This window comes from Olavius algarvensis spirochete endosymbiont (genome assembly GCA_900608495.1).
In the GTDB taxonomy this organism is placed as follows: domain Bacteria; phylum Spirochaetota; class Spirochaetia; order DSM-2461; family DSM-2461; genus UBA2779.
On sequence record UWYT01000246.1, the window covers coordinates 1 to 57,671 of the forward strand.

The window sequence follows — 57,671 nt, forward strand, 5'->3', positions numbered from 1 at the left end:
AAAACCCCTATGCCACAGCAACTGAAGGAATCTCCGTTAACCGCTACAAGTACATTGGGCTCGTATTATGTGGATTGCTCGCAGGAATCGCCGGCGCATTTCTTTCGACAGATCACCTCAATTTGTTTGTTAGAGAAATGACAGCGGGAAGAGGATACATCGCTGTAGTTATCAATATCCTCGGGAACTACAACCCCATCGGAATCCTTATGGGCAGCTTAATCTTCGGGTTCGCGGAGGCGTTACAGATTAACCTTCAGGGTTACGGAGTGCCGTCTCAGATTATTCAAATGATCCCTTATCTGATCACGATCGCAGTGTTGGTGATTGCAGTTCGCAATATCAGAGCCCCGAAGTCGATTGGACAACACTTTACAGAATCTAGATAGGAAATTAGGAAATGGAAACTCGTATACTAACTGATCGCCAAAAAGTTCATACGTCTTACCCCGATATTGCGGAACTCAACGGTACGCTTTTTGCCGTATGGCAGGAAAGTGATGGCTTGAAGGAAAGCGCCAAATTGTATCGTATCCCGGACGGCAGGAGTCCGGAATGCGTCGCGACACTCAATAATGAATCCAATCTGGCGTTCACACCAAGGATTGAATGCATCGGTGACAGCTTGCTCACTGTCTGGTCGGAAAAGGATGGCCAGGAGTGGACCGTGTATGCTCAGTCCTTCGACGGTTCCGTTCTCGGGAATAAGAAAACACTCGACAAAGCCGAAGGAGCATTCTTTCCGAGCATACTCAAAGGATCCACAAAACAAGAAACCTGGTGTTTCTGGACCGTCCTCGATAACCATCGCGGATCAATTCGGGCAATGAACCTCGATGGTAAAACGTCCGGAACCATTCGGATGTCAACGGGTATATCACAGGCGTGGCGACCCGAGGCCGTCGTTGGAAATGACAACGCTATTTGGGTAGTCTACGACGGAGAGAACGGGGGAGGGTACGATATTTACCTGCAGCGGATTGTTCAAAACTCCGATGGAAAACTCGAGGTGAGCGAACCATTCATCGTAAGCTATTCCCAGTACTGGGCGACATGTCCTGCCATTGTACCCCTGAATGATTCAGTTCTCATCTCTTGGTACGAGTCCGCTCCATCTAATGAAAACCTGTACTGCAGCGCAGAAGTGCTTCATGTGGGAGGATCCTTTGTCAGACGAAGCGCCCAGAAGATTGACATGACCAATAACTGGTATTGCTGGGATGAACTCGTCCGCAACGAGGTGTCTGACAGCACGTACCTGCTTTTTTCGCGCGGGTGGAAAAAAACTGGGGTCCGAGAGTATCAAAACGGAGCATGGTCGGCTGAATGGCTAATTCCGTCTGACGGTGATTTTGCCATTAGAAGAGTTCGTGCAACGGTGCATAATGGATGCTTAGCTGTTGCTTGGCAGCGGTCGGAAGGCAACGGGCAGCGTCATCGGTGGAGCGATGTCGGGATTTCCATCTTCTCGAAACTGAACGAACTGGAACCGGTGGAAGAACTGGATACGGGCAACGCTTTCGTGCAGGCTGTGCCGATTGTGAAGCAAATATCCCGGCCAGATGCGGAAGCGAAGAATCGCTGGGACAGAACTACCCTTTTATCCTACGACGGCCTTATGCCTCTATGGGGTGATATCCACGGACAGAGCGCTGTCTCGGACGGGCAGGGAGAAGTGGACGAATACTTCGCATATGCAAGAGACATCGCCCGGCTCGACTTTACGGCTCTTACCGACCACGACTGCTTTCCGAACATTCAGTCTCCTTCGGAATTCGCGTACTCGTGCACAGTGAGTAACGCATTCGAAGAAGGCGGTGGTATCTCCACGATTCTGGCATATGAGTGGACGTCAAATGAATTTGAGGTTAACTACGGCCATAAAAACGTCTATTTCCCGGGGAAAAGTGCAGCCTTGTACCGTTGCACCGATCTCACTGCGAAAGACCCGCCCGCCTTATTCAACAGTATTCGCAAGGACGGAGCCATCTGCGTTCCTCACCATCCTTCGGCAGTCTGGACTCTCGCCAGTGCGGCGACAGACTGGAAATACCATGATGACGAGGTGCAGCGCCTGGTTGAAATTTGCTCCCGTCATGCGCCTTTCGAGGAGTACGGTAAGAGTTCCGAATTCACCAAGAACGTGAAACAGAAGCCGGGACATTCCGTCGTTGATGCTCTGAGGAAAGGATTCAAGTTGGGAAGCATCGGCGGCAGTGACTCACACCAGCTGGAGCATGGAATCGAGGGAGGGATTCTTGCTGCGTACAGCAAGTCCCGAACCCGCGGCGATATCTTTCATGCACTCTACAACCGCATTGTGTATGCCACTACCGGGGCAAGAATCTACGTACAAACGGAACTGAATGGCGCACCAATGGGGAGCGTGATACCGCAGACTGCCGGCGGCTCTCTTGTCCTGGACATCCGATGTCTCGGTACGAGCATCATCAGACAAATTGACATTGTAACCAATGTGGGGATTGAACACACCTACTACGTAGATTCATGTATTCACGAATCACAGTATCGACTTCCAGAAGGTAACAAAATCAACTGGTGCTATATCAGAGTTTCGCAATACGACAATCATATGGCATGGACGAGTCCTACATGGATTGAATAGAGATACTATAGCAGTCCTTATGAGAATCCACTCACGCCGAGAAGGCAGTGGCTATGCATTTCTGAAACGTATACTTCCGACTACCGAGAACTTGAACAGGCACGGAATGGCAGGGATTTCGTACTCGATGCCGGCTTACAGTCAGACATATTCGAAAACTCGAGGCACCTCTGCCAATTGATGGTAAACGTCGTCGACTCAACTTACACTCTCGTGTCTCTGCGCACGGCTTCTTATTTGGTTATACCGAATCAACTAGGGTAAGCTGACAAACAGCGGAGTAGAATGTGTTGAATAAATCCGTAGTTACGATCAAAGACGTCGCCAGACACGCCGGCGTTGCCATTAGCACAGTCTCCCGAGTAGCGAACAACCTCAACCGAGTCTCAGAGGACACCCGCAAACGGGTACTCAATTCACTACGCGAGCTCAACTACACTCCAAACCTAAACGCAAAAACACTGAAAGCGAGAAAGAGTCTTGCCATTGGTTTCATTTGTGAAGATATCGCAAGCCCCTTCATACCGGAAGTTATCAGGGGAGTGGAAGAACGCGCGCGTGAGTCTCGATACAGTACGATCATCTGCAACGGAAACTGGAACCACAAGACAACTCTCTATCAACTCGACATGCTGATGCATCGCAACGTGGAAGGTATCATCTACTCGACGCCTTTGAGAATCGAGACGCCTTTGATTGATCGTCTTAAAGAGCTTCGCGAAAAGATACCGTTGGTTCTGCTTTCGGAGGACAATCTGGAAGACGGATTTCACCGAGTCAACATTGACGTTGAACAAGGTATGGCGGCTATCATGGATCATCTGTTCTCCCTCGGACACGAGCGAATCTCGATGATAGCGGGTCCCGAAGATTCCGGTCTCAATGCCATGAAGATCGACAACTATAAACGATTCATGGAAAACCGCGGACATTCGAGACACATTTGCTACATCCATACCGGCTACTCAATCAAGCAGTCGATTCCAGTAGTCCAGCGGCTACTGGAAACTCCGAAAAGACCAACTGCCATTATTGGAGCAGCCGATTTGGCGGTGGTTGGAGGAATCAAAGCAGCTCACGAGATAGGCCTGCATGTGCCTAAGGATGTGTCATTCGTTGGCTGGGGCGGAATCGACATCGGACTCTACACGGAGCCGGCAATCACAACAGTTCTGATTCCCCGCTATCAAATGGGTCGCAATTCGATGACCATTCTCCTTGAATGCATTGAGAACGCCTCTGTTTGTGTGGATTTGAACTCAAAGGACATGGACGTGGTTCTTGAAGTGCGGGGATCAAGCGGCCCTGCCAGATAGGAGTTCGGAATCACCCATTTGCTATAGACAACCACCGTTTCCAAAGCGTCCCTCCCAGGGGCAGGACTCGAAATGGAGTTGCGTTCACTACCGATGGAGATGCAGGGCCGAATAGTTCACGTACCACGGGATTACAATCAGGAAGTCGAACAGCCAATATTTCGTATGAGCTTTGCTGAAAGTGGCCGTCTATGGGAATACATCGTATGTAAGACTTGATGCATATGATTTAATTGTTAAACTGTTTAAATCTCAAACAAAAGAAAAGGCGTTCTCCATGCTCAATCCCCGACATTTCCTCTTCAATCTCCATGCCCTGGTTCTTCGGTTGGATCGAATCGCCAATACTTATCTCTTGAAGCCTTTCGGTATCAGCTACGCCGAATTTCTGGCGCTTGTCACGATTCGTGATCGACCCGGGATTGGCCCGTTGACCTTGGCAAGCCAGCTCGGGTTGGGCAAGTCCTCGGTAAGCCTGAGAATTGGGAAACTGGAGGACAAGGGACTGGCCATTCGAACCATGAGTAAGAAAAACCGTGTCTAGGTATCAATCTCCCTCGGCGATAGGGGCGCGAGCGTGTCTCCGCGGCCTTGCGATGCTGGAAAACAGTCTGCTGGCAACCCTGTCGGACCTCGGCCGACGAGCGGCTCCGCTTGAGGGAATCCTGCAGGAATTTAGTGCGGATCTGGACGTTTATGAACGCCGTTTGAAGGAGAAAGATATATGACTGTAGGCGATGTTGTTGAAGAATACCTATATGTGGATGTAAATGGCCAAGAACGGCGTATTTCCGAAGCCTGGCGGAACAAACCGGCGCTGGTGCTTTGGCTGCGGCATTTCGGTTGCCGCTTCTTCCAGGAGTCGGCCCTGGATATTTCGACTTTGGCGGTATCATGTGTGGATCGAGGCCTGCGTCTGGTTGTCGTAGTGCAGGGAACGGCCGAGGAAGCGGCACTTTTGGCATCGTTCGAAAACGTTCTTACGGTACCGGATCCTACTCGACGCAGTTACGTTTCGGCCGGTCTTGGAAAAACCACATGGCGGGCCATCTTCTTTCCGAACCGTTCTCTCCGGTCTAGACGGAAATCGGCGAACGCCCGTGGCTGCGCCATCGACATGAAACGTACAAAGATGAAGTCAAGTGATCCCCTGCAGCTTCCCGGGGCGGCCTTAGTGGATCAAACCGGGACGGTACGCTGGTTCCATAACGGTCGACATACTGGAGACTTGGATACCACCGTAGCCCTGCTGGACCTGTTGCCCCCAATCCACTGAACCCCCAAAGGCGGTGTATCCTGGAATGGATGCCGCCCGGGAGACATGCATCTAAGCCCCGACGATTCAAGAAAGTGAGCCGTGCTTCGATGAAGATTCGAATGGCGACTAATAGTCGATTCAGATACGGGATTCGTGACAGCAACCTCTCCGTGAAGAAGAACTGTGGAAATACTGTGGATTATCCTGCTTAGGGCAAATCATCAGAAATCAATTCCTATTGGATATTTGTCAGACAATGTGCTTCTCATAGATAGATAAAGAAAGTCCTCAGCGAATAGAATTGCGTCTCTATGAGGGGGTTATGAGTTTTCGGCAGACGATGGCGAGTTTGGTTCGACATCCATCGGGGGGTACTTAAACTGAATACTCCGATAATAGATAGGATTGCTGGAAATTATCATTGCCTCATTATAAGCAGTATGCTCTACTTTTAATCCAAAATGTGTTTCAATGTCTCCCTAGTCTCAAAAGCCGTTGTTATCGAAGAAATCTACGGAAATGATTTCCCCCAGGAGCACTTCAATATACCAACTTTCTTCCGCTCGGCCTTCGAACACCCCTCATGGCCGGTATTCAAACAAGGCAAACCCGCCCACTTCGATTTCCCCACCTGGGGGCTCATCCCTTTTTGGACACAAACCGCGGTTGCAGCCGCAGATATTCGCAACAAAACTATCAACGCTCGCTACGAAACTATCGACACCAAGCCCTCATTTCGAACTCTTGTAAATCGAAAACGGTGCGGAGTGCTTGTGGACGGATTTGTAGAATGGCGTTCATACAGAAACAAGAGGTATCCTTACCGCATCTCACTTCAAGACGGCAGACCCTTTCTTCTTGCCGGCCTCTGGGATGGCTGGAAAGATTCTAAAAGCAATACATCCATTGAAACCTTTACCGTTGTTACAACCGAGGCTCAGGGAATTCCTGCCCTGGTACACAACACGAAGCTGAGAATGCCATTGATTCTAAATAGAGCTTCAGGACAGGCATGGCTTGATAAAGATTTGGAATTCCGAGCAATAGCTCCGGAGATATCACCCCTGTTCAAATCCCTGATCGCCTGGCCGGTATCTCCATTGGCTTCCCGAATGCAGGAAGAACAAAATCTCCCGGAAGTTCTTGAGTTCTACGACTATTCCGAACTTCCTCCGCTGGAATCCTAACTCGTCAAAACTACAGGAGCATCAAACCAGCAGGTTTTTAGCAGAGGAAATCCGTTCGTTATCTGACAATCAAGTTGCTAATCGGGTTGCCTGGAGGCGTCTCTGCCGTACTTCTTTGTCTTCAAGTCCCAACCGCAATCATGTGCCAGATAGGAATAAGCACCACCCCCGAAAGCTGGAAAGTTGATTGCGTTCGAGTTCTTCCCTGGCTCGTGGTTCAGGCATCGTCGAAATATGCATCATACCCTGCCCAACCATCTTAAATAAAAGAACCAAGCCTGAATTGTTATCGCGCTGTCGAAAGGCGCCAAACCAATAAATTTCGCAAGTTCGGTCTCATACAACATCTGCATATCGAGAATTTCATGCTCATCCAAATTCTGCTCATCTTTTTTTGTAAGTCCCCTGGCGAGATAGGTATAAGTTTTATTTGCCATAAAGGCGGGATTCGGACTCACCGAGCCAAGTTCAATCAACTCTGCCGCCTCATAACCAGTTTCCTCTAACAGTTCCCTAGTCGCTGCATTCCGCTCGTCCTCACCAAAATCAACGGCTCCAGCCGGAAATTCCAATCCAACCCTCTGTGTCCCGTGCCGAAACTGCCTTACCAGTAAGAATCGCCGTTCTCCCGTCTCATCGATAAGTTCCGGAATAATTGTAACCCAATTTGGTGAATCCACCGAAATAAAAGACGCCTCTTTCCCCTCTGACGACCGACGCCTCGAAGTCACTAAACGAAAAAGCTTGGCATCATAACTAAGCCGACTGTCCAAATTAGTCCACATAAGATGTGAAATGTCATCGCTCATACATTCTCAACCCAAGTTCAAGCAATTAATCTACATTGGATACAAGTTCCACTTTTCTGCTAATCTAATACCAATCATGACTAACAGGCAAGTTCGTCGTATCGCACAGATAAACAAAGACATAGTCGACTCATTCAGCAGCGTTAACCAAATCAATCGTTTTGCCGGCCCAAATCTACCGTCAATCACGATAATCAGCAACATATTCGAAACCTTCCGACATCTTATCTTCCCAGGTTTCCAATACGACGGTGGAGTGGAAAATGAGTTTCAGATAAGGCAGAGCGTCCAAACACTCACCCAGTCCCTTTTCTTGAAACTGACAGCGCAAATAACTACCTGTCTCGATAATAAATCTGGGGCAACAGCTCAGGAACTTGCTCTAAATATCTTGCAGAAAATACCAATTCTAAGAGAAAAGGCCGCGGGTGACGTCGAAGCCGCCTTCCGGGGAGATCCAGCGGCCAAGAGTCGTGACGAAGTGATGCTTTCCTACCCCGGCCTACAAGCGATAACCTGTCATCGATTTGCTCATGAAATACAACTCGCCGATATACCTATCATCCCCCGCATGCTAAACGAATTGCTACACCAAAACACCGGTATCGACATACATCCAGGCGCCTCTATCGGTGATAACTTTTTTATCGATCATGGCACAGGTGTAGTAATCGGCGAAACCGCCCGCATAGGCGAGAATGTAAAAATCTACCAGGGCGTCACTATTGGCGCACTGAGCATACGCAAGGAACTAGCCGATAAAAAACGCCATCCCACAATTGAAGACGATGTAACCATTTACGCCGGCGCCACAATACTCGGCGGGAAAACTCACATCGGCAAGGGCTCCGTTATAGGCGGGAATGTGTGGATAATCAACTCTCTCCCTCCCTACTCCGTAGTGTACAACCGCAAGGCCGACTATCACATACACAGCAAATATTTCGATGGCTCCGGTCCGGATTTCTTCTCAATCTAATCAATTTCAACCGCTCTGGAGTCGGAACTCGTAGCTTCCATCTTAAGCGAATGCTCATCGTTTACCAATCCCCACAACGCGGCCTTCAGCAGGATTTCTGTCCATGAAATTCCGCCCATCAGAGACCCGCCCATATCCTTCCGGCTTGCGAAATCGATTTATACTCTAAAATTAGGATCTCATAAATCCGAAAAAGATATCTGATACTCGTAAAATCCGAGCGGTGCCAAAAACCGGTTCAAGAGTCCCGCTTCATCGCGTATCAATACAATAATTCGCTGCAATCGGTTGGATTTCAGTTCTCTATGTATCGGGTTACTGGTGCAATCGTGACATAACTATCGGCAAAACCATCAATCCCATGTATGACACTCACGCTGTTTTCCGCCTCAGTCTTATGAGTGAAAGGGCCCAATCTCACCCGGTATATCAAATTGCCACTCTCATCCTTGGTGAAAACCCGTACAGGAAGACCCATTTCGGCTAAGTCATCACGAACTCTCTCCGCGTGCGCTATCGTCTTAGTTGCCACCACCTGAACCCAGTACATATCCTCACGCACTTCTCTGGATGCGCTCCGCACAACTTCTTCGTGATACGCAGGTTTTTCCGATTCGGTGGGTGCCAGTTCCTCTTCCCGCGTTTTCAGTACCACTGAGGACTCCGAAGCCTCATCGCCATTCTCAATACCGGCATAATCGGCGACAAAATCGCCATCCTCAATCAATGGAGGATACTCGGCGTCTTCCCTGGCCCAAGTAATCGGATCAAATTCATCCGAAGGATTCTTCTCAGCGTTCGAGGAGATAGTTTTGCCAATTTCGGATTTGCTGTCCTCTCCTTTCTGCATCAGAAGCAAACCAGCAACCAGCGAAATGGCCAATATCGCCAAGATGCTTAACACAGCCACTAAACTTGAATTCCCGGTTTGTTCAGAGCTCATCAACTCGCTCCCCTTTTATTGCAGGAAGAATACTGCCCAGCAAGAAGCGCAAATATGCGTCTCCTCGGGCATTTCTCACTTTATAGATTTCGGCGCGCTTGGGAAAAAACTTAGAATTCAATTCCTTTTGGCTTCGGAATCTTAACCAAGTATCTCGCAACGATCTTCCATCTCTCTTCAAAACCCGTAAAAAGCGTCGTATCCAACCTGCCTCAATCCAGATAAACGCGCTACACTCCTCTGCAAGTGAGGTTTTGTGAAGATTTACGCCATGAATCGCAAGAAGAGAATCTGAATATGCTGCAAGCCACTTCCGAACCTCCAATTCTATGCAAGGATAGGTTAACTCTTCCAAACGCCTCAGGGCAAGTGAATCAGAGAACACAAGCCGTCCAAGTTTAACACGATCCACCACCCCATTGACAAGCAGCCCAGGCCCAAGAGTATCTTCAATTTGTTTGCTTAAGGTTATGAGACATTGATGGCCCACAATATCCAAATCCAAGCTTCGAAAACCCAGCTCCTCCAGAATACCGGCTACATAGTTCTTCCCGGAACCACACCTCCCCACAATGCCAATCAGTATCAATGAATGTCGCCCCAGGAATCCCCCGTTTCCACGCTGACACGAAGCGGAACAGTCAGCTTCACCACATTCTCCATAGTATCCTTCAACGCAACCTTAAGCTCCGAAACAATTGCAATTGGAGACTCAATCAATAGTTCATCATGAACCTGGAGTAGCATCTTGGCCCTTGAGAAGCGATTCATAAGCACCTCATTGACTTCTATCATCGCCTTCTTCATGATGTCCGCCGCAGTACCTTGAATGCGGGTATTCACAGCCGCTCGTTCCGAAGCCGCCTTCTCAACCTTATTTCTGCTATTTATACCAGGCAGAGGCCGAAAACGCCCGTAAAGCGTTCTAGTTCCCCCATCGGCCTCCGCATCTGACACCGCTTGGTTAATAAAATTCCCGATCCCCTCATAAGTGGCAAAATAGGTTTCGATAAATTGGTTAGCTTCCTTTCGACTGATATTCAATTCGTTCGAAAGACGAAAGGCACTCATCCCATACATAACGCCAAAATTAACCGCCTTTGCCATCCTTCTCTGCCCGTCCATCACATCTGAAGCATCAACGCCGAATAATTGAGCTGCTGTTTGCACATGCACATCAACGCCATCGTTAAATGCCTTGGCAAGTCCCCAATCCCCCGACATATGTGCAAGCACAACTAATTCAATCTGGGAATAATCCACGGAAATAAAGGTATATCCATCCCTGCTTCTGAAAGCCCTTCTAATCCGTCTACCATTTTCATCCCTTACGGGAATATTTTGCAAATTGGGATTATTGCTCGAGAGACGTCCAGTGGCCGCTCCTACCTGCGAATAACTCGTATGAATCCGCCCGTCCCCTGGATACACCAAACGCGGCAGCACATCAACGTAGGTGGATTTCAACTTACTCAGCGAACGATAAAACAGAATCTTCTCCGGCATCGGATCTTCTCGCGCCAGGTTCATAAGCACAGTGTTATCCGTTGAATACCCCATTTTCGTTTTCTTCCCTGGCTTCAAACCTCGTTCCTGAAAAAGCACTTCTTGCAGTTGCTTCGGCGAAGCGACATTGAATTCTCGCCCACACAAGTTGTGAATCTCCGACACCACAGAGTCGATTTCCCTTCCCAACTCCTCCCCATAACTTTCCAAGGCAGAAAATTCCAAACCGATGCCTTCAATTTCCATAGCAGTCAGAATTGGAAGCAGCGGCATCTCGATTTCCCAAAAAATCGATGCCCTTTTCGGATCGGACTTCAAAATCTTTTCAAACACTCTGTAGAGACGGAGTGTTACATCTGCGTCCTCCGCCGCATACGCAACTGCCTCTTTCAAGCCAACGGAATCAAAAGTGGACCCCTTAGGTACTACGTCATCAAATTTTATCGTGCTGAAGCCCAGGTAACGATCGCATAGAGCGTCCATGCCAACCGGCGAGGAGGCATCTATCACCCAGGCAGCAATCATAGTATCAAACCATGCATTTTCAAGCCGAACACCAACTCTGCGCAAAACCTTCAAATCGTACTTGAAATTCTGCCCGACAACGCGAATTCTTCCATTAACAAGAATCCCATTCAACCAATCAACCACCTCTCCAAGAGCCATACAGCTGCAATCAGCACATTTAATTGGCAGATATCCCGCCTTACCCTCACTAACCGAAACCGAAATGCCAATCAGATTAGCCAGCATCGGATCCAAATTGTCCGTCTCGGTATCGAGTGCCACTAATCCACTTTCCAAAATTCTTTCACCCCATTTGTCCATTTGCTCACGGTTCAGTATAGGAGAGTAATTAACCTCTGGTGCACCAGACTTCCCAACTTCAAGTCGCGTCTTTATCTCCGTCGCATTATAACCAGCCAATTCGGCCGCCTCCCGGGCAAAAGTTATCATATTCCTCTTCCGAAATTCCCTGGCTGCCGCCGCAAAATCAACAATCCCATTGTCAACAGAAGCAATTTCGTCTTCCAATGCCAAATTGCGCACAATCCTAACTAGTTTCCGACTGAAATACGCGCTCTCCTTCCCCTCCTTCAATTTTAACAAGCGCACACCCTTGGCCGCTTCATCTATATTCTTGTAAAGAGAATCAAGATTATCCCATTTGGCAAGGAGGGCCGCTGCCGTCTTTTCACCAATGCCCTCAACCCCCCTTATGTTATCCGAGCTATCGCCAATAAGAGCCAGGTAGTCAACCATTTGGTCCGGTCTAACTCCCTTTTCTTCGAGCACTTGTTCAGGCCCAATCTCCTGAAATCCGCCCCCCTGTTTTGGTTTTAACATTCGAACATTTTCATCAACCAGCTGCATAAGATCTTTATCCGCGCTAACCAGAGAACAACTTCGCGCTTCTCTGCGGCAAATTTCTGCCATTGATCCTATTACATCATCAGCCTCATAGCCCTCCACCGAAATAGCCGGAATGCCCAGACATTCAAGAATATCTCTTATTATTGGAATCTGAGCATGCAAGTCTTCAGGAGCGGCATCCCGAGTTGCTTTATAATCCGGATAAAGCTTATGCCTATGTGTCGGTTCAACCGTATCCATCGCAACTGCAATGCGCCGTGCCCCATAGTTCTTCTCAAGAAAAAAAATTGTCCGGAAGAATCCGTATACAGCAGAGACATTGTTTCCATTACTATCGGTGAGGTGTCTGCTCGCTAAGGCGAAAAATGCTCTGTAAATTAACCCGTAACCATCCAGAATAAATAATTTGTCTTTCATCCCGCTAATTATATGTGTACATCGATTTGTGAAGGAAAAACTTTCATGCTCGGTCGATTCCTTGGCCTGCCAAGCTGCCTAAGTTCACTCCGTATACGAGCCATCCGTTTCTGTGCCAATTCGCCCAGTAAATGAAATTTCGCCGAAACAACTCGCGCCCTGGCTGCCAACTCCTGATTATCAGGCGGAATAAGCCCGATAGCGCTCGCATCCCGCCGTCTTGTAGCCGCCAAGGCAAGACTTCGCTCAACTTGTTCCTTCGCAAGTTTGGCTTCCTCCAGTAGATTCTTCCACCTGCGTGAATTCAAACTGGAAAACCTTGAAAACTTATCCGAAGTTCCTGCAAGCAACATTTCCAACCGAGCTATAATGAACTCATAGTCTGTTATGCTTAAACGAATGGAACGATCAATATCCCGCCACCAAGATGGCAATTCCTGTCTCATCATTGTCCAACCAGATTGACATCACCTTGTTGGAGAGTCTTCACAAGGGTCTGCGCGTCATTCAACATCGATTATCCAGCTAAATTGATGCCACCTTTCTCCCGAGTTTCCCGAGCGCCGGCAGTAATTTCAACAGAATCCCAAGCCTCTCTGAGGGTAGTCATATGGCTGCAAACTTCCTTCAGATTAGAACTCTTCTTGGAGAGATTGGCATCAACCAATTTCTGATTGAAGTACATGTAAAGACGAAAAAGATTTTGCGCAATATCCCCTCCCCTTTCAAAATCAAGAGAAATCATAAGCTCCGCCAGAATATCCTGGGCCTTTACAATTGCATTATGTGCCAAGTCCAGCTTCGGATGCTGTGCATCAAGCTCCCTACACGCGCTTCTGAGCTGCTTGATACACTCATCATAGAGCATAACTATCAGTCTTCCGCCTGAAGCAGTTTTTACACCCGTTTGCTTATATACTCGAAGTGGATTCATGGCCTCCAAAGTACTCCTCGCTTTTCGATCATAAAAACAGTCTGTTCAGACTTTATCGGTCCTTTATCAAAACGGTATTAGCAAAACATGACTTCACGCAGAGCAAACTCCAGATTTTGTTTCTCAGAATAGAAGATACGCCATAAAAGCTTCACGTTTCCTCATAATCGCGGCATGAGGATTCATTCTCAAAAAGGTTCACCAACTCATAAGAACTCACATTCTTCACTCATTATAGGATGTTCATGCCAGCAAGATAAGGAGGGAAATCAAATTCCCGCCAAAGTGACAAGAGCTTCTATCATCTTCCAGGTGCTATCCGATATATCCTCCCTTTGCAAGTAACCCGCGACAAGCGCATGAGCAATAGGAATTCCAGGATCCACTCCGGAAGTCCATGTGTCGTGGGTGGATGCTGATAAGCTATGAATTTCATCGAGCACTCGCCTGGCTGAACTCTTATTTCTCTTCCAACGGCGTATCACCGTGGAAATTTTGTTAAGACGTTTCTCTGCTTCACGGTTGGTTGCAAGCTTCATCAAACTACTCAACTCATTTCTCATTGCCTGTGAATAAACTCGTTCTCTCATAACAATTCCATTGCTGGTCTAGACCAGCAGGCTGCGTTCAGTGTGACTAGCCACCTCACAAAAGTCTGTCCATCCGCGCCACATCTTGAGATATGAGGCTGCTCACCGTCCCCGCCTTTTCAAAAAAGTGTTGGGAATTGAATCCTCCAAATTGAATTCATTCAGCTTATCCCAAACGATGAGAAGGGGCCTCCTCGTAAAGGCACTTCAATCTTCGGCATCGATATCCTCAAAAAGATACAAGTAAAACGCTCTTCATTAAGCCAAGGAACAATTTTTTCAGTCTCATCGATAAGACGAATCCGCGAGTCATCGTGAGGCAATTCTCCTTGTTTCGATGAGTTCATCGACGGATGTGTACTACACTCTTCCCCTTTCCTGGGCCCGGACCCTCGAGAAATCAAGGGAATTCATGGTCAGTGAATCCAGGGCGTCGAGGTGACAAACGTTTGGAATATCTTTCTCTTTCACCTACCCATACTCTTCCTATGATTCAAGCAATTTCTTTAGCAAAGACGGCCGGTTTGTTATTATACCATCAATTCCCCATTTTATGAACCTGCACATATCCTCTTCATTGTCAACCGTCCAAACATGTACTTCCCAACCTCGTTTTTGCAGTTTCCTCATGCGCTTCTCTGTCAATACTCGAATCGGACCGATCTGTTCCGGCACCTGCAAGTATTTTTCGTTCCTCTTAGGACAGCGTATAATTCCAAAAAACGAAAGCAAAACAATGGCCGCCGCGCCAAGGCAAGCCATGGATATGGGTGCGTGTTTACACATCCTGGAAAAGAGATTAACCGTTCTATCTCGAAACGAGGCGGTTACGCATCGAATACCAGCATTACTCTTCATAAGTAAACTCACCCAGGCACGAACTATATCCTTGCCCGAATCCTTCAAATCCACATTGAAACGGGCATTCGGAAACATATTGAGAGCGTCCTCCATAAACAGAGGTTTTGCGGTTCTATCCGCGCCATCCCGAAGGAGTATCTTTGTTAATTCAGCCTTTTTGCACTGCGCAATCGGCTTTGGGGGACCGCCCAGCCTGGATAAATCAGCATCATGGGCAACTAACAAGTAACCATCGGCACTTAGACGAAGATCGGTTTCAATTACATCAACCCCGGCGGCCAGGGCAGCCTTAAACGAGGATTCTGTATTCTCAATGGCAAATTCCGGAGCTCCTCGATGTCCGATGATTAGCGGTCTTTTCATTTTCGATCGCACAATCCTTATTCCAAATCGAGTGGGAATCTTTAACTCTCGCCTGGAAATTTGACAATTCCATCTTTGCACCACTCATTGCTGCATGAGTCTCTAATCCGATGCGATACCTACTTAAATTCAGTAAACAGGGCATTGATAGCTCTAGGAGAGATGATACACTGTTCTTTCTGAATGGGCAGTGGATTAATGCACAATTTCCTTTCGCTTAAAACCTAAAGAGTTATGCCCAGGCGAAAAATGCCAATTGAGAGCCAATTGACAGATTATTGAGGAGACCGGCATTTTCGATTCCCTACTTACTTGTACCAATTGATATAAGCTTCCTATTCTTTAGGAACAGCTTTGCAGTCCGAAGCTGCCGTTGCTTGTAGTTGCGGTACTTTCGTGGCTTACTTGATGTCGTTTTCGATTTTTAAGAGACAGCCCATCATGAGGGGTATTATCCGGGCCTCAACCATAGAAATCAGCGTTGGAAGTGAAAATTACACTGGGGAAGGGGGAACAATTCCTGTGAATAGTTGGAACTGGAGCCGGGCCTGAGCTTTGAACATGGCAAGACCGCTGATGGTTTGGCAGCCGGCAACCTGGGCCCTTCTAAGAAAAGGAGTTTCACTGGATCCATAAATCACATCGTATACAAATGAGCAGCCGACCGGATTCCACCAGGGGATGGGATCGATTCTCTCGTTTGGCGGCATACCCAGGCTTGTGGTTTGAACTGCAAGAAAGATTCCTGATGCCAATTTGGGCAATGCTTTCTTATCCAAAGGGCCCCATTCAGCCTTACACTCCTCGGCCAGTGTTCGGGCCTTGTCGATGCTCCGATTCAATATTGTCAGTTTCATCCCGACATTGCAGAGAACATGGGCTACGGCTCGGGCAGCACCTCCGGCGCCTATTATTAACGCCTTTCTGCCAAATAACGTCTCTTCTGAACTGGTGCCCATACCCTCCTTTAGAGATTGAAGAAATCCTTCTGCATCTGTATTTTCCGCTCGCCAACCACCGGAGGTTTTTATCAGCGTATTAGCGGAGCCTGTTTTTTGAGCCAAGTTGCTAGCGGAATCGGCGAGGGTCAATGCCACTTCCTTATGCGGTATGGTTACTGATAATCCACTGATATCCCAGATATCGCATGTTTCCAGAGTGCCAGCGAGGTTGTCTGTGCGAATAGGAATATAGGTTCCCTCCACATCCAAATCCTGAAGCCACCGATTGTGAATTACAGGAGATTTACTGTGAGCGATGGGGTTTCCTACCACTGCAAACAGAGGGGTGGATTTGTCTATCTTGCGAAATCGATAGAGCTTTTCGAGAGTTTTGGGCTGTAATTGACCTGGTTGTGACTTCATTTCTCTAAGTGAGGTTGCATAGGTCCAGAGGGAACCATGCCGCTGCGATAGAATCCGGGAAGGACTTCCATATTCGCCCATGGCTATAAGTATTTTCTTATCCAGAAATTTTGTGGCTGCAGCGGCGCGAGCAAGGTTAAGCAGTGCCGCACTATCGGCGCAATTTGCGGCTATTTTAAGGATGTTGCCTTCCGCTCCCAGTCTAGAGATTAAATCTGTCAAGACAGGCACTGGACCGGATAGCAGATTATCGCTGAAATCATGTACAGATCGAATTATTTTGGCTCCGACTGCCTCGGCAGCCCTGCGCACTTCCGTTAGCGGATGATTCCCTTCGATATCTACAAAACTCCAGGGCGCGGAATTCAACAAGGCTAAAAACAAATTTATCCGCTCGGCTTCGCTCTCACCATTGATTCCCCATCGCCCCCCGTCTTCTGCGAGACGAATTGTCAGAATCAAGGGTATCTGGACCTTCTCCGGCAGTTCGGCTGCCCTGGTGCGCTCAGATGGTTTGAGCAAATCCACCCGCAGTTCGGCAAGATTGATATACTGGCGATTCTCTTCCACTTGTAGAATCGCGCCTTCTATGTCAGGGGAATTCAAGATTAGACAGATTGCACTCACCAATAACTCAATATTATACGGGGATAGTATTCAATAAGCACTCAATTCTAGCATCCAAATGCAAAACGCGATACCACTATCACGCTTGAACGATTATCCGATTTATTTCAGTGACAACCCTTGGAGCCACAATTCTCGTCCCTCCCCGCGCTTTTCCCACCCGATACTATGGATCGCCCTTGAATTCCGCACCCGCCGCAGATATGATGAATGTTGGCAAGAAAACTTGAAAACTAGGAAAATACATGTCAGACATAAAGAAGAAGATGATTACTATCGACGGCAATGGCGCCGCGGCGCATATAGCCTACGCCTTCAGTGAGGTGGCAGCTATTTTTCCGATAACACCATCGTCTCCGATGGGAGAATATGCGGACGCTTGGGCGAGTATTGGCTTGAAGAACTTGTTTGGAAAAAGCGTGGATGTCATTGAAATGCAAAGCGAAGCCGGAGCCGCCGGCGCCGTCCACGGGGCGCTTTCGGGAGGCGCAATGACCACCACCTTTACAGCCAGTCAGGGGCTTCTGCTGATGATTCCCAATATGCACAAGATTGCCGGTGAGATGTTACCAACTGTATTCCACGTATCCGCAAGATCACTCGCTGCCCAGTCCCTTTCGATTTTTGGCGATCATTCAGATGTGATGGGAACTCGAAATACGGGCTACGCTCTAATGGCTGTGAACAATGTCCAGGAGACTATGGATCTCGCGCTGGTAAGCCATCTTTCTACGCTTAAAGGCCAGATTCCCTTCTTAAATTTCTTTGACGGATTCAGAACAAGCCACGAGATTCAAAAAATTGAGGAAATCACCTGCGATACTATCAAGCGTTTAATTGAACCCGAATACATCGCGCGTTTCCGCAACAGAGCAATGCGCCCGGAAAAACCGGTGGCCAGGGTGGCTGCTCAGAACCCGGATGTTTATTTCCAAGGCAGAGAGACAGTCAACAAGTACTATGATGCACTGCCGGGGATAGTACAGGAGTATATGGACAAGGTTGGCGCCATTACTAAGCGTACATACCAACTATTTGATTATGTTGGCGATCCGGTAGCAGAGAAAGTGATAATTGCAATGGGCTCTGGATGCGATACCATCGATCATGCCGTCAGGGTTCTCAATCTAAGGGGGGAAAAGGTGGGTGGTATCAAGGTTAGACTCTATCGCCCCTTTAGCGTAAAACACCTGACTGCGGTTCTGCCGGATAGTTGCAAAAAAATCGCGGTGCTTGATCGCACCAAGGAACCCGGTTCCATTGGCGAGCCTTTGTACATGGATGTCGCCACCTCCCTGGCACAAAAAGATATCAAAATAATCGGAGGACGCTATGGCCTGTCGTCTAAAGAATTCACCCCGAGCCACGTCAAGGCAATTTTTGACCATCTCGATGCGAAATGCACTCATGATTTCACGGTTGGAATCAACGACGATGTCACCAACCTTTCACTGGAAATAACAGACGAACTGCGCGTTGTCCCAGATGATGTTGTAAGCTGTATGTTTTGGGGGTTGGGTTCTGACGGTACGGTTGGGGCAAATAAGAACTCAATCAAGATAATAGGCGACAATACCGACATGAATGCTCAGGCCTACTTCGTATACGATTCAAAAAAGTCGGGTGGGATTACCACCAGCCATCTCAGATTCGGCAAGAGTGCTGTCAATATGCCCTGGCTGATAGAAAGAGCCGATTTTGTCGCCTGTCACAACCCAGCTTATATCGGTCGCTACGATATGCTCGGCCCGCTGAAGGAAGGGGGAACTTTTCTGCTCAATTCAAAAGTACCCGTTGATAAGGTATTCGCCAGTCTGACAGTGAAAGAACAGAAGATTATTATTGAAAGAAAAATCAGATTGTTTGTCATCGACGCCCTGAAAATTGCCAGGGAGGTTGGGCTTGGTAAAAGGATCAACACGGTAATGCAGGTCTGCTTCTTCAAAATCGCTGGAATTCTTCCGGAACAGGAAGCCATTGGGCTGATGAAGAACGCCATAAAAAAATCGTTCTCCAACAAGGGTGAAGATATTGTAAGAATGAATTGGAACGCGGTTGATAAAAGCAGTGAAAAACTGATTGAGGTGGATGTTCCTGAGACGACCGTAGCGAATTCCTATGTAGCCCCCGTGCTGATTCGAGAAGACGCTGGTGCCTTTGCGAGGGACGTTATACTTCCAACCATGACATTGAAAGGAGACAACATTCCGGTTAGCAAAATGTCCTTCGATGGCACTCTGCCAATAGGCACCACCCAGCTTGAAAAAAGGGGAGTGGCTCCCCGAGTACCCAAATGGATAGAGGTGAATTGTATCCAATGTAACCAGTGCGTTCAATCTTGTCCTCATGCTGCAATTCGCGCGAAGCAAATAGCCCCTGGAAATCTCGATGGAGCTCCGGAAACCTTTACAACTCTGAAATCCAAGACAAAAAACGAGAGGGAACTTCGTTACAGGCTTCAAGTATATATCGAGGACTGCCAGGCCTGCGGCGTTTGCCTGGCAATCTGCCCCGCCAAGAACAAGGCACTCGAATGGAGTCCCATAGAGGCGGAAAGGGAAGCTGGTGAGAATATGAATGAAAAATTCTTTTCTTCCCTTCCCGAAGATGTTTTGGACGGCAGTCCTGACACCTCGGTAAAAGGACTCCAATTCAAGCAGCCGCTCTTCGAATTCTCCGGCGCTTGCGCGGGCTGCGGCGAAACCCCATATGTAAAAATGATGAGCCAAATTGCGGGAGACAGAATGATAGCCGCAAATGCAACAGGTTGTTCCTCAATTTATGGCGGCACTTTTCCAACCATACCCTACTGTAAGAATAGCGAGGGCCTGGGGCCAGCTTGGGGGAACAGCTTGTTTGAAGACAATGCTGAATATGGTTTTGGCATTCGCCTGGCAGTGGATAACAACCGTGCTCTTCTCAAAGTGAAGGTGGAAGAGATACTCAGAATAGGCACTACTCCTGAACTCAGCGCCGCACTGAAAAAGGCTCTGGAAATTTTCAACAAAACTGATCAGGAGGCCAAAAACCACCAGCGAGTAGTTCAAAATCTTTTGCCTACCGCGAAATCATCGGCAAAGGGCGCGGCTTCTGAAACCATAACGACGATTATCGAACTCCAGGATTATTTCGTTGACAAATCGATTTGGATAATAGGTGGCGATGGTTGGGCATATGATATCGGATACAGTGGGCTGGACCATGTGATAGCACTCGGAAAGAACGTCAATATACTGGTAATTGACACCGAGGTTTATTCCAACACCGGAGGTCAGGCATCAAAATCTACTCCCATCGGCGCCGTGGCAAAATTTGCCAGCAGCGGCAAAAAATTGCCCAAGAAAAATATGCCCTTTATGTGCATGAACTACGGCCACGTCTATGTTGCATCCATATCTCTTGGAGCAAACCGCGCCCAAGCACAGAAAGCGATGATGGAGGCAGAGTCCTATCCTGGTTCCTCAGTAATCTTTGCCTATGCCACCTGCATCACCCATGGCATTGACATGTCAATGAGCCAGGTGGAAATGAAACGAGCCGTGGAATCCGGATATTGGCCTCTGTTTCGCTTTGACCCCCGATTGGAAGAAGGCAGCAGGTTCCAGTGGGAATCTAAGGAACCGTCACTGGGATTTCAGGAATTCATCCGCGGCGAGCGACGCTATACCGCTCTTCGAAAAACGAATCCCAGCGAAGCTGAAACTCTTTTCGAGCAAGCAGAAGCAGACTCGCGCCATCGGATGAATCTCTTAAAAAAGATAGGAGACATGATGTAACTCATTTCGCGAGCCACTCCTCTTTGTCACAGTTCAATACTCATAGCAAACCCTTCCAAATATAACGATGAGTTTTCCGACACAATAGTTCTAAGGAGCTTTGAAAAACCGTCACGGCCCTTGAGGGCCCATCATCACTTCACGTGTTTACGAGAACTCAAATTGCTCAAGGACAAAATGAATTCACTCAGAGCGTATACTTGCCCAGAAGCATCTATGTTCCTTATTCTCACATCATTCATTTATAACTGGGCTGCATATGCGAAAATAATAGCGGTCAACGTTAATTGTATGCGGAAGAAGATGAACCTTATCCAGGCCGAATTTGCCAAGCGTACTGAATTTAGCCCTGGTTATATGTGCGGTATTGACGCGCACGGCGCTAGAAAGAGCCAGGTGCCAGCAAATTAACTGAAGTTGCGGAAGTGTTGGAAATAGAACAACTCCCGCTCTTTATGTGAAGATTCCCCGATAGCCACAAAAATTTAACCAGATTTGCAGACAAGCCAGAGGCCTTTGACAAAGATATATCCGAAGTTCATGATGATGTGGGATTGGACAATCACCTACCAGAATAAGAAGAGAACTGAATAGATTCAAAATTCGCGGAATTGATTCTCAGATCGCCCTTGATACATATCGAGAATTAATCCATTATTGGCAGGAATATATTCCTAGCGAGTCTTAGAATGACTACAGGGCAATTACAGGTGGGGAGTAGGAAGTACAGATACTGTGATATCCAGGAATATTCGAAATCCGAAGGTATCAATATCAGCAAACTTCCCGTTTCACTCAAAATTCTTCTGGAAAACCTTATTCGACATCAAGCCAAGGGCGTAGTGAGTGCTGAAGATGTTCGAGCCCTGGCAGCGTGGGAATCCGATAAAATTCCTAATCGGGAAATTGCCTACCATCCTACACGGATAGTGATGCAAGATTTTACAGGTGTGCCGGCCCTGGTAGATCTTGCCGCTATGCGAGATGCACTCGCTGACTTTGGCGGAGATGTACTGAAAATCAATCCCCAAATTCCTGTTGATCTTGTCATCGATCATTCTATAACGGCCGACTATTACGCAAATGACGAAGCTTTCAATCTCAATATAAATCTGGAATTTGAGCGCAATCTGGAGCGTTACAGATTTTTGAAATGGGGGCAAATCGCTTTTAAGAACTTTCGCGTTGTTCCCCCAAGTACGGGGATAATTCACCAGGTTAATCTTGAGTACCTCGCAAAAGTAGTTTGGTCGCGAACTGAAGAGAGTGAAGTTCTTGTCTATCCTGATACAGTGGTAGGTACGGACAGCCATACAACTATGGTGAACGCTATGGGGATTTTGGGTTGGGGTGTCGGCGGAATTGAGGCGGAGGCCGCAATGCTAGGGCAACCGGTAACAATGTTGATACCGGAGGTACTTGGCATCCGCCTGGATGGCGAATTGCCGCCTGGTTGCACCGCAACCGACCTTGTTCTACGTGTAGTCAAGATACTTCGAACCGAGGGTGTGGTAGGCAAATTTGTTGAGTTCTTTGGGAAGGGTCTTGATTCGTTATCGCTAGCCGACAGGGCCACAATCAGCAATATGGCACCTGAATACGGCGCCACTTGTGGCTTTTTCCCCATCGACGACGAACTAATCTCCTATCTGAAGCTCACTGGGCGTGAACCCGATCAGGTGGCCTTGGTGGAGGCCTATGCCAAGACTCAAGGGCTTTGGCGCAATGATGCTGCTCCAGCGGATTATAGCAAAGTGCTCAGTCTCGATATGGGCAAAGTATTCCCGGCGATGGCTGGTCCTAGTCGTCCCCACGATCTTAGCCCCCTAAACGAAGTGTCAGGAAATTTTCGCCAGGCCTTAGGCAGTTTATATGGAATAGCAAAGCTTACAGCATCGTCCCCCATTGAGAGCATGGATCACGAACTCAAGCATGGAGATGTGGTAATTGCGGCCATAACCAGCTGCACCAACACCTCAAATCCTTCAGTTCTCATTGCGGCCGGACTATTAGCGAAGAAGGCCTTTGAAAGAGGTATCAAATCGAAACCCTGGGTAAAAACCTCGTTTGCCCCGGGCAGCCAGGTGGTTACCTCATACCTGGAAAAATCAGGTCTCACCACCTATCTCAATGCTCAAGGCTTTCAGCTTATTGGCTATGGGTGTACTACGTGCATCGGAAATTCAGGCCCGATTCCATCGGCAATAAGGGAAGCAATAAATTCCGCAGAACTTGTTACCGTTAACGTCCTCTCAGGGAACAGAAATTTTGAAGGCCGCGTGCATCCAGATTCAAAAGCAAGTTATTTGGCCTCACCACCCTTGGTGGTTGCCTATGCGCTTGCCGGCACCATATTCATAGATTTTGAGAAGGAGCCAATCGCTCAGGATAAGAACGGGGAACCGGTCTACCTAAGGGATATCTGGCCGTCACCCGAAGAAATAAAGATAGCCCTCGGCACATATCTCACACCAAAACTGTTTAGGGAAGCTTACTCTGATGTATTCGTTGGACCCAGGCAATGGCAGACTCTCGAGGCTCCATCAGGCATATGCTATGAATGGGAGCCAGATAGCACCTATATACGGAGGGTTCCATTTTTCGACGATTTAACTAAGACTGAAAAGAACGATATCATAGGCGCCCGCTGCCTGGCCATTCTTCCCGATTCAACTACCACCGATCATATATCGCCCGCCGGAAGCATTCCTCGCGATGGACCAGCAGGAAGCTACCTCGCGGGAAAAAGCGTCATGCCCAAAGATTTCAATTCGTTTGGTAGTCGCCGCGGCAACCACGAAGTTATGATGAGAGGTACTTTCGCGAATATCCGAATAAAAAACGCCATGGCAGATCAGAAAGAAGGCGGATATACCAGGGATTCCAACGGCCAAATTGCCACTATCTTCGATGTCGCGGAGAATTGGCGGGAAAAGGGTGTACCTCTCATTGTGCTAAGCGGGAAAGAGTATGGTGCCGGTTCGAGCAGAGACTGGGCAGCCAAGGGACCCATGCTTTTGGGCGTAAGAGTCGTTATCGCACAGAGTTACGAAAGAATTCATCGCTCGAACCTAATTGGCATGGGCATTTTGCCCCTCGAATTTCAAGGCGGAACTTCGGCCAGTTCCCTGAGCCTTGATGGCACAGAAGAATACTCAATTACTGGTTTAAAAAATCTCAACCCCGGCTGCAAGTTGACAGTAGTGGCTAAAACAGCCGCCAGGAAAGAAATCAAGATACTAGTGCGCTGTCGAATTGATACAGAGACGGAAATGGATTACTGGGAAAACGGCGGCATTCTCACATATGTACTAAGAGATTTACAGAAAAGAAATCAGGGAGATGGTCCATGCTCATTGAATACGATGTAGTGATTGTCGGGTCTGGAGGAGCTGGACTATATGCAGCACTTGAGGCTTCCGGCGCTGGAAAAACCGCGGTTATCACCAAGTTATATCCCCAACGAAGTCATACTGGCGCGGCGCAGGGAGGTATTGGAGCGGCGTTGTGCAATGTAGAAAAAGACAGACCCGAATGGCATGCCTTCGATACCGTTAAAGGCGGCGACTATCTGGTTGATCAGAATGCGGCGTTCATTTTAGCCGATGATGCGCCTCGCGCCGTATACGATTTGGAGAATCGCGGACTCCCATTCAACCGCACTCCGGAAGGCAAAATCGATCAAAGACGTTTCGGAGGCCATACCCGTGAATTTGGCGCCGCTGCGGTTCGAAGATCCTGCTATGCGGCTGATCGCACCGGCCACATGATACTCCAAACTCTGTACCAACAGTGCATAAAAAACAATGTTGTATTCCACTACGAATGGCAGGTAATCGACGTACTCCTGGAGGGAACTAGATTAACCGGCCTTATCGTACTCGAATTGAGCACAGGCGAATTGCATCATGTGCGTGCGAAGTCCGCACTTTTCGCAACTGGCGGCTTCGGCAGAATGTTCAAGGTAACCTCGAACGCCATTGCGAATACCGGTGACGGACCCGCTCTGCTATCACGAGCCGGAGTGCCGCTTATGGACATGGAATTCTTTCAATTCCACCCAACTGGTATCAGGAATATGGGAATACTTATCACCGAGGGCGTTCGCGGAGAGGGCGGTATACTGCTGAATCGAAACGGTGAACGCTTCATGCAAAGGTATGCGCCCACCCTGATGGATCTCGCTCCGCGAGATATGGTGAGCCGAGCCATTATGACTGAAATAAACGCGGGAAATGGGATTAGGGGAGACAAAAAAATGGACGACTGGGTAAATCTCGATGCGAGTCACCTGGGCAGGGAAACCGTTGAAACAAAAATTCCCGATATTGCCGATTTCTGTCGAACCTACCTCGGAGTGGATCCCGCCGTTGAAGCGATGCCAGTTCAACCAACCGCTCATTACGCGATGGGAGGAATACCCACCGATATCGACGGCAGAGTTACGGATGGAAAAAGAATTTGGGAGGGATTATACTCCGCCGGCGAATGTGCATGCGTGTCGGTTCACGGAGCAAACAGACTGGGGACAAACAGCCTGGTTGAACTGTTGGTGTTTGGAAGAAGAGCAGGACAGAGCATGGCAAATTTTGCTTGCGGATCGGAAGCGGCTAAGCCCAGTTCGGATGCAGAATACAAAATCAAGCATTGGAGAAAACGAATCGCCAAGTTGAAAGAAGGCGGAAGGCACTCCGGCAGCATATATGAATCCATGAAAAAAACTATGACGGCGAACGTTGGTGTTTACAGAAATGGTAAATCCATGGAAAAGGCGATAGAAGATATAACGAAACTTAGAAATACCTACTCTGAAATTGGCGGTCAAGATAGAGACGTCAATTTCAACAGTGAAATTTCATCCATACTTGAACTTGAAAACTTATTGGATCTTGCCCTTCATACCACGTCTGCGGCGCTGGTTCGAACCGAAAGTCGGGGGGCCCATTCAAGGGAAGACTACCCGGATAGGGATGATGATAAGTGGCTAAAACATACTTTGAGTTACCTGGATGGAGACAGTATCAGATTGGATTCAAAACAGGTGGACGTGAGTAAATGGGAACCAAAACCCAGGCTGTATTAGAAGCCAATCTCCACTTCCCCCTCTTTGCCGAGCGGAAATCCTTGAAACCCATGAAGGAGGAAACCAGATGAATGTAAGGCTGGATATATACCGTCACAATCCTGAGTATTCAAATGATAGTCGACGCCAAACCTACAGCGTGGAAGTTCAGCCCACCGATCGGATTCTAGATGCGCTCATGTACATATCCAGAAATGTTGATGGCACCTTGGCATTTCGAAAGTCCTGCGCACATGGTGTCTGCGGTTCTGATGCGATGCGGATATCCGGTAAGGAGCGTCTCGCTTGCAAAACTTTGATAGGCGAGGTGGTGGAGAATGACGGCGACACAATTACCATAGACCCTCTAAACAACATGAAGATTCAAAAGGATTTAATGGTGGATCAAACCGAATTTCTCATGAAATTTCGTTCCGTCGAACCCTTTCTGAAACCCAGGGAAGCCCCGCCAGACTCCGCAGAATATATCCAATCACCCGAAGCCAGAAACTTGATTGATGAGGCTACAAAGTGTATTAACTGCGGGGCATGTTATTCGGCATGCCCTGTCCTTGCAGCCAAGCAGAATTTCATTGGTCCGGCGGCCCTAGTAACCGCGGCAAGATTCGTCTTCGATAGCCGCGACAAGGGACTTCCGGATCGTCTAAAAATTCTCAATCATCCAGATGCCGTGTGGTCCTGCAAGAATCATTTCAACTGCACCAAGGTTTGTCCGAAGGGCATCAAAGTTACCAAGTTGATAAACCTTTTAAAGAGGGCCATCAGAAATGAATTGGAGAACAAAACATGAAAGTTCACGAATACCAAGCGCGCGATTTGTTTAAAACCTATAATATCCCGGTGAACGACTACAAATTGGTTTCGAACGCCAAGGAAGCTCGCGAGGCATCAATGGCATGGAAACAAGTTGTCGTAAAGGCACAGGTGCTAGTCGGCGGACGCGGAAAGGCGGGGGGTGTAAAACTCGCTAATTCTCCGGAAGAAGTGGAAGCTAAGGCAGCAGTCATTTCGGGACTTGAGATAGGGGGATATCGCGTAGACAAAATGCTAGTTTGTGATTCCGCGTCAATTGAGAAAGAATACTATTTGGGATTGATTCTGGACCGATCCCGACAGGGTATTACGCTAATGCTGACAGATCAGGGCGGCGTCGATATTGAAGAATTGGCCGAAATCAATCCCAGCGCGATTCATAGGTTAACTCTGCATCCTCACAAGGGCATCGATGGAGCAACTTTGGATTCCTTCCTGGCCAATTCCATCTCCTTGGAAGGATTGCGCAGGCAGGCTATCTCAACCATCAAGAATCTATATTCCCTCTTCTTGGAAAACGACGCCTCTTTAGTTGAAATCAATCCCTACGCTCTAACACCCGGCGGAAAAATGCTGGCGCTTGACAGCAAAATAAATTTCGACGATAACGCCCTATTCAAGCATCCGGAAATAGAAGCCCTGAGAAACCCTGAAGAAAGCAGTCCCGACGAGCTGGAAGCCAGGACTAAGGGTTTGAGTTTTGTGAGCCTGGATGGAGATATAGGCTGTATGGTGAATGGCGCCGGATTGGCAATGGCCACTTTGGATCTGATAGAACTCCACGGAGGAAAGGCCGCCAATTTCCTGGATGTTGGCGGTAGTTCAAATCCTCAAAAAGCGGTGGATGCATTAGGCATAATCCTAAGAAATAACAGAATTAAGGCCATTTTAATAAACATTTTTGGTGGAATAACTCGCTGCGACGATATTGCCAATGGCCTGTTAATGGCGCGAAAAAAACTGGACATTGACGTACCACTAATCATACGCCTGGTAGGTACCAACGAAAAAGAAGGAAGAGCCATTCTCAAGGAAGCTGGACTTGATGCCATATACGATTTGGATGATGCAGTAAGGAAGGTTATAAGAGCGGCTCGAGGAGTCTCATGAGCATACTGGTAGACAAGAATACAAGAGTGATAGTTCAAGGAGCAACCGGACGCGACGGTTCATTTCATACGAGAAAAATGAAGGAGGATGGAACCAACATTGTCGGCGGTATAACCCCTGGTAAGGGTGGATTGAAATTGGACACAATTCCAATATTCGACAGTGTGTCAGAGGCGAAAGAAGCCACCGGTGCAAATGCAAGCGTGATATTCGTACCCGCCAAGTTTGCCTCATCGGCCATAATCGAGGCCTCAGATGCCAGTATTCCGCTCATTGTATGCATTACAGAAGGTGTGCCTGTGCTAGACATGGTTAAGATATACCACCTGGTTCGCTCTCGATCGGGGGTTCTAATCGGCCCGAATTGCCCTGGTTTGATTAGTCCTGGAGAGTGTAAGATAGGTATCATGCCGGCTCCCATTCACCGACGGGGTAGTATTGGAGTAATCAGTCGATCTGGCACCCTAACCTACGAGGTAGTAAATTGCCTAAGCAATGCTGATATGGGCCAATCCACCTGTATTGGCATCGGAGGCGATCCTATAATTGGAACTGACTACATAGAACTTCTGGAGCTATTCGAAGCCGATAAGAATACAGATGCTGTTGTTCTAATTGGAGAAATTGGTGGTGATTCAGAAGAAAGAGCTGCCGGTTTCATCAGAAGAAAAATGAAAAAACCCGTTGTTGCTTTTGTATCTGGGCGCTCAGCTCCGGAAGGGAAGCGAATGGGGCATGCTGGCGCCATCATATCTGGCGGACAGGGAACCGCAGCAGCCAAGGTGGCAGCTTTCAAGGCCGCAAATGTTGCGGTGGCGGATACACCAAGCGAAATCCCAGGTTTAGTCGCAAGACAACTGGAGAGGCAGTAGTGCGCGAATTCCTATCTGGATCAAACACGCTTTGGCTGGAGAATTTATTTGAGAATAGTGAAAATCTATCAGAGTGGGAAAAGATTCTCGAAGCTGATACAGAGAAGGTCGGCACCATCAGCGAAAACAAGAATCGTCAGCATCAGGTCGACACATTGGTGGAAAGCTATCGTGAACTCGGTCATCTTTACGCCGCTATCAATCCACTTGGCTCATATATGCCGCCAAATCTCAGATACGCCTGGATAACTCAGCAAGGAATCAGGAAAGAATTAGAACCATCCACATACGGGTTGGGTGATGCCGAGATGGAAGAGATTTTCACCGCGCCGGCATCTTTCAATCCTCCCCGGGCCACTTTGCGTGAGATTATTCATCGGATGAATCGGGTTTATACCGGCCCCATGGGCTCCGAAATCATCCATATCAGAAATAGGCCCATGAGACGGTGGCTAATACAACAGATTGAGAATCAAGATACCTTGAAAACGTGGGAAAACGAGGAACTGAGGTGCTGGCAGCGCGATCTAATTCGAACAGAGGAATTCGAAACCTTTATTCATTCTCGATTCATCGGGCAGAAGCGATTCAGCCTGGAGGGAACAGATGTATTGATTCCTGCTCTGCGCTATCTTTTCACTCAGGCGGCTAGACGCAACATAAAGGATATCGTAATCGGTATGACTCACCGTGGACGACTCAATGTCTTAACCAATGCGATGTTAAAACCCGCCACCGAAATATTTGCGATGTTCGAAGGATTCTATTTTCCTCATACCTATGGCGGTGCTGGTGATGTCAAATATCATATAGGACAGAGCACCGACTTTGAAATTGACGATGGGCGGACAATTCACATCAGTCTGGTTTCAAATCCAAGCCACTTGGAGGCCGTAGATCCTGTGGTTCAAGGCAAGGCAAGAGGCACACAGCGATTGAAAAAAGATGAAACTCGTAAGCTGATTCTTCCCGTACTCGTACACGGAGACGCTGCCTTTTCCGGCCAGGGCATCGTGGCCGAAACCTTCAATATTTCTCAACTCAGAGGCTATAGGACAGGCGGCACCATTCACATAATCGCAAATAACCAAATAGGTTTCACGACTGCCAGCTCAGACTCCAGATCGACTTTTTTCGCCACTGATATCGCAAAGGTGATGCCGGTTCCAATACTCCACGTAAACGCCGATGAACCTCCGGCTGTAATCCGTGCCATAGAGTTGGCATTGAGATGGCGACAGAAGTTTGGTCAGGATGTTGTAGTGGATATAGTTGGATATCGACGACTGGGCCACAATGAGGCAGATGAACCTTCCTTCACTCATCCGATTATGTACGAGTTAATCCGTAAGCATGATACCGTTTCCACTATATTCGGCGACATACTGGATAAAAACGGTATATTCACGAAAAAAGAGCAGGAAGATTTCAGGAAAAACTATGTAGAGGAGCTGAAAGAAGCCCGGGAGAAGGCGAAAAAGTTAACCGACTATCACGGATTCCAAACATTGGCGGGCAATTGGTCCAAAATAAAACGCGATTACAGTTTCGTTTTCCCCCACACAGGCGTGCCGGAGAAGGAACTTAGAAGGATCGCCGCAAAACTCATTGAAATTCCCCATGGTTTTGAGCTTCATCCCAAGCTGGGACGCTTCGTGAAAAATCGCCACAAGATGATTGAAACCGATGTCGGCATCGATTGGTCTTTTGCAGAGAGTTTGGCGTTCGGTTCTCTTCTAAGCGAAGGCCAATCTGTGCGTCTCTCGGGTGAAGACTGCGGCAGAGGCACTTTCAGCCAGCGGCACGCGGTATGGTGGGATGTGTCCTCGAAGACTCCTGAACAATATACCCCACTTAGCCAGTTAGCTAGAGGAAACGCCAAATTCAGCGTGTACGACAGCCCTCTTTCCGAGTTCTCCATCCTTGGATTCGAATACGGCTATTCCCTCGCAATGCCCGAAATTCTTGTTCTCTGGGAGGCTCAGTTTGGAGACTTTGCCAATGGGGCGCAGGTGATAGTAGACCAGTTCATCAGTGCCGGTGAATCAAAATGGGCGCGGCATAGTGGATTGGTGTTACTGCTCCCCCATTCCTACGAGGGACAGGGACCGGAGCATTCAAATGCCTATCTCGAGCGATATCTCTCGTTGTGTGCAGAAAATAACATGCAAGTTGTCAATCTGAGCACACCGGCCCAGTATTTTCATGTACTCCGTAAGCAACAAATTCAGAAATTCCGAAAACCTCTGATAATAATGACTCCGAAGAGCCTTCTTCGACACCCCGGTGCCCGATCTCCCATCGCTGATTTCTGCACTGAAAACTTTCAGACAGTCCTCGACGACCCGGAGCGTCCAGATGAGGTGGAGAGACTCGTCATCTGCTGCGGACATCTCTGGTATGATTTAGTGTCTAAACGTAGAGAGCTTATTGCTGAGAATCCGCAATCACCCGCCAGTAGAACGAGAATAATTCGACTTGAACAGATTTATCCCTTCCCTGAAGAGACTTTGCGAAATCTAATCGGAAAGAGCCCCGAAGCCAAACATCTCATATGGGCCCAAGAGGAACCAGCAAACCGGGGTGCATGGAATTTCTTAGCCCAGCGTTTATTCGATATCAGCGGCGAATCCTGGTGCTACGCTGGTAGACCGGAATCGGCCAGTCCCGCGAGCGGCTCTCATGGAAAACACGAAGAAGAATTATCTAACCTAATTGTGCAAACCTTTGGATCAAACAGCGACGGGAGTAAGAAATGAACAAAGTGGAAATTAGGGTGCCTGCGCTTGGGGAATCAATCTCCGAAGGACTGCTGGCCAACTGGTCAGTAAAGAATGGATCGACCGTAATTGAAGGCCAGGCACTATGCGAGCTTGAAACTGATAAAACCACCATTGATATAACAGCTCCGGCTACTGGAACTCTCAATATTGCCGTGTCCGAGGGAACTGACGTTGCAATCAATCAGGTGCTGGGTGTGATTAACACAGGTGAGGGTCAGAAATTGAAACCCGATGCAAAACAAGCGAGTTTGAACGGGGTTGACAAGGAAAACGCAACGCACTCAGTGAAGAGAAGTCCATCAGCAAAAGCTGAAGCCTCAAGAAGTGGTACTGATATAAGCAGGATTTCTGGAAGCGGTCGTGACAGACTCATTACCAAGTCCGACGTCATCGCCGCAAGTTCCGGCGATAATCCACTGGAAGTCCATGATAATTTCGAATCTGCGGGCCAAGTCCGAAAGCGCGAGAACTCACAATTACGCATTGTCGAGCCTGCTGAAACTATTGACCAAATTGAAAAAGCTGACACAGGTGAACATCGCAAAGCACTGAGCAGGATTCGAAAGATAATCGCGGCAAATTTGACTAAAACACAGTCGGAGCTTGTTCTTTTGACAACTTTCAATGAGGCAGATATGAGCGCAATCAAGTCCATGCGCGGGCGCTATAAGGATGCTTTTCAGAAAAAACACGGCGTTAAGCTTGGGTTCATGAGCTTCTTCCTCAAGGCTTCGGCGGCAGCATTGAATTCATTTCCTGAACTCAATGCCTATATCGACGGCGACGAAGTAGTGTACCGGGAACGCATAAACATCAGCGTGGCGGTTTCAACTCCAAGGGGTTTGATAACCCCAGTGGTACGCAATGTCCAAACCAGGGGATTTGGCGAAATAGAAAGAGAAATTGCAGATTTTTCTGTCCGTGCAGCTAATAAAACCCTGATGCCGGATGATTTGATGGGTGGCAGCTTCACCATTAGTAATGGAGGCGTTTTTGGAAGCCTGCTTTCCACGCCCCTGCCGGCGCCGAAGCAAACCGCCATACTCGGAATGCACTCGATAGTCGATCGACCGGTGGCAATCAACAACGAGGTGCACATTCGTCCGATGATGTACCTGGCCTTGAGCTACGATCATCGACTAATCGACGGAAAAGAGGCTGTGGGTTTTTTGAAAGAAATCAAGAGAGGCATTGAGAATCCAGAATGCCTCCTTTTAGAGATTTAGAATGTCTGATTACACCCATGATGTTGTTGCTATCGGCGGCGGACCGGGTGGATACTCACTCGCCTTGGAATGCGCGAGAAGGCATCTGAAAACCGCTTTGGTTGAAGAACGGAAAATGCTTGGCGGCACCTGTCTCAATATTGGTTGCATCCCCTCAAAGACGCTTTTGGAATCCAGTGAATTTTATGCAAGAATCATCCAGGAAGCGAAGGATCACGGACTAAACATAGAGGGGATAAGCTTAAATCTTAAGACTATGATGGAACGAAAAGCCGCTGTGGTGAAGAAGCTAAGCGACGGAATATCTACCCTGATGAAAAAACGTGGGGTTGAGGTATTCCATGGTAGAGCTACTGTTAAATCACCGGGAAAGATATCGATACAGAGCGAAAATGGAATAGATGAGATATCCTCTCCTCGTGTCGTATTGGCCACTGGAAGTGTTCCAACACCCTTAACACAGCTTCCCTTTGATGGCAAGCGGATTGTCGATTCCACCGGGGCACTGGCATTTGAGGAAGTTCCGAAGCGACTTGCCGTGATTGGAGCGGGTGCAGTGGGTTTGGAACTTGGGAGTATCTGGTGTCGCCTGGGCACGGAGGTTACAATAATTGAGGCGATGAGACAAATTGTTCCAGGCGCGGACTCACAGGCAGCGAAAGTCTTACATAGAGCTCTGACAGAACAGGGCTTAAACATTGCAACCTCATCGATAGTTGGGGATGCGGAAGCCAGCTCAAAAAAAATTACGCTCAGAGTGCAGAATCAATCTGAGAAGAGCGAACTTGCATCGTCTGAAGAGCTAATTGAGGTGGACAAGGTGCTGGTGGCCGTTGGCCGCCGGAATGTTATTAATTCCGCACTCTCGCCGAATGTGGCTCCAGCCCTTAGTTCCGATGGTCGCTTCATCAAAGTGGACGCCAATTTTGAGACTTCGGTTGCGGGGTTGTATGCAATTGGCGATTTGATTGGGAATCCCATGTTGGCACACAAGGCCGAAGAACAAGCCCTGGCCCTTGCAGCCATTTTTGCGGGGGAACCTCGTCCTCCATGGCCGGGACCAATACCAGCCGTTGTATACACGATGCCTGAGCTCGCCTGGGTTGGCGAATCCGAAGAATCACTTAAGACATCTTCCACACCCTATGTAAAGGGCAGTTTCCCCTTTGCCGCCAACGCTCGTTCTCTCGCCGCTAACGTTCAGCAAGGCTTTGTAAAGCTTTTCAGCAGTCCAAACGATGAGAAACTCCTCGGCGCGGTAATAGTAGGTCCCCATGCCTCTGAGCTTATTGCGGAAATTGTTAGCGTAATGGCCTTTGGTGGAAGTGCAGAGGATATCGCCCTCACTATCCACGCTCATCCAACCTTGACGGAAACCGTCAGGGAGGCGGCCCTGTCACTACTAGCCCGCCCCCTTCACAGAACATAGCAAAATAAGGAAGATATGAAAGTACAAACAGGCAGGAGGACGAATATATGGCAGAAAAAAGCTACGCTAAAGGACTAGAAGGCGTAATCGCGGGTGAAAGCAAAATATGCAAAGTTGACGGAGAAAACGGACGTCTATACTACTACGGATATCGAATAGCCGATTTAGTTGAGAAAGCTTCCTTTGAGGAAGTTACGTACCTGCTTCTGTATGGCAAGCTACCCACCTCCAGGGAGCTTTCAGAGTTCACAGCAAGAATGCGCAAAAATCGTGAACTTAAGCCCCCGATACTCAATATAATCAAAGAATTCCCACGAAGTTCCCATCCAATGGAGCTATTGCAAACCATCGTCAATTTTCTCTCCGGCTACATCGACCATAAAATCGAACACTCTCCTACTTGTAATTGCCGTCAAACCCTCCACCAGATAGCTCAGCTACCTGCGGTTATCGCGGCTTTTCACAGATTCAGAAACGGACTGAATTACATATCTCCCCGCGACGATCTATCTCACGGAGCAAATTTTCTCTGGCAACTCAAGGGAACTGAACCCGACAGTGAAGATGGCGAAATAATGGACAAATGCTTAACCCTGCATGCCGAACACTCTTTTAACGCCTCCACATTTACCGCCCGGGTTGTCGCGTCAACCCTATCCACCTGTTACTGCTCAATCTCGGCCGCAATCGGCAGCTTATTTGGCAGCCTTCACGGCGGAGCTAACGAAAAAGTGATAACCATGGTTGAAGACATTGACAACGTCGAAAACGCAGCTCCCTGGATTGATGCCGCGCTAGCGAAAAAGCAGAAGATTATGGGTATGGGACATCGTGTGTATAAGGCCAAAGATCCGCGTGCCGTAATAATGGAGAGATTTCTCCAAACCCTCTCCAGCAAATACAATGATAATAGCAAACTCGTAGTACTTGAAGAAATCGAGAAAGTGTTCCGTGAGCGAATGGAAGAAAAGGGCAAACCTATCTATCCAAATGTCGATTTCTTCTCCGGCGCCGTCTACAGTCTGCTAGGCATTCCCTCAAGCTTGTTCACACCTATCTTCGCCATGGCCCGCGCATCCGGATGGCTGGCCCACATCCTTGAGCAACGTGTCGACAATCGCCTATTCCGCCCCAAGGCGTTGTATACCGGCGAAGTTGATCGCCCTTGGCCGGCAGAGAGTATAGATTGATTTTATAGCCCGCGGCGGGGTGTTTTAGGAGTTGTGTATGAGATATCGCAATGAATCAGATTCAATGGGCGAAGTTCGCCTTCCTGAAGATTCATGGTACGGCGCTCAAACTCAAAGAGCAGTCGGAAATTTTGGCATATCCTCTCTGCATCTACCCCTCTCATTTATCAAAGCACTTGCCCTGGTAAAAAAATCTGCGGCAATAAGCAATCAAAAAATCGGCGAGTTAGACGAAAACATTGCCCTTGCAATCTCAAATGCTGCCACCGAAGTAATAGACGGCAAACTAGACGATCAGTTCCCGGTGGATGTGTTTCAAACCGGCAGTGGAACCAGTACCAACATGAATATGAATGAGGTACTGGCCAACAGAGCCAACGTAGCCCTCGGCGGGCAAAAGGGCACTCGCAAACCCATACACCCAAACGACCATGTAAACAAGGCACAGTCGTCCAACGATGTAATCCCCACCGCCTTGAATATAGCGAATCGATTAGCCGTCAAGGAATTCATCGAAAATCTCGAAGTATTGGAATCCTCTCTGGCAGTAAAAGAAAAAGAATTTGCGAGGATAATCAAGTTGGGCCGAACCCACCTTCAGGATGCGGTGCCGATGACACTCGGCCAAGAATTCGGCGCATTTAGGGAGCAAATCCACAAAGGAATCAAAAGGCTGGCTGCCGCCTCCCCTCACTTGGAGGAACTGGCCCTAGGCGGCACAGCCGTTGGATCAGGCCTAAACTGCCCAGCAGGATTTGCAGAAGAAGCCATATCCTGCATTGTCAAAGAAACGGGCATACCCTTTATAACTGCAAAAAGCCGCTTTGAAGCCATCGCCTGTAGGGATGCGCAGGTTGAACTGATGGGTGCTGTAAACACTGTTGCCATTTCACTCGGAAAAATCGCGGACGATCTTAGACTGCTTTCCTCCGGTCCTCGCTCTGGACTTGGAGAAATTACAATACCACCCCTTCAACCCGGAAGCTCGATCATGCCAGGAAAAGTAAATCCAGTAATCCCGGAAATGGTTATCCAAGCCGCGGCGTTCGCCCGCGGGCAGGCCCTTACGGTGAGCATAGGCGGCACAAACGGCCCTCTGCAGCTAAACATGATGCATCCTGTAATCGCCTGGAGCAGCCTGAGCGCCATGGAAGTTCTAGGCGCCGCCGCTAAGGCCCTGGGCGAACGCTGTATTGATGGCATAAAGGCAAATATCAATCGGGCCGCCGAATGGGTAGAACAATCTCTCGCCCTGGTTACACCACTGGCTCTTGAAATTGGCTACGACAAAGCCGCCGAACTTGCGCACCAAGCTTATGAATCTGGAAAAACTATAAGAGAAACGGTGAAAAACGCGGCAATATTTCCAGATGAAGAAATAGACAGGCTCTTGAATCCAAACTCTATGATACAAACGGAGGAGAAGTGAAACATGATGGTTAGTTATGTATGCAATGTTTGCGGCTATATCTACGATCCTGCTGAAGGCGATCCCGAATTCCAGGTGCCACCTGGAACAGCGTGGGAATATCTCCCTGAAGATTGGGTATGTCCTGTTTGCGGCGCGGATAAGGACCAGTTCACCCCATTGGACAACTAAATCATCCGCGCTTTTCTGGGCTGGAAACTTCAATCAGCGTCCTTCATCTCAGCATTTTGTTGCCAAAGTGAGGAATTCCGTGCGAGTACTCGGATCCGAATGAAAACTTCCAAGAACTGAACTTGTTGTCATTGAGCTATGCTGCTTCTCAACTCCTCTCATCGTCATACACATATGTTTAGCGTTAATAACAACCCCAGCGCCATCAGCATCAACAAGGCGCATAACAGCCTTTGCAATATCTGTCGTCAATCGCTCCTGAAGCTGTAGACGCCGCGAGAAGTGATTTACCATTCGCGCAAGTTTGCTGACTCCAACTATCTTCACTTTGGAGATGTAGCCAATAGTGCATGTACCAAAAAAGGGCAGCATATGATGTTCGCAAATGCTGTACACCTCTATATCCTTGCAGAGTATCATGTTGTTTGAATCCGATTTAAACACTGCTCCGCGAACTATCTCCTCCAGATTACTTCGGTACCCGGAACTCAAGAAATTCCACGATTCGGTCACCCTTTGGGGCGTGCCGCATAAACCCTCTCTATCAGGGTTTTCTCCAATTTCTATGAGAAGGCTGCGGATTAGCTTTTCCACTCTCTGCTTGTTCATTCTTGCTTCCTTATTTCAAATTATTTCACAGTATTGTAAGCATATAGAGAATCTAAAGCACAGTAATCTCACAAGATGCTTCCTTAAGATACAACGCGAAAAAGTGGTTCATTCCCATTTCGATTAACAGAATGTGGGTTCTTAACCGGACTTGACCTTACCCAGTCATAGTCTGTATATTCGAATTGCCTTGAAGGCACCATTCTGCTGCCAGAAACGAAAGGAGACTTAAGCATGTCCAAAGCACATCGCGGCAAAACCCTGAAAGCAGAGACTCCGCAATCCGGCCGTGGCAAATGTCCTTTGTGCAGGCGAACCGGAGTGAAACTGCTGTACGAATACGAAATTGATGAGAAGAAGCTTGTACTATGCAAACAGTGCAACTCGGCTGTTAAGTCAGGGAAATTCAAGGAAGCAATTGTACCAACATAACCTAATCGAGGGTATTATCAATGCTGTGTATGATGTGCAATCCTCATCTATGTATCAACGATGATTAATGGGGAGTGTAGACAAGGTTCTCTTTTTAATCTATGGACTCCGCTCAACCCGCCTCTCATGGCTGGCTGTATTTCGAAAACGTGAAGCATAAGCAAACTTCGATATCAGCGAAACAGGAACACAGAATCCTGGATACCCGACTGAGCCCGGATATAATCGGTGTTCAGTCGCTATCTGGATTCAATCTCATCATTAAAATCGAACTGTTAGGGTGATTGAAGGAACATCACCACGAATCATCCCTACCTTTGAGGTGAAGCGCAATCCAACCTCACTACATGCTTCACGAAGATAATCCTGATATTGCAAACCCAATTCCGGATTCCCAACGGATGTGTTATGATAGAATTCTTGAAGCGAGATGCTGCTTTCTGATTTCACGCCCTCATCGAACTTCTCTTTGAAATCAAGATAGTCCACTTCGCTACCATAGACAACAAGTTGCAATTTATCATCGGAGTTGATAGATGTAGCATGGGGGTTGGCAAACCTCCAGCCAATAACCAAATCTTTTTTTTCAGCTTTCATGGCTTCGAGTAAACTGTTCCGTTTTGTGGAATCGCGCAAAAGCTCTTCTGAGCTTATTCTGAAAACCCCGTCACGTTTTGCAAAGTTCTGTATATTCAGTGTTTCCGCGCTAGTCATCAATTCTGTCAGCAATAGAGTCAGATAGTCGGCAATCGACGAGCGACGGATATACAATGTGAGACGTTCCCTCATTCTTCTAATTAGTGGTTCAAGTTCCTTATCGGAAAAGAATTTCATCAAAATGAACCAGGTAAAAGATCTTGAATTATCTAGAAATCTATCACTAAGGAATATCATCACATTCTTCTCATCGGCGAGCAACGAGGAATCGGACACAATAGTCTTCACAACCGGAGCAGTGATGGCTTTGCGAATTGATTTGAGTCGATCGGAGTTTTTCAGCAATATTCTCTTGAGGTTGCTGTCATTAACCTTCGTTCTCTCGTCTATAGCCTTACCCGGATTTGTCCGATTCCAAAATTTTATCAACGGTGAATTGATTAGAATATCGAATATTTCTTTGTCAAATCTTTTGTAGAAGAAGGCAAATATAATCAGTTTGGATAAGTCTATCAAGTCCGATCTAACAGTTGTAAATTCTACATGAGAAGTTTCCAAACCGGAGAAGTAGCCTATCCTTATCATGCGCTGCAATGAATTGGGAGATATCTTAGCCAATCTGATACCAAACTGAATTCCGCCATCGGCAGTCGATATTTTTTTGAGTTTATATCCCTTGTTCACAAAGAAACCAACACCATCGTTTGTCAGAATCGCTTTCGTTTCTAATTCTATGTGAGGTTTTTTGAGAAGAACCATTTCCTATCCACTTTTATGATATCTCACTAGCAAACTCAAGATTGTTTCCATATCATAATTGATTAGACAATATTTGGGGAGATGTATTGTAAGGGAATTGCTTATAATCGTTCTCAAACAATGTACAAGGGCTGTTTCGATTGGAATTTCATTGACGGTGAGTCAAATACTGACTTAACCTGAATCTCTGATGCGAACCTTAGTTGCGTTTTTTGCTTTGATAACAGTCTTACCGGAAGTTGCAGCGATACCCGATATCGAAGCGCATTACGCATATCTTACTGGACTTGGCTCAAGAAGCGATGGCACCGTCGCCGAACATCTCGCATTGGATCATATTGCGAAAACACTTGATGATCTGAATATAACACATTCGCGCAAACCCCTCGATTCTGGTGAACGCGGGCATTCGTTTTCGGAAAATATCATCGCACAAATTCCAGGTTCACGGGATGGACTATATGTGCTGGCCACTCCCATTGACGGAGGCGCATTTTCAACGGCCCTACTGCTAGAGATGGCAAAGGAACTGACTATCAATCGCCCCAAAAATACCGTTGCTTTCTTATTTCTGGGAGCTGAAAAGGGAGATACTCACTTTCATCCCTATGGAAGCCGACTAGCGCTTAGAGAATTAACTCAAAGAGAAGATATCTTTGCGCTATATCTTGATAGCGATGAAAATCCCCGTACATGGAATATGGAAATTGGCAGTAATAAAACTCTCAATCCATCCTGGTTCGTCGAAGGTTTGATTGATACCTTGTCATCGGAAAGCATTCCCTTTTCCCTTAGACTTACTGATATTTTAGTTGCTCGCCTGGGATTGAAGAACAATACCAGCTTACCCGAAACCTGGCTGGATGTCGGAATTCCAACAATTTCTTTGGTTGGTTCGGAATTCGCGGAAATAGATGAAAACGATGCCCACACCCGCCGCTTGCTCAACGCTCTTCTATCTCTGGATTACATCTTCGAGGAAATTCCATCAGGTTGGGAAAGTACGTACCTGGTTATCAGCTCGATGTCGAGAATGTACTCCCGCATAGTTCGCGAGGGTACCTACGTAACAGTTTTCCTGGCAATCTCGGCTGCTTTTGTCGTCGTTATCTTGATTTGGATACGCAATATAAAGCTTAATATGAAACGTTTTGCCCGCTACAGCTGGACTCTACCTTTACTGTTAGCAATAGTGTTTCTATTTCTGTTTCTTTCAACCCTTTTTGTGGAAATGGCTTTGCTCCTTTCGGAATTCCCCAAGTTGTGGGAGAATTCGCCTGGAACGTTCGTTTTCTTTAAGCTAACCGTAGCAACAACCTTGTCGCTTATGTACATACTAGTCACTAATGGACTTCCTTTGATTCGCAATCCACATTTCTATTCATATGCCGCCATTGGAGCTGCGAGTCTCACATTTTTGATTTTTATCGCGCTTGATATCACAGTGGCAGCCTATTCACTTTGGACCATAGTCAGTCTTCTGTTACTTATAAGCACAAGAAACATGAAACTGAAAATCATATTCTTGATACTGTCAGTAATTCCACACATTGTGGGACTTGTATTACTTGAGCCGTATTCAAACATAATAGAATCTTTGTTGCTCTCACGAATATCCGGAAACCTAGTGATATCGTTGTTGCTCTTCCCAATAGTCCTGGCCATAACCAGCCTGAACTACTGGAACTTGCATTATTTCAGAAAGCGAACTAACATGCTGATACCGGCTGCGACTTTTACCCTCTGCCTTACCGCCATTATCACACTAATCTGGATAATCAGACTAAGCCCATATGATGGAGATAATCTCCAGCCCGTTTCTTTGATTGACGATATTGATTTGAGTAATGGCGAACGTCACATTCAAGTATCTAGTCCTGGACCAATCGGTCTAGCAAACATCCTGGTGAACGAAAAAACCTATCGGTTAGCCGGCTCGCAAAGGACTGAAAAAATTCAAATTCCACTTGATGAACTTCCCTTAGACGTTATAACAAGTACACAGACGTTTCTGGGACACCGAACCATCCGCGTAACAATCAAAGGAGAGAAGAATCCGAAAAAGATTGTCGCTACACTTCAATCCAATTCTCCATTCACTCTCCACAGTGCGAATTTTCCTTTTGAAATGAAGCCGTCGGGAATCCTCGCAAGCATTTTCATCGGCAACTATCCACCCTTCCCAATCACTTTGCAATTCACCGTTAACAATGATGCACGGCTCAAGCTAATCATAAACGGGTTCTGGATAAACCCTGAAGATCCCCAACTTATAAATCGACCTGACCTGGATATTGCATTGACTAAAAAGGTCTATCAAGAAACAGAGTTGTAGACAATGCACGTCGACTATCTTGCGGGGGGATCAATTAAACAAACAATACATGGAGTTTATAATGGGAGGAAACTGAATGAAATGTCCCTTGTGTAGGAACGCAGGCAACAGAGTTATTGAGTCAAGACAGAATCCAAGTGGTACATCTATTCGCCGTAGACGGGAATGCAACCATTGCGAATATAGATTTACTTCCTATGAAACAATCGAAGAGGTTCCGCTCACTGTCATTAAAAAAACTGGCAGCAGAGAAAAATTCGATTTAAAGAAAATTGAACATAGCATATATCGCGCTATCGTAAAAAGAACTGTATCCCACTCAAGCATCGAAGACCTGCTACATACAATTGAAGATGAGGCGACTCTGATGAGTCGCTCTACTCACGAGATTCGCAGCGAAACTATAGGCGAACTGGTTCTTGATAAGCTTTTTAAGATTGATAAAGTTGCCTACGTTCGCTTTGCCTCGGTTTATCGGCAGTTTGAGAATGTCGAGGAGTTCGTAAAGGTGATTGAAACATTTGCCTCAGACACGCTGAACCTGGAGAATGGTGAAGATAGCAATGCTCCCCTCTTCATGAAAGACTAAACAAATTGTCTGAAATTGGTGTTAACTTCCGGAGATTTTATAATGACAATCAATACTCGCAGATGGTCTGAACTAAACCGCGATGAAAGGGCAAAATTGCTGTCAAGATCCAAATTTGATATCGCTGATGTCAGCGACGCTGTCGCGAGCATCATTCTTGATGTACGAGAAAGGGGTGACACCGCGATTAAGGAACTGAATCATCGATTTGATGGAACTTCACTAGATACTCCCATTCTCGTGCCGAAGTACCACTTCGAGGAAGCACGAACACAGATTTCCCAAAAACTCAAAGACGCAATTGATTATTCGATTGAAAATGTTAGAAGATTTCATTCCCATCAAGAGCCAGATGGTATTTTTTGGAAGGAACTGCGTCGCGGGATTATGGCAGGCGAAAGAACTGTCCCAATTGAATCGGTGGCATTCTATGTTCCTCGTGGTAGGGGTAGTTTCCCTTCGATGCTCTACATGATGGCCGTGCCAGCCATGATAGCCGGTGTTAAACACATGGCCGTTGCGAGCCCACCGGATTCAACCGGCCGTATTGATCCGGCCTGCCTATATACAGCGGAGCTTTGCGGAGTTCAGAAGTCATATGCCATGGGTGGTGCTCAAGCCTGGTCAGCCCTGGCCTATGGTACCGAGTCTGTAGAGAAGGTAGACAAATGTATCGGACCTGGAAATAAGTACGTGGCCGCGGCAAAAAAAATCTTAAGTGATACACTTGACTGCGGGCTGCCGGCCGGTCCATCAGAATCAATCATTCTTGCTGATTCAAGCCCCGATGCCAAAGATATCGCAAGAAATCTACTTGTCGAAGCCGAACACGGTTCAGACTCTGCGGCACTCCTGATTACAAATTCAACTGAATTAGCAGAACGGGTGCGGGAATACCTAGTTGTTTTTAGTGGCGCTTTGCCTGAACCAAGACGTACATATGTAAATCATGTTCTATCCGGCTACGGTGGAATACTGATAGTGGAAACCATTGAAGAAGGTATAGATATTGTAAACCAATTCGCTACAGAGCATCTCCAAATTCGCACCTCCAAACCCTTCGAAACCCTCAGTCTAATCTCCAATGCCGGTGAAATACTCCTTGGCGACAACGTGCCGTTTTCGGTGGCAAACTATTCTGTGGGAACAAATGCAATTCTGCCCACGGGCGGCAGCGCACGAACCTGGTCTGGTGTCTCCGTGCGAGATTTCAAGAAACGATCCAGCGTAGTCTATTTGACAAGCGATGCTCTTAACAAACTTCGGCCCCATTCCTCTCTGCTTGCGGAGTATGAGGGATTTCCAGCACACCAGCGCGCCTTAGACGAATGGGAGCCAACAGAAAAAAACCGATAAAAGAAATGATTCAAACCTTAGACGAAGCATTCGAAATTTTCGAAAGCTGCACAAATCTGGAAAGAGGGTTCCCACCTGGTAATCCGAATCGGATATATCGCTTAGATCGAATGCGTAGGTTATGCGATCACTTTGGAAATCCGCAAGAAGAATTCAAGAAAATCCACATTGCCGGCTCCAAGGGGAAAGGCTCTACCGCAGCCTACATAGGCAAATTACTCGCTACAACCGGGGCGCGTATTGGAATTTACAGCTCACCACACCTTGTTGATTATCGAGAACGATTTCTAATAATCGGCACTGAATTTCCTGAAAAAACCGCCTTGGAAACTGCACGCCAATTACTTGAAAATCTCACTGATATCAATGGCAAGCTGCCCGGCACCGGAAAAACTACAACGTTTGAACTTCTCACACTTTTCGCTTTTCTTCTTTTCAGAAATACCAATTGCGATTATGCCATACTTGAAACAGGCCTGGGCGGACGATTGGATGCAACCAATGTGATAGAACACCCTGAGGCGGTGCTAATCACAAGCATTGAAAGAGAACACACAGAGATTCTTGGGAATCACATACATGAAATTGCCAAAGAAAAAGCGGGAATCATAAAAACTTCTTCGCGAGTTTGGACTGCCAAGCTGCCTGCGTCCGCCCAGAACATCATACGATTGAGAACTAGAGAGACCGAATCGTCGCTAACAGAACTCGCTGAGCGCCTTGCTAAAATCGAAGAGTTGCCAAACTTCAACAACAGGGTTAACAAGTTTGCCTGGAAGCTTAAGTGGCGGGGACTCAAAACCGTTCCGCCAGCCTCTGCAATAAACCGAATTCCTGTCGGAATATCCACATCCGAGATGATACATCTTTCCATGGGCGGATATGTACAAGCCGAAAATGCCGCATTAGCCTTGCTCGTTGCACGAAGCCTGGAACCCTCTCTGGATTTTGACGGAACTAGATACACTGCGGGTATCACCGCCATCGAGCAATTATCTCTTCCAGGACGGTTTCAATTTCTCAAAGTGAACCCGCCTATCATCTTAGACGGTGCTCATACTCCTCGCTCGATTGCAGCCGCCTATGAGGGTTTCGTGCAACTCACATCGCGATACACATTTGACTCGCCAGTTCTTCTTTTTGGCAGCGTTGCAGGAAAAAACCACAAATCTATGGCTAGAATCCTTTGTAACAACAGAAATCCGATTTTCAAAAAAATAATCGTTAGCACACCAGGAAACTTCAAACCGAGCAATCCGAGAGAAGTCGCGAAATCCTTCGTGTCGCAAGGTGCGGATGTGGAAGTGATTCCGAATATCAAAAAGGCCTGGATTACTACCTTGAAACTTGCGGATAATACACGCCCGATATTCATTACCGGTTCATTCTATATGATCGGAGAAATTGCGAGCTTGAAGAACGATGGTTGGGCCTAGACTTAGTTCCTTCCAGAACTTAGCATAATCTGATGGCTAAGCTTATACTGAGAAAACATCCTGCTGTACAAGCTGTTCATTATCTCTTTTTGCTTCCATTCGGTATCGCTCTTCGGCCTTTAATCACGAATTTCCGAACATTGGACTTCATTATATATAGCCTGGGTTGCGCTCTGGTTTTATTCCTGATAATCTATGGGAATCGTCGCCCCTTACTCATCTCAGACAACCATGGACTTCACCTATACCTGCACCATGGCCGCGAAGCCGAATTTCATCCATTTAATCATATAGCCAATTACGCCCTAATGAGCAGGAGCCGGATATCCATTACACCAAAAAATGGTTTGCCCATAATTCTTTTTTTAGATAAAAACGATCTTACAAAACTCACCTATGCTCTGGAGATTGAAAGCATTCGTACTGACAAGGAATGAACCGACTATATCTAGGAATACATGCTAAAGGCAGGCAACTTCCCGCAATCACACGCTGTCGTATAATATACTTGGATGATTCGGCTAAATCCAAACTATGACAAGCTTCAATCCGATTATCTTTTCGTGGAAATCGCCCGTCGCGTGAACAAGCATCTCGCAGGCAATTCGAAACGCAAACTTATAAAGCTGGGAATTGGCGACGTAACAAAGCCTCTATCAGCAACAGTAATAAAAGCCTTTCATCAGGGCGTGGATGAACAAGCAAGCAAAACCACTTTCAAGGGATATGGCCCTGATCAGGGTTATCTCTTCCTGCGAGCGGCAATCGCCCAGGCTGATTATCACGAACGCGGATGTGATTGTATTGATGCTTCGGATATATTTATCTCCGATGGTGCAAAATGCGACACGAGCAATTTCCAGGAACTCTTTGCTTCCGATATCAAGGTTGCCCTGCCGGATCCGGTATATCCGGTTTATGCCGATACCAATGTAATGGCCGGTCGAACAGGATTTGCACAAAATGGCCGCTATCAAGGCCTAATCTACCTTGAGGGTAACGAAAGTAACGGTTTTGTTCCTTCTCCCGGGGAACTAGTGAATAACCCGGCCGAGTTGGTCTATCTTTGCTTTCCGAACAATCCCACTGGAGCCACAGCAAACAGAGAACAGCTTGGCGACTGGATTCAATGGGCGCTAAGCCAAGGGGCAATAATACTGTATGATTCCGCATACGAGGCCTTCATTACTGATACGAATACACCCAGGAGCGTATACGAAATCCCAGGTGCCGATAAATGCGCTGTTGAATTTCGCAGTTTCTCAAAAACAGCCGGTTTCACTGGAGTTCGATGTGCATACACCGTAGTGCCTGGCGCCATAGAAATCAACGGTATCAAACTCCAAAATATGTGGAATCGCAGACACTCAACTAAATTTAACGGAGTATCTTATCCAGTGCAAAAGGCCGCGCTTGCAGTATATTCAGCCGAGGGAAGGAGAGAAATCAAGGCGAACATTGATTCTTACCTGGCCAATGCCCGAATTATTCTCGATGCGATGAACTCGCTCGGATATCAATACTGGGGAGGGGTAAACAGCCCCTATGTTTGGATAAAAACTAATGAAGATTCCTGGTCGACTTTTGACAAAATACTGAAAGGAGCCGATGTAGTTATAACCCCTGGAAGCGGCTTCGGCAAAATGGGCCAGGGTTATATAAGAATTAGTGCATTCAACAGTGCGGAGAACGTCCGGGAAGCACTTGAGCGAATCGTGGACCTGCTTAGCTAAACCTCAATATGGTTTAACATCGTACAACAACGGAAAAACTGGAGAACTAACCAACAATATACAACTCACTCGCCTGAACCCATTGGTGCTGATTCTGATGGTATGAAGGTATGCCGGGCCGCGGTCGACACACAATTAATTGCCTTGCTCATGAGAAACTAGACTGATTATTTCCCCCCACTGCCAGGCTTCATTGCCGAATCGGCAGTTGCTCTATGTCGAATTTGCGCAGGGTATGCACTACGCATGATAATCTATACCTCAATAATTTCAGTTCGATTTCGACCATTCTTCTTGGCGAGCATCAACGCTTTGGCGGCCTGATCGATAAGTGTCCCCGGATCATTGTCTCTAGAGGGTATAATAGTGGCACAACCTACACTGACAGTCAGAATCTTCGAATCCCCAGCGAAACTATGTGCAATGCTCTTTGATTCAACCATAGCTCGGAATCTATCGGCACTGCGGTATAGACTGAATTCATCAGTATCCATCATTACCACTGCAAAAACATCCTCACCGTATCGAGCCGACACATGAGAGTTCATATCAGTTGCACCTTGAGACACAATTTGACCCAATTGACTCATCACATTTTCGCTTCGTTTATGCCCATAAGTTCTCTTGTAAAACTTGAAATAATCAACATCTATCATAATCATCGACATGGAGTGCTGAGCATTCAATGTGTCGGCACTCCACTTAGACCGCAAGAAGTTCTTCAGTAGCACCTTATTATGCATACCTGTGTCCTTATCAATGAAAGCTTGAGTGAAGAAATCGATATTTTGACTCTCAAGCTTGTTTCGCTCTGTGGACAGCTTGTCGATTTGAACAAGAGCATTAGAGAATATTTTTGCTTCGAGCACGGTGTGGTAGACACTGAATACGAAAAACGCACTGGCGATAGACTGAAAAACCGTTTGAGTTTTATTATCAACAATCCCGAGAATGACGCTGAAGATAAAAAACTCCACACCGAAAAGCGAAAGCATAATCAGATATTCCTTAGTTCTGTAAAGAGCCCGGACTAACATGAAAATCGTATAAGCAATGAAGCCGGCCGTAATAAGTTGCAGCGGAGGTATAAATTGAGAATAAATCGCCGTCGGAGTAGAAACAACCAATATTGCCATTGCAAGTGCTATGGGCAAAACGATTCGGTTGAGTTTTGAATGAAAATATCTTGGATAAAGATTGAAGCAATATAAAGTGAAGACTGGGCCAACCAGGGACAATGCGAAGAAAATGATTTTAGTCCTCACCTCGCCACCCCAATTTGGAAATATAGTTAACAGAGCCATCTGACTTTTCAATCCCGCGAAAAGTAAAGCAAACACACCAAGAAAACCTAAGTACAGCGGGGCAAGACGCTTCTTACTCAGTATCAGAACTGAGAACTGATATAGAATCATTAGAAACAGACCCCCAAGAAAAACTGAATCGACGGCAAGATGTTTTTCTCGGGCAGCTAATAAATCTTCATAAAGGCCTAAACAAATCCAGCGGTTTAACCCGGCATTAATGTTATGATAGTTGGAAATACTGACTGTGATAGTCATCGAATCGCCGCCCGCTGCAACAGGCATAAGGACAGTCCTATTTCCTGAAACGGATTTTTCGGGATTCGTATCTACATCACCGATTTCACTGATTCTTTTGCCGTCAATGTAGATGTCCGCATTTGGCGTTATGTTATGAGTTTTAATCGCGAGAATATCACCTTCATCCTCAAAATTCTTGAGAATCGTGAGTTTGTAAGTAGCCACCCCTCGCGGCTCAATTGTGTGATCAACGCGTTTTAACTTATCCCAATAGGATGGAACAGACGTGTATAAATCGGGAGTCTGGGCGATAATTGAATCGTAAGTTTCCCTGCTAACAATTTGATTCCAGTAGAACGCCCATTCTCCAACCAGTCTAACTAAACCATCTGCCTCGAAATCATGATCTCGAAGATCCATCACTCCCGTTTCCGCGAGAGGGGAAGGCTCGAACTCAATGATGAACAGGAGAAAGTACACCACTAGTCCCATAACTAACGATAGAGAAACAAAATAGATAAACGGTCTATTCATTTTTATATTCAAAATTCAGAATAGCAGAGTCATATTCCTTAGGTCAACAAGAAAACCGTGGAATTGTCGATATCGCGGCAACTTTGAAGTATTACGACCCTGGAACACGTAAACGAAAATATGACACTGACAGAGCATGAAGATCCTGTTATCAGTACTTGCCAGAACGTTTTCGGCATAACAACCCCTTCCCCTTGGCAACGCCTAATCATTGCAAACGTACTGGATGCCATGCTGGTTCACAGCGGGGGACAAAGCACAGAAAATACGCTGGACGGCCCTGAAAGCCTTCGACAGATTGCGGTGCTCCCAACGGGCGCCGGGAAAAGCTTGTGCTGGATGCTTCCAGCTGTTTTATCCGGTGAGTTGACTGTTGCCGTATTCCCGCTGCTATCGCTTATGACAGATCAAAAAAGGCGCCTTGATGATGTCGGTGTGGATTCCGTAACCCTCCGCGGGGGACTCAGTCATAGAGAGCGCAGAACCGGATGGACCGCCCTTGAAAGTGGACAAATTTCAATAGTTATAGCCAATCCGGAAATTCTGCAAAGTTCGTCGGTCGCCAAGCGTCTCGGGGAACTCAAACCTAAATTCCTTGTTATCGATGAAACCCACACTGTCAGTCAATGGGGAGAAAGCTTTCGGCCCGCCTGTGCGGAAATAGGTAAGCTTGTTGAGCAGTGGAATCCACCTGTAGTGCTCGCTCTCACAGCTACCGCGGGCCCACATATCCGCGATAGGATAACACAGCTACTGTTTAACGGCGAACCTTCACAAAATGCCTTGGCAAACCCTGATAGACCCGCAATAAAATATGGCGTGATTCCCTCTCTTAGCCCCAATCATGTCCTGGAACGCCTGATTCGCAGCGAGTCTAAACCCCTAATAGTTTTTGGTCCAACTCGCTCCTCTGTCATGAACTCAGCGCGCCTGTTGCGAAATCGACTTTGCAGTCAGGAAATACGTTTCTACCACGCAGGCTTAACTCGCGAGGAAAAACTGCAAATTGAAGCCTGGTTTTTAAACAGCGATGATGGGATACTCTGCGCCACCTGTGCTTATGGAATGGGCGTAGACAAGCCCAACATACGCACTATCATCCACCTCTCCCAACCCCCTTCAGTCGAGGCCTATCTACAGGAGTCCGGCCGCGCATCTCGCGATGGCAAAGGCGCAAATGCATGGCTGATTTGGCACAGGGGCAGTAAAATCAAAATAGAAGGATCGGCGAATCTAAACTATTCCACAGGTCAGGAGAGGGAAAAACCCGCTGGAATGGAAAATCCGGAAAGGAGCCTGAGGGAACAGAATTCCGTGGAAGAAGCAAATACACAATCGCAAATTGCCCTCACAGGCTCTCGAGAGGCTCCCATAAATCCGCAAGCAGTCATTCATCTCCGCCAACGGGGGATGATAAACTATGTCTCTTCGATTCATAGCTGCCGCCGAACGATACTTCTCACCTCGTTAGGCATCAAGGCCCAGGACTGCAGTGGTTGCGATGTGTGCAGTGGCCAATCGCGCACAGAACCCCCAGAGGAAAAAACTATAATCCGGGCGATAAAATGGAATCGCCTCCGTTTCAGTAAGGGTAAATTGTCACGAATTCTGGTGGGCCGCCGTTCCGCAGAAATACTTCGCTCCGCTCTCCAAACAACTCGCGGCTTCGGCTCTCTTAGCGGCTGGGAGTTGGAAGATGTCGAAGAAGCAATCACCAGCCTTATTCAAATGAAAAAAATCAAAGTCAAATCTCGCTGGCCCTTTAAAGGCAAGCTATACTAGCCCGCCCCTGCACTCCCCCGGCTTCGATGTCTGCAGGTAGATTTCCAAAAAACCGCTTTCTCCGTATTTGAAATGCACTCCCGTCTGTCACTACAGAGGCAAAATCCGATATATGACTGATATCTCGAACAAAACCTCAAGTTCACTTCAACCTCTCCCTCGATTAAGCTCCAGTCATTGATTTGCAATTAGAGGAGATGCTTTTGTTTGCCAGAATTCCCGTTTTTGATCATCCGGCATAAAGGAGTAGTCAACGTTGTTCTTCAACAACTTAATGATTGTCTCATCATCCAATCCACAATAAGTGCTGATATCTGTATACTCGCGGTTAAGATTGGTTCCGAATAAAACCGGATCGTCTGTATTCACAGTTACGGGGATGCCATATTCGATGAACTTGCCGATAGGATGATTAGAAAACTCAGACACGTATTTCTTTGTGAATACATTGCTCGTAACACAAATTTCGAGAGGAATATCCCTGTCTCTCAGCATCTTCATTACATCTTCATCGTATATTGCGCTTGTGCCATGCCCTATACGCTCAGCAGAGCATAAATCAAGAGCTTCCACTATTGATTCCGGACCCACTTCTTCACCCGCATGAGCTACTAAATGAAAACCAGTATCCTTTGCCTTTTTGAATACCTCATAATAGTCCCTTGCAGGATTTCCAATTTCCAATCCACCCAAACCAAGTCCGATTATCGCTGTTTCAGGATTACTTCTGATATAGCTTTTCACAGTGTTGAGATTATCCATCGCATTCTCAGGTCCAAATGACCTGGAGAGATCAACTATAAGTCGTATCTTCTTGTTGTATAAGCTCTCAATTTCCCGGACGTTCTGATCCCATATCGCATAAAAATCTTGTACCGCAACAAATCCAAGATTTTTCACCATAGACGGGGAAATAAATCCTTCGAGATAGTCAACTCGATTTTCAATCATGTACTCCAGTACATCTTCCGCTAAGAACGCATAGTCCTCAAGATTTCGGAAAAGCTTTTGCAAATCAAAGAAATTGCCAATCATCTCAGAAAGTGTTTCCACAAAAATGTAGTTACTGAATTCGTTTTCATTTTCTATGTTTTTCAGTACTCCATACTTCCTATTGAGTTTCAACAAGGTTTTAATACTCGCCACAGCTTCAAGATGAATATGAATCTCCACCTTAGGTATTTTCGAGATAAGACTGACAATGCTCATTGCAACCTCTTTCCAGAATGAGAAGTATAAAGATTAATTCCTGCACTCCGGTTCATTATGAGGTTTATTGCTTTGTGTATCAATGTAAGGATTACTTGTTAAACTTGCGATTCCATTGTTTCCTGGCAATGCGCCTCTGTTCAATATTGTTGACATTATAACGGTATGGAGACTGGAAGCACAAATGGTGATGAAGAAACACGCTTGACGGAACAAAGATGCAATCTGAAACATAGAAACGGATAGTTCAAGAATTGATTCTTCACAGACGATAACTTTTTTTAGACACCATGAATCAGCTTGAAAGTTTGGTGCTCATACCTTTGCACATTGAATGAGATGAAACTATTACCACCGTTGACTTCACGAGCCGTGGCTTTCGGTTTCAAGTCACCGCTATCTCAATCGCACGTATCACTCATCTATCCATCTGAGACTCCTCTTTCCGCAATATTTCTGTCTTGAAGGAAGAGCTCCAGCATCATCCTCGTTTCCATTAAGTTGCCTGGAGACATAGAATCCCTCAAACCGGAAGGTACTTGAACACCTGAAAAGAATACGCCCGAAAGAGAGCGAATGTGCAATGTGAGACATCACGTGCGACACAGGTGCTGAAATAATCCCTGTGAAGTTTTAGTTTGTGGTATTTGAACGGTAAGGTGGGTTTAGCCTAAAACACCTTTCCGGTTTTAAGACAGCGAGTGCATACTTTCATCCGTCTACCCCCGCCGTTTGCCCTGATTTCAACGAGATTGGGCTTGAAAAGCCGTTTTGTTTTCACACCTATGTGCTGGCCCGCACCACCCTCCTTCTTTGGAAGGCCCTTGCGGGGCACATTGTTCCCCGAAACTGTGCCTTTGCCGCAAACCTCGCATTTTCTAGACATCTCACACCTTCCAGTACATAACTCGAAACAAGACAAAGCTAACTCAAACACGATGGATTTGTAAAGCCTTGAAGAGCTATCAATGCTTCACGGTCTAAGGGCAAATACTCCGCGAGCCAATATATCCGCTATTTCTTTCTTGCGATACGGCGGCAACGACTCATCTTCCCTCAGCAAACTCTCCCAGCTCGCCTCAAATCCCTCCGGTAGGGTTTCCATAAGGGCCAAAGAAGCAGTGAATACACGCGGTCCTGATTCGAACATATGATTCACAGCGAACAAGTTTTCCACTATCACCCGCAGGAAACCCGAGAGTGAAAGACGGAAATAGAGGAGATCGTTCTTCAAACACGCGGCTCCAAGATCGCCCAGAAAATGATCGATACGATGATGACAGGATTCAATCCAATTAGCCCAAAGAACCTCGGGAAGATTATCGAGTTTTTCTAAAACTTTATCAATCCAGTTAGACTTAGACCAAACCACGGTTCCAGTGGAAATTCGATGAAAGAGATAGGTGCCTCGTTCTTTGGAAAGCCAGCGATCGTCGTACGTTAATTCAAGTATACTGTCAACTCGGCCAGTGTCCTTGTAAGATATACGAACCGGTAAATCTTCCATTAGAAACCGATCCTTTTCTTTGCTTGAAGAGGTTTCGAAATAGCGTATACCGGGAAAGATGGCTGCTCGCTCATTTTTACCGGGAATTTTGGAATCTCGAAAAACATCAAGTGTGATTGAAAAATTGGGATCGTATGTATCTTTTTCGGCGAAATGCTGGAGAATTACAGTTTGCACTCCATCCCAGAATTTTATGATTTCCACGATATCGTTAACTACTTTCCGCACCTTGACTTTCATTTTCTTGTCCTTTTGTACTGTTTTCAGTGTATAAGTTTAGCATGGACTTAAGTTGCGAGTCAGCGAATGTGCGTGCTTATATTGTTGGACTTGGAGTACCTGACAAAGTTTCGCACTTTTTCCGTAAGCTTGTAAGAGATTTCATCGGAAAAACCGGCAACGGTGATGCAAAGAGAGGAGTGTACGGGTATTCAGAGGCCGATGATATTGGAGAATGCGGAGAGGAGCGAACAAGTAAGGTAGCCACGTGGCCGATGGAGCCAATGGTTCCAATCCTGGTGTGCACCGAGCGCCCCAAAGCACCGGTAGCAGGGTTGATGCCCTTATGTGAGACAGCGATTGAAGTGGGAAAACGTTTGATGCTGGATAAGTCTAGCAGATGGCTCATTCTGCCGGTGAATTCCAACGGTTGGTTCGAAAATCTGCGACAAAAACTGAGTGAGAGTGGACAAAAGCACGAAACGCAAACTTCAGTATATGAAGATACCCCAGCGCTTCCACTGTGTTTGGGATTGCCGCTCCTGTGTATGGATGAATGCGAAGAAAAACCCTTCTCGAGTGTGTCAGAAATCAACATTGATGAAATTGGAGGATGGAAAGCCTTGATGCTAATCTGTTGGGAAATCGAATATCTAGCCAACCGGCCCTGGCATCACTCGGTTTATTGGGTGTCTATTTGGAAGCGGAGGTTGCGGAGAGCCGCTGGCGCGTTCAATATGGGATGGGATATTGCTTAGTTTCTACTAATCTGCTACCCTGAACTCCAAATGAATCAACAAGAAGGCCTTTCCCCAAGTATGGAGGATTATCTGGAAACAATTCTGCTGTTGGAGAAAAAAAATCGAGTTGCAAGGGTAAAGGATATCGCCCATGAACTATCGGTTCAGATGCCTTCGGTAACCGGTGCCCTGAAAACCCTGAAAAGCCGCGCTCTGGTGGAATACGAAAAAAATTCCTTCATCAATCTGACACCCAAGGGGCTCACTTTGGCTCAGGCGATTTTGCGAAGGCATGAAATACTGGTTAGCTTCTTTAAGTTGGCGCTTGGGCTTGAGGGCGATAGCGCCGAGTACCAGGCCTGTCAAATCGAACACGCAATAAGCCAGGATACGGCTGAAAGATTTTCGAAGCTCACACGCTGGATTCAGGAAAACGGAACTACCGCACCAGGAAGCATAGGCGACTAGAAGAATGAGAGGCGGCGATAAGGCTTAGCTCGGCTCCACCACTTTGAACTTACAGCCCGTGGCGGGGGCAGATATCGCTAAGCGGGCAGGCATAGCAGTTGGGCCTCCTGGACATGCAATATTTACGGCCATGGAAATTGACCGTCATCGAGAAATCGATATGACACTTCTCGGGAACGATTGCGCCGATCTCTCTCTCAATCTTAACCGGATTTTTCTCTTCTGTTAAACCAAGCCGCCTGCAAACCCGCCCAAAATGTGTATCCACAATTATCCCCGGAAGTCCCCAAATGTGCGATCTAATAACATTTGCGCTCTTCCTTCCAATTCCAGAAAGCGAAGTTAACCTATCCATTTCCTGTGGCAATTCGCCTCCATATTCCTTCACCATTCTTTTTGCCCCACGAACTAAATTTCCAGCCTTCTGCCTGAAAAAGCCCAATGGATGAATGATTTTTTCCAGTTCCCGAATATCGGCACTTGCCAATTCCCGCGAACTGGGATAGAGCCTGAAAAGACTGGGAGTAACCCTGTTCACAGCCACATCAGTTGTCTGAGCCGAGAGGGAAACGGCTACAAAAAGTTCATACGGGTTTCTGTAGTTTAATGGAGGACGCCAGTTCGGATACTCACTATTCAAGCGCCTAATCAATTCATTTAGATGAAGTTCCAAAATATAAGGCCCTGAGGCATCCATAACGAATTTCGTTTTCACTGCCTCCGCCAATCTCACCGCAACACATCCCATCATCAAGAATGCCCCCGGAACACAACGTATTCCCTTGGGGGCGTAGTGAAATTGTGAAGAGACAAAAATACATCTCTGATGTTTGACTGTAAACCAAGTCGAAAACTTGCACAATCCTCAAAGGAGTTTCATCGGGGAGCTCACACGCCCCTGGTTAATTGACACCCCTCCATGAATCGCATAGAATGCGAGTCAGTTCGGAATGTAGCCTAGCGGCCAGGGCGCCTGCTTTGGGAGCAGGAGATCAGAGGTTCGAGTCCTCTCATTCCGAATTACAATACAGGACAGAAGCTTTGTCGGCCAACTCAAGTTGAAAGTACTTCTGTCATCGAAGAATTGGAACCCAATTCCCCTGATAAGTCTTGTTTTCTCATCCCACTGGCCACAATCACTCGAGGCGACGCCAGAACCACGATGATATCACTGTCATTCAAACGATTGTTCACATAATTCTTTCACGAATTTCCATTTCATTCTCATTGAGGCTGTTCCTGTCACCAAATTGACTCATCCATCCCAGGTTCTCAAAACGCAGTGCTCTACTGCGTCAACTAGTCGCATGTGCATGTCATAAAGTTTAATCGATTAAACCCCAATCCAGAATGGTTATCTGATCATCTATAGCAAGTATGCCTCTGTCGAGGACCGATTTCGAGTTGTCAAACGGGTTGTGAAACACTGCATCCAGTCGCAACTCGCCCCAATGCGTGCCTATATTGAATTTGCAAGAAGGCTGGGCCTCTACGTTGAAAACTCCGATACGCAGGCCGATTAGACTGGTGTTTGAATCTCGTCGTTCGTAGGCTGCCGCTATATAACCCGCGGGGGCTGGAGGATACCAGAAGTATCCGTCTCGAACGATACCCGATTTCTTGAGCGCAATAAACTGTATTAAAAGGCTATGATGTTTTACGCAATTGACATCACTCTTTGTCAACCAATCAATCGGATCTCGGTTAAATAGACTGGGTTGGTGGCTGGCCATATATTCCTGGCCCGCATAAATTAGCGTAGTACCCTTTTGAAACAGGCTAAAAGCGGTCCAGGCTGCCAGAGTGCTTTGTATATACCCCGCGTGGCTTGAGCCTTGAACCTGAGATGATACTGTGGAAGTTATGTGCCTATCAAACGAAGCAGTTGCAAATAACTTTCTCGCCCTGCTTTGATCATGATTCTCGAGAAAGCGCAGCTTAAGATCCGATTCTCTATGAGTGGATTCCTGAATTCTTAGTCGATCTACATAATGTTTCAAATCTATTGCGCCGTATATAAGGCTAATCCAATCCGGATACACATCGTAATCATAGGACAAATCAAATACTTCCAGGAGCTCGCAGTCGCTTAAACAATCAAATCCCATGCGCCGAACGGCATGAATGAATGAACTTTCAACGGCTTCCGCAATCCAGATTGTATCAGGCTTTATCTGGGAGCAGGCATCACGGGCATCAAACCAGAAAGGCAGAGGAATCAACGGTGCCACATCGCAGCGGAAACCGTCGACTCCGTGCATAATCCAATCTTTCAGAGTTTCGATTTGATAATTCCAAAGCTCTTTAATTGAGTAATCAAGTTCTATTACATCGCTCCATTCATCAATTCTGCTGCCAGGCACCCCGTTCGAATTTTTCCAAAACCAATTTGGATTAGCCTTCCTCATAAGAGAATCGGCTGAGGTATGGTTGAAAACAATATCAATGATTACCGCTAAACCACGCCCGTGAGCCGCCTCAATAAAATTTGAGAAATCATCCATAGTGCCAAATTCTGGATTAATTGCCCGATGGTTACTAATTGCATAGGGACTGCCCAGGGTGCCCTTGCGTTTCTCAGCTCCGATTGGATAAATGGGTAAAAGCCATATTATGTCGACACCCAGATTGGAAATACGTTCAAGGTCTGCTATAAGTCCTTTAAAATCTCCGGTTTTGGAGTGATTGCGCACATACACCGAGTAGATAGTTTTATTGCGCAGCGA

The 57,671-nt window shown here is 46.9% G+C and carries 47 protein-coding genes and 1 tRNA gene (1 of these 48 running past the window's edge); 30 read left to right on the top strand and 18 right to left on the bottom strand.

Annotated features, from left to right (window positions below; translation table 11 throughout):
• From S1OALGB6SA_RS07255 to S1OALGB6SA_RS07280, 6 genes are all read left to right on the top strand, one after another.
• A partial coding sequence (locus tag S1OALGB6SA_RS07255) for an ABC transporter permease (RefSeq protein WP_148084051.1) occupies positions 1 to 389 on the top strand: 389 nt, incomplete at its 5' end.
• An 11-nt stretch (positions 390 to 400) separates the two neighbouring features.
• On the top strand, positions 401 to 2,626 hold the full coding sequence (locus S1OALGB6SA_RS07260; RefSeq protein WP_124033022.1) for a CehA/McbA family metallohydrolase: 2,226 nt from the start codon (positions 401 to 403) through the stop codon (positions 2,624 to 2,626).
• Positions 2,627 to 2,913: 287 nt separating this feature from the next.
• Complete coding sequence (locus tag S1OALGB6SA_RS07265) at positions 2,914 to 3,942, top strand: LacI family DNA-binding transcriptional regulator (protein ID WP_124033023.1); 1,029 nt, start codon at positions 2,914 to 2,916, stop codon at positions 3,940 to 3,942.
• 181 nt (positions 3,943 to 4,123) lie between these two features.
• Entirely contained in the window at positions 4,124 to 4,486 is a 363-nt protein-coding gene (locus tag S1OALGB6SA_RS07270) for a MarR family winged helix-turn-helix transcriptional regulator (protein ID WP_230204497.1), read from the top strand.
• Between the two features lie 180 nt (positions 4,487 to 4,666).
• Complete coding sequence (locus S1OALGB6SA_RS07275; protein WP_124033025.1) at positions 4,667 to 5,218, top strand: AhpC/TSA family protein; 552 nt, start codon at positions 4,667 to 4,669, stop codon at positions 5,216 to 5,218.
• 443 nt (positions 5,219 to 5,661) lie between these two features.
• Positions 5,662 to 6,387: an SOS response-associated peptidase gene (locus S1OALGB6SA_RS07280; protein WP_124033026.1), complete on the top strand. Its 726-nt coding sequence runs from the start codon at positions 5,662 to 5,664 to the stop codon at positions 6,385 to 6,387.
• A 239-nt stretch (positions 6,388 to 6,626) separates the two neighbouring features.
• Here S1OALGB6SA_RS07280 and S1OALGB6SA_RS07285 read toward each other — a convergent pair whose 3' ends face one another.
• Entirely contained in the window at positions 6,627 to 7,196 is a 570-nt protein-coding gene (locus S1OALGB6SA_RS07285) for an NUDIX hydrolase (RefSeq protein ID WP_124033027.1), read from the bottom strand.
• 76 nt (positions 7,197 to 7,272) lie between these two features.
• On the opposite strand from S1OALGB6SA_RS07285, the gene epsC reads away from it, so the two are divergent.
• Positions 7,273 to 8,175: a serine O-acetyltransferase EpsC gene (gene epsC, locus S1OALGB6SA_RS07290; protein WP_124033028.1), complete on the top strand. Its 903-nt coding sequence runs from the start codon at positions 7,273 to 7,275 to the stop codon at positions 8,173 to 8,175.
• Here the strand turns inward: epsC and S1OALGB6SA_RS10810 are convergent.
• The 9 genes from S1OALGB6SA_RS10810 to S1OALGB6SA_RS07330 form a co-directional block, all read right to left on the bottom strand.
• A complete protein-coding gene (locus S1OALGB6SA_RS10810; RefSeq protein WP_306766995.1) occupies positions 8,172 to 8,294 on the bottom strand; it encodes a hypothetical protein in 123 nt (40 codons plus the stop codon). The genes epsC and S1OALGB6SA_RS10810 overlap by 4 nt on opposite strands.
• Before the next feature lie 176 nt (positions 8,295 to 8,470).
• Positions 8,471 to 9,118: an SPOR domain-containing protein gene (locus tag S1OALGB6SA_RS07295; RefSeq protein ID WP_124033029.1), complete on the bottom strand. Its 648-nt coding sequence runs from the start codon at positions 9,116 to 9,118 to the stop codon at positions 8,471 to 8,473.
• Positions 9,108 to 9,707, bottom strand: coding sequence for a dephospho-CoA kinase (locus tag S1OALGB6SA_RS07300; RefSeq protein ID WP_195910364.1), 600 nt, complete (start codon positions 9,705 to 9,707; stop codon positions 9,108 to 9,110). The genes S1OALGB6SA_RS07295 and S1OALGB6SA_RS07300 overlap by 11 nt, the downstream gene beginning before the upstream one ends.
• The gene (gene polA / locus S1OALGB6SA_RS07305; protein ID WP_124033031.1) at positions 9,704 to 12,415 is read right to left on the bottom strand and encodes a DNA polymerase I; all 2,712 of its coding nucleotides are present in this window, start codon (positions 12,413 to 12,415) and stop codon (positions 9,704 to 9,706) included. Before polA ends, S1OALGB6SA_RS07300 begins: the two co-directional genes overlap by 4 nt.
• Positions 12,416 to 12,423: 8 nt before the next feature.
• Positions 12,424 to 12,864 (bottom strand): hypothetical protein, encoded by a 441-nt coding sequence (locus tag S1OALGB6SA_RS07310; RefSeq protein ID WP_037561706.1) that lies wholly within the window; start codon positions 12,862 to 12,864, stop codon positions 12,424 to 12,426.
• Between the two features lie 68 nt (positions 12,865 to 12,932).
• Complete coding sequence (gene fliS, locus S1OALGB6SA_RS07315) at positions 12,933 to 13,349, bottom strand: flagellar export chaperone FliS (protein ID WP_037561707.1); 417 nt, start codon at positions 13,347 to 13,349, stop codon at positions 12,933 to 12,935.
• Positions 13,350 to 13,618: 269 nt separating this feature from the next.
• Entirely contained in the window at positions 13,619 to 13,939 is a 321-nt protein-coding gene (locus tag S1OALGB6SA_RS07320) for a hypothetical protein (protein ID WP_037561708.1), read from the bottom strand.
• 486 nt (positions 13,940 to 14,425) lie between these two features.
• Positions 14,426 to 15,163 carry a glycerophosphodiester phosphodiesterase family protein gene (locus S1OALGB6SA_RS07325; RefSeq protein WP_037561709.1) on the bottom strand — a complete coding sequence of 246 codons (738 nt, stop codon included), beginning with the start codon at positions 15,161 to 15,163 and terminating at the stop codon, positions 14,426 to 14,428.
• Positions 15,164 to 15,657: 494 nt separating this feature from the next.
• Entirely contained in the window at positions 15,658 to 17,154 is a 1,497-nt protein-coding gene (locus tag S1OALGB6SA_RS07330; RefSeq protein WP_124033032.1) for a type I 3-dehydroquinate dehydratase, read from the bottom strand.
• Between the two features lie 245 nt (positions 17,155 to 17,399).
• On the opposite strand from S1OALGB6SA_RS07330, the gene nifJ reads away from it, so the two are divergent.
• The 12 genes from nifJ to rd all read left to right on the top strand — a co-directional run bounded on the left by nifJ (position 17,400) and on the right by rd (position 37,036).
• Complete coding sequence (gene nifJ, locus S1OALGB6SA_RS07335; protein ID WP_124033033.1) at positions 17,400 to 20,930, top strand: pyruvate:ferredoxin (flavodoxin) oxidoreductase; 3,531 nt, start codon at positions 17,400 to 17,402, stop codon at positions 20,928 to 20,930.
• A 689-nt stretch (positions 20,931 to 21,619) separates the two neighbouring features.
• Positions 21,620 to 24,301: an aconitate hydratase AcnA gene (acnA, locus tag S1OALGB6SA_RS07340; RefSeq protein ID WP_124033034.1), complete on the top strand. Its 2,682-nt coding sequence runs from the start codon at positions 21,620 to 21,622 to the stop codon at positions 24,299 to 24,301.
• On the top strand, positions 24,280 to 26,013 hold the full coding sequence (sdhA, locus tag S1OALGB6SA_RS07345) for a succinate dehydrogenase flavoprotein subunit (protein ID WP_124033035.1): 1,734 nt from the start codon (positions 24,280 to 24,282) through the stop codon (positions 26,011 to 26,013). Before acnA ends, sdhA begins: the two co-directional genes overlap by 22 nt.
• A 67-nt stretch (positions 26,014 to 26,080) precedes the next feature.
• Positions 26,081 to 26,803: a succinate dehydrogenase/fumarate reductase iron-sulfur subunit gene (locus S1OALGB6SA_RS07350; RefSeq protein WP_124033036.1), complete on the top strand. Its 723-nt coding sequence runs from the start codon at positions 26,081 to 26,083 to the stop codon at positions 26,801 to 26,803.
• Positions 26,800 to 27,936 (top strand): ADP-forming succinate--CoA ligase subunit beta, encoded by a 1,137-nt coding sequence (sucC, locus tag S1OALGB6SA_RS07355; RefSeq protein WP_124033037.1) that lies wholly within the window; start codon positions 26,800 to 26,802, stop codon positions 27,934 to 27,936. Before S1OALGB6SA_RS07350 ends, sucC begins: the two co-directional genes overlap by 4 nt.
• Positions 27,933 to 28,808 (top strand): succinate--CoA ligase subunit alpha, encoded by an 876-nt coding sequence (gene sucD, locus S1OALGB6SA_RS07360; RefSeq protein WP_124033038.1) that lies wholly within the window; start codon positions 27,933 to 27,935, stop codon positions 28,806 to 28,808. The genes sucC and sucD overlap by 4 nt, the downstream gene beginning before the upstream one ends.
• Positions 28,808 to 31,567, top strand: coding sequence for a 2-oxoglutarate dehydrogenase E1 component (locus S1OALGB6SA_RS07365; RefSeq protein WP_195910365.1), 2,760 nt, complete (start codon positions 28,808 to 28,810; stop codon positions 31,565 to 31,567). Before sucD ends, S1OALGB6SA_RS07365 begins: the two co-directional genes overlap by 1 nt.
• Complete coding sequence (gene odhB, locus S1OALGB6SA_RS07370; protein WP_124033040.1) at positions 31,564 to 32,817, top strand: 2-oxoglutarate dehydrogenase complex dihydrolipoyllysine-residue succinyltransferase; 1,254 nt, start codon at positions 31,564 to 31,566, stop codon at positions 32,815 to 32,817. Before S1OALGB6SA_RS07365 ends, odhB begins: the two co-directional genes overlap by 4 nt.
• Before the next feature lies 1 nt (position 32,818).
• The gene (lpdA, locus tag S1OALGB6SA_RS07375) at positions 32,819 to 34,246 is read left to right on the top strand and encodes a dihydrolipoyl dehydrogenase (RefSeq protein ID WP_124033041.1); all 1,428 of its coding nucleotides are present in this window, start codon (positions 32,819 to 32,821) and stop codon (positions 34,244 to 34,246) included.
• A gap of 47 nt (positions 34,247 to 34,293) precedes the next feature.
• Positions 34,294 to 35,436 (top strand): citrate/2-methylcitrate synthase, encoded by a 1,143-nt coding sequence (locus S1OALGB6SA_RS07380; RefSeq protein WP_124033042.1) that lies wholly within the window; start codon positions 34,294 to 34,296, stop codon positions 35,434 to 35,436.
• A 37-nt stretch (positions 35,437 to 35,473) separates the two neighbouring features.
• The gene (locus tag S1OALGB6SA_RS07385) at positions 35,474 to 36,865 is read left to right on the top strand and encodes a class II fumarate hydratase (protein WP_037561115.1); all 1,392 of its coding nucleotides are present in this window, start codon (positions 35,474 to 35,476) and stop codon (positions 36,863 to 36,865) included.
• A 3-nt stretch (positions 36,866 to 36,868) separates the two neighbouring features.
• A complete protein-coding gene (gene rd, locus S1OALGB6SA_RS07390) occupies positions 36,869 to 37,036 on the top strand; it encodes a rubredoxin (protein ID WP_503465884.1) in 168 nt (55 codons plus the stop codon).
• A 48-nt stretch (positions 37,037 to 37,084) separates the two neighbouring features.
• On the opposite strand, the gene folE is transcribed toward rd, so the two are convergent.
• A complete protein-coding gene (gene folE / locus S1OALGB6SA_RS07395; RefSeq protein WP_077067530.1) occupies positions 37,085 to 37,645 on the bottom strand; it encodes a GTP cyclohydrolase I FolE in 561 nt (186 codons plus the stop codon).
• 234 nt (positions 37,646 to 37,879) lie between these two features.
• Between folE and S1OALGB6SA_RS07400 the strand changes: the two genes are divergently transcribed.
• Positions 37,880 to 38,077, top strand: a complete 198-nt coding sequence (locus tag S1OALGB6SA_RS07400; RefSeq protein ID WP_037561116.1) for a hypothetical protein — start codon at positions 37,880 to 37,882, stop codon at positions 38,075 to 38,077.
• Positions 38,078 to 38,338: 261 nt separating this feature from the next.
• Here S1OALGB6SA_RS07400 and S1OALGB6SA_RS07405 read toward each other — a convergent pair whose 3' ends face one another.
• On the bottom strand, positions 38,339 to 39,493 hold the full coding sequence (locus tag S1OALGB6SA_RS07405) for a DUF8084 family protein (RefSeq protein ID WP_037561117.1): 1,155 nt from the start codon (positions 39,491 to 39,493) through the stop codon (positions 38,339 to 38,341).
• Between the two features lie 190 nt (positions 39,494 to 39,683).
• On the opposite strand from S1OALGB6SA_RS07405, the gene S1OALGB6SA_RS07410 reads away from it, so the two are divergent.
• The 6 genes from S1OALGB6SA_RS07410 (at position 39,684) to S1OALGB6SA_RS07435 (ending at position 46,942) form a co-directional block, all read left to right on the top strand.
• Positions 39,684 to 41,828, top strand: a complete 2,145-nt coding sequence (locus S1OALGB6SA_RS07410; protein WP_124033043.1) for a zinc-binding metallopeptidase family protein — start codon at positions 39,684 to 39,686, stop codon at positions 41,826 to 41,828.
• Between the two features lie 76 nt (positions 41,829 to 41,904).
• Entirely contained in the window at positions 41,905 to 42,417 is a 513-nt protein-coding gene (gene nrdR / locus S1OALGB6SA_RS07415) for a transcriptional regulator NrdR (protein ID WP_077067531.1), read from the top strand.
• Positions 42,418 to 42,459: 42 nt separating this feature from the next.
• A complete protein-coding gene (gene hisD, locus S1OALGB6SA_RS07420) occupies positions 42,460 to 43,773 on the top strand; it encodes a histidinol dehydrogenase (protein WP_124033044.1) in 1,314 nt (437 codons plus the stop codon).
• A 5-nt stretch (positions 43,774 to 43,778) separates the two neighbouring features.
• Complete coding sequence (locus S1OALGB6SA_RS07425; protein ID WP_195910366.1) at positions 43,779 to 45,209, top strand: bifunctional folylpolyglutamate synthase/dihydrofolate synthase; 1,431 nt, start codon at positions 43,779 to 43,781, stop codon at positions 45,207 to 45,209.
• Positions 45,210 to 45,241: 32 nt separating this feature from the next.
• Positions 45,242 to 45,646 carry a hypothetical protein gene (locus S1OALGB6SA_RS07430; RefSeq protein WP_037561120.1) on the top strand — a complete coding sequence of 135 codons (405 nt, stop codon included), beginning with the start codon at positions 45,242 to 45,244 and terminating at the stop codon, positions 45,644 to 45,646.
• Between the two features lie 75 nt (positions 45,647 to 45,721).
• The gene (locus S1OALGB6SA_RS07435; RefSeq protein ID WP_124033046.1) at positions 45,722 to 46,942 is read left to right on the top strand and encodes an LL-diaminopimelate aminotransferase; all 1,221 of its coding nucleotides are present in this window, start codon (positions 45,722 to 45,724) and stop codon (positions 46,940 to 46,942) included.
• Between the two features lie 254 nt (positions 46,943 to 47,196).
• Here the strand turns inward: S1OALGB6SA_RS07435 and S1OALGB6SA_RS07440 are convergent, their stop codons facing one another.
• Positions 47,197 to 49,020, bottom strand: coding sequence for a diguanylate cyclase domain-containing protein (locus tag S1OALGB6SA_RS07440; RefSeq protein ID WP_124033047.1), 1,824 nt, complete (start codon positions 49,018 to 49,020; stop codon positions 47,197 to 47,199).
• A gap of 120 nt (positions 49,021 to 49,140) precedes the next feature.
• On the opposite strand from S1OALGB6SA_RS07440, the gene S1OALGB6SA_RS07445 reads away from it, so the two are divergent.
• On the top strand, positions 49,141 to 50,802 hold the full coding sequence (locus tag S1OALGB6SA_RS07445; RefSeq protein WP_124033048.1) for a RecQ family ATP-dependent DNA helicase: 1,662 nt from the start codon (positions 49,141 to 49,143) through the stop codon (positions 50,800 to 50,802).
• Between the two features lie 174 nt (positions 50,803 to 50,976).
• Here the strand turns inward: S1OALGB6SA_RS07445 and add are convergent, their stop codons facing one another.
• From add to S1OALGB6SA_RS07460, 3 genes are all read right to left on the bottom strand, one after another.
• On the bottom strand, positions 50,977 to 52,011 hold the full coding sequence (add, locus tag S1OALGB6SA_RS07450; protein WP_124033049.1) for an adenosine deaminase: 1,035 nt from the start codon (positions 52,009 to 52,011) through the stop codon (positions 50,977 to 50,979).
• A gap of 670 nt (positions 52,012 to 52,681) precedes the next feature.
• Positions 52,682 to 52,897, bottom strand: a complete 216-nt coding sequence (rpmB, locus tag S1OALGB6SA_RS07455) for a 50S ribosomal protein L28 (RefSeq protein ID WP_124033050.1) — start codon at positions 52,895 to 52,897, stop codon at positions 52,682 to 52,684.
• 87 nt (positions 52,898 to 52,984) lie between these two features.
• Entirely contained in the window at positions 52,985 to 53,758 is a 774-nt protein-coding gene (locus S1OALGB6SA_RS07460; protein ID WP_124033051.1) for a hypothetical protein, read from the bottom strand.
• A gap of 41 nt (positions 53,759 to 53,799) precedes the next feature.
• Here S1OALGB6SA_RS07460 and S1OALGB6SA_RS07465 point away from each other — a divergent pair, with 41 nt between their 5' ends.
• A complete protein-coding gene (locus S1OALGB6SA_RS07465) occupies positions 53,800 to 54,495 on the top strand; it encodes a hypothetical protein (protein ID WP_124033052.1) in 696 nt (231 codons plus the stop codon).
• A 30-nt stretch (positions 54,496 to 54,525) separates the two neighbouring features.
• The gene (locus S1OALGB6SA_RS07470) at positions 54,526 to 54,945 is read left to right on the top strand and encodes a metal-dependent transcriptional regulator (RefSeq protein WP_124033053.1); all 420 of its coding nucleotides are present in this window, start codon (positions 54,526 to 54,528) and stop codon (positions 54,943 to 54,945) included.
• A gap of 49 nt (positions 54,946 to 54,994) precedes the next feature.
• On the opposite strand, the gene S1OALGB6SA_RS07475 is transcribed toward S1OALGB6SA_RS07470, so the two are convergent.
• Positions 54,995 to 55,696 (bottom strand): endonuclease III domain-containing protein, encoded by a 702-nt coding sequence (locus S1OALGB6SA_RS07475; protein ID WP_230204493.1) that lies wholly within the window; start codon positions 55,694 to 55,696, stop codon positions 54,995 to 54,997.
• Positions 55,697 to 55,891: 195 nt separating this feature from the next.
• Here S1OALGB6SA_RS07475 and S1OALGB6SA_RS07480 point away from each other — a divergent pair.
• Positions 55,892 to 55,964, top strand: a tRNA-Pro gene (locus S1OALGB6SA_RS07480).
• A 306-nt stretch (positions 55,965 to 56,270) separates the two neighbouring features.
• On the opposite strand, the gene S1OALGB6SA_RS07485 is transcribed toward S1OALGB6SA_RS07480, so the two are convergent.
• On the bottom strand, positions 56,271 to 57,671 hold the 3' portion of the coding sequence (locus S1OALGB6SA_RS07485; protein WP_124033054.1) for an alpha-amylase family glycosyl hydrolase. Its footprint extends 21 nt past the window's final position; the window shows 1,401 of its 1,422 coding nt (coding positions 22-1,422); the start codon falls outside the window, past its right edge; its stop codon occupies positions 56,271 to 56,273.

What these genes read in the sequence shown, in the direction of transcription:
- S1OALGB6SA_RS07470 (WP_124033053.1), top strand. Translation starts at nt 54,526, where the DNA reads ATGAATCAACAAGAAGGCCTTTCCCCAAGTATGGAGGATTATCTGGAA.
- S1OALGB6SA_RS07280 (WP_124033026.1), top strand. Translation starts at nt 5,662, where the DNA reads ATGTGTTTCAATGTCTCCCTAGTCTCAAAAGCCGTTGTTATCGAAGAA.
- S1OALGB6SA_RS07425 (WP_195910366.1), top strand. Translation starts at nt 43,779, where the DNA reads ATGATTCAAACCTTAGACGAAGCATTCGAAATTTTCGAAAGCTGCACA.
- S1OALGB6SA_RS07405 (WP_037561117.1), bottom strand. Translation starts at nt 39,493, where the DNA reads ATGGTTCTTCTCAAAAAACCTCACATAGAATTAGAAACGAAAGCGATT.
- fliS (WP_037561707.1), bottom strand. Translation starts at nt 13,349, where the DNA reads ATGAATCCACTTCGAGTATATAAGCAAACGGGTGTAAAAACTGCTTCA.
- S1OALGB6SA_RS07310 (WP_037561706.1), bottom strand. Translation starts at nt 12,864, where the DNA reads ATGATGAGACAGGAATTGCCATCTTGGTGGCGGGATATTGATCGTTCC.
- lpdA (WP_124033041.1), top strand. Translation starts at nt 32,819, where the DNA reads ATGTCTGATTACACCCATGATGTTGTTGCTATCGGCGGCGGACCGGGT.
- sucD (WP_124033038.1), top strand. Translation starts at nt 27,933, where the DNA reads ATGAGCATACTGGTAGACAAGAATACAAGAGTGATAGTTCAAGGAGCA.
- nifJ (WP_124033033.1), top strand. Translation starts at nt 17,400, where the DNA reads ATGTCAGACATAAAGAAGAAGATGATTACTATCGACGGCAATGGCGCC.
- polA (WP_124033031.1), bottom strand. Translation starts at nt 12,415, where the DNA reads ATGAAAGACAAATTATTTATTCTGGATGGTTACGGGTTAATTTACAGA.
- folE (WP_077067530.1), bottom strand. Translation starts at nt 37,645, where the DNA reads ATGAACAAGCAGAGAGTGGAAAAGCTAATCCGCAGCCTTCTCATAGAA.
- epsC (WP_124033028.1), top strand. Translation starts at nt 7,273, where the DNA reads ATGACTAACAGGCAAGTTCGTCGTATCGCACAGATAAACAAAGACATA.
- rd (WP_503465884.1), top strand. Translation starts at nt 36,869, where the DNA reads ATGATGGTTAGTTATGTATGCAATGTTTGCGGCTATATCTACGATCCT.
- sucC (WP_124033037.1), top strand. Translation starts at nt 26,800, where the DNA reads ATGAAAGTTCACGAATACCAAGCGCGCGATTTGTTTAAAACCTATAAT.
- sdhA (WP_124033035.1), top strand. Translation starts at nt 24,280, where the DNA reads ATGCTCATTGAATACGATGTAGTGATTGTCGGGTCTGGAGGAGCTGGA.
- S1OALGB6SA_RS07465 (WP_124033052.1), top strand. Translation starts at nt 53,800, where the DNA reads ATGGACTTAAGTTGCGAGTCAGCGAATGTGCGTGCTTATATTGTTGGA.
- S1OALGB6SA_RS07385 (WP_037561115.1), top strand. Translation starts at nt 35,474, where the DNA reads ATGAGATATCGCAATGAATCAGATTCAATGGGCGAAGTTCGCCTTCCT.
- S1OALGB6SA_RS07285 (WP_124033027.1), bottom strand. Translation starts at nt 7,196, where the DNA reads ATGAGCGATGACATTTCACATCTTATGTGGACTAATTTGGACAGTCGG.
- S1OALGB6SA_RS07260 (WP_124033022.1), top strand. Translation starts at nt 401, where the DNA reads ATGGAAACTCGTATACTAACTGATCGCCAAAAAGTTCATACGTCTTAC.
- S1OALGB6SA_RS07320 (WP_037561708.1), bottom strand. Translation starts at nt 13,939, where the DNA reads ATGAGAGAACGAGTTTATTCACAGGCAATGAGAAATGAGTTGAGTAGT.
- hisD (WP_124033044.1), top strand. Translation starts at nt 42,460, where the DNA reads ATGACAATCAATACTCGCAGATGGTCTGAACTAAACCGCGATGAAAGG.
- S1OALGB6SA_RS07350 (WP_124033036.1), top strand. Translation starts at nt 26,081, where the DNA reads ATGAATGTAAGGCTGGATATATACCGTCACAATCCTGAGTATTCAAAT.
- S1OALGB6SA_RS07460 (WP_124033051.1), bottom strand. Translation starts at nt 53,758, where the DNA reads ATGAAAGTCAAGGTGCGGAAAGTAGTTAACGATATCGTGGAAATCATA.
- S1OALGB6SA_RS07325 (WP_037561709.1), bottom strand. Translation starts at nt 15,163, where the DNA reads ATGAAAAGACCGCTAATCATCGGACATCGAGGAGCTCCGGAATTTGCC.
- acnA (WP_124033034.1), top strand. Translation starts at nt 21,620, where the DNA reads ATGACTACAGGGCAATTACAGGTGGGGAGTAGGAAGTACAGATACTGT.
- odhB (WP_124033040.1), top strand. Translation starts at nt 31,564, where the DNA reads ATGAACAAAGTGGAAATTAGGGTGCCTGCGCTTGGGGAATCAATCTCC.
- S1OALGB6SA_RS07295 (WP_124033029.1), bottom strand. Translation starts at nt 9,118, where the DNA reads ATGAGCTCTGAACAAACCGGGAATTCAAGTTTAGTGGCTGTGTTAAGC.
- S1OALGB6SA_RS07380 (WP_124033042.1), top strand. Translation starts at nt 34,294, where the DNA reads ATGGCAGAAAAAAGCTACGCTAAAGGACTAGAAGGCGTAATCGCGGGT.
- S1OALGB6SA_RS07445 (WP_124033048.1), top strand. Translation starts at nt 49,141, where the DNA reads ATGACACTGACAGAGCATGAAGATCCTGTTATCAGTACTTGCCAGAAC.
- S1OALGB6SA_RS07430 (WP_037561120.1), top strand. Translation starts at nt 45,242, where the DNA reads ATGGCTAAGCTTATACTGAGAAAACATCCTGCTGTACAAGCTGTTCAT.
- add (WP_124033049.1), bottom strand. Translation starts at nt 52,011, where the DNA reads ATGAGCATTGTCAGTCTTATCTCGAAAATACCTAAGGTGGAGATTCAT.
- S1OALGB6SA_RS07400 (WP_037561116.1), top strand. Translation starts at nt 37,880, where the DNA reads ATGTCCAAAGCACATCGCGGCAAAACCCTGAAAGCAGAGACTCCGCAA.
- nrdR (WP_077067531.1), top strand. Translation starts at nt 41,905, where the DNA reads ATGAAATGTCCCTTGTGTAGGAACGCAGGCAACAGAGTTATTGAGTCA.
- S1OALGB6SA_RS07440 (WP_124033047.1), bottom strand. Translation starts at nt 49,020, where the DNA reads ATGAATAGACCGTTTATCTATTTTGTTTCTCTATCGTTAGTTATGGGA.
- S1OALGB6SA_RS07275 (WP_124033025.1), top strand. Translation starts at nt 4,667, where the DNA reads ATGACTGTAGGCGATGTTGTTGAAGAATACCTATATGTGGATGTAAAT.
- S1OALGB6SA_RS10810 (WP_306766995.1), bottom strand. Translation starts at nt 8,294, where the DNA reads ATGGGCGGAATTTCATGGACAGAAATCCTGCTGAAGGCCGCGTTGTGG.
- S1OALGB6SA_RS07475 (WP_230204493.1), bottom strand. Translation starts at nt 55,696, where the DNA reads ATGATGGGATGTGTTGCGGTGAGATTGGCGGAGGCAGTGAAAACGAAA.
- S1OALGB6SA_RS07410 (WP_124033043.1), top strand. Translation starts at nt 39,684, where the DNA reads ATGCGAACCTTAGTTGCGTTTTTTGCTTTGATAACAGTCTTACCGGAA.
- rpmB (WP_124033050.1), bottom strand. Translation starts at nt 52,897, where the DNA reads ATGTCTAGAAAATGCGAGGTTTGCGGCAAAGGCACAGTTTCGGGGAAC.
- S1OALGB6SA_RS07435 (WP_124033046.1), top strand. Translation starts at nt 45,722, where the DNA reads ATGATTCGGCTAAATCCAAACTATGACAAGCTTCAATCCGATTATCTT.